Origin of the sequence: Nocardia jejuensis NBRC 103114 (assembly GCF_001613145.1) — a bacterium.
In the GTDB taxonomy this organism is placed as follows: Bacteria; Actinomycetota; Actinomycetes; order Mycobacteriales; family Mycobacteriaceae; genus Nocardia; species Nocardia jejuensis.
In genome coordinates this window covers 1-57,671 of record NZ_BDBU01000048.1, presented here as the reverse complement: position 1 = coordinate 57,671, position 57,671 = coordinate 1, and the positions used below count along the sequence as shown (strand labels likewise).

The window sequence follows — 57,671 nt, the reverse complement described above, 5'->3', positions numbered from 1 at the left end:
GCAGCACCTGCAGGGTCGCGTTGTCGGCGCGATGCGCGTCCTCGAGCAACAGCACGACGGGCGCGGAAGTCGCCGCGCTCCTACATCGTTCGGCGATCGTCCGGGACAGGGTGAAGGCGTCGCCGGTGTGCGGCTGCGCGCCCGCCGAGGTTCCGGCGTCCAGGTCGGCGAGGATCTCCGACCACGCCCAGGCCATCGGCGCACCGTCGATCTCCGGGCAGCTCCCGCTCGCGATCGTCCATCCGGTCCCGGCCAGCGCCGACAGCGCGGTCTCGGCGAGGGTGGTTTTGCCGATGCCTGCCTCACCGGCCACCCAGGCCAGGCGCAGTCGCCCGCCTCGGACCTGCTCCGCGATGGACTGGAGTTCGGAGAGTTCGGCGGAATATCCTGTCGCAAAAGGTATGTCGGAGTCGCGCAGCGTGGCGGCGGGCGGGGGGTGCTGCACCGCCGGCGCCGGTCCGGCCTCGCCGCGCCGGGTGTCCGTCTGCCGCGGACTCGGGGGAGTGAGCTCCGTGGCGTGCGTGAGGATCGCCGTCTCCAGCCGACGCAGCGCCGGTCCCGGATCGACCCCGAATTCGGAGGCGAGGAATTCGCGAGACCGCCTGATGGTGGTGAGCGCCTCCAATTGCTGACCGAGCCGATACTGCGCCAATGCCAGCAGCCGAACCAGCCCCTCCCGCCCCGGGCGCTCCTCGAACAGCTGGCGCAATCCCAGCACCACTTCGCCGGAGCGGCCCAATTCGAGCTTGGTGTGCGCATCGAGTTCGACGGCGGTGAGATACAGATCGGTGAGTCGATTCGCCTCCGCGGCAGCCCAATCCGCACCGGCGAACGCCTCCAGCGCGGGACCGTGCCATTCGCTCATAGCGGTCTCGAGCAGGACCCGGCGCCGAACCGGGTCGGGGCGTGTTTCCGGATTGCTGATCAGTTCCTGATAGGTGCGCAACTGTTCTTCGAAGTGCCATGCGTCCACGGCGTTCTCGGCGATCTTCAAGGCATAACCGGATGATTCGGACACGATGAACCGGGACGGCGCCCGGCGTTGCCGATCGGGCTCGAAAAGCCGCCGGAGCGTGTGGATGTGCACCTGCAGGACGGCCGCCGCCTTGGCCGGCGGTTGCCCGGCCCACAGGTCCTCCACGAGGCGTTCGGTGCTGACCACCTGGCCTCGAGCGACGACGAGGCGGCCGAGAACCGCGCGCTGCATGGGGGTTCCGAGAGCGGCGTCACGTCCGGAGACCGACAGGCGCAGGGGTCCGAGGACCCGCAGCTCCGCTCCCGTCATCGGCCCTCCTCGAAGCGCGAAAGCAAACCGGACGTTCGCCGCAAGAAGAGCACTATCTCGCAAAAAGTCCGAGACGCCAAAAGGTTGCTGAACAGTTGTCGAATAGTTATGAACCTCGCGTTCCACTCGACAGACCCCATGGTACGCAATCTAGTTCGTATAGCTAACGGTGTGCCGGTACCGCCCAACTCCACCGGAAGTGAACCGGAAGAGCCCTGACGGATACTTTCGGGTGGAAGCAACCTGAGGAAGGGGTTGGTTGGCATGGTTCAGAATTTCCCTCGGGGATACGGCGACGCCGGAGTCGAACCCGCGAGAGACGGACTGTACGTCGATCGCGATGGTGACATGTGGGAGAAGCAGGGCTACGGCTGGCGTCTCCTGCTGCAGCGCGGGGTGGCGGTCGATCCGATGTCCCTCTGGGATTGGGCCGAGGGGCATGTACGCGACTACGCGCCGTTCGCACCGGTGGTGGGCGCACGCTGAGCGATCCGGCCCGGCCTTCCTGGCCCCACCTGGTCAATCAGGTGAATCTGGGTTAACTTTTTGGCATGGAAGATCGCATCGCGTCATCGCTGCCGCTCGGCGACCTGCTGGCCGAGGGGCCGTTCCCGCCGCATCACGCGAACTGTTTCGGCTGCGGTCCCTCGAATCCCGCGTCGCCGCGGATCGCCTTCGAGCGGCGTGGTGACACCGTGGTCGGCACCTTCACCATGGACGAGCGTCATCAGGGCGCGCCGGGCGTCGCGCACGGCGGCATCGTCGCGGCGGCCCTGGACGAGGCCTCCGGCTCGGTCCTGATGCCCCTGCAACTGCCCGCCGTCACGGTGAACCTGGATGTCAATTTCGCCTCGCCCGCGCAGCTGCACCGAGAACTGATCGTCACTTCGGTGCTCAGCGGCCGGGAGGGTCGCAAACTCTTCATCGACACCGTGCTGACCGACGGCGACACCGTGATCGCCACCGGCCGAGCCATTTTCGTGGAGGTCACCGCCGCGCACTTCCAGCGCTACGGCGCGACCCCGGGCGAACTCTCCAGCGTCGGAGCATAATTCGCCCGGCGGCGACCTGATCCGGGCGTGATCGGACCGCCCGGATCACCCGAGTCGGCGGATATCGCCCCGCACCCGATAGAAACCGCCCCGCGCCGACTCGGACACCGAGTCCACCACGTACCGCATCCCCGCCTGCCGGATATCGCGCGGGAACTGCACGTTCCATCCGGACTGGTACCCCGGCGTCACCACGTGCACGCGCAGGTTCACCCCGTCCTGCACACACTCCACCACGATCCCGTCACCGGCCTCGGCCACCGATTCCACTGTGGTGCTGGGGATCACGGCCGACATCTGCGGAGCCTTCACCGACATCGTCTGCGGCAGCACCCCCTGCTCGGCGTCGTGAATGGCGCTCTCGCTCACGTCCAGGCAGGCCAGCGTGCCATTGGTGGTGACCAGGTACAGCTTCTCGTCGTGGTACTGCATGGAGTACGCCGACCCGCAACCGGTGCCCAGCTTCCAGACTCGGGTCCCCGCGGAGTCGAAGCAGTACACCGAGGAGTAGTTGTCCCCGGCGAACACGTAGCGCCCGTCGGGTGAAGTGGCGCAGGAGAATACGGCCGCGTCGCACTGGTACGCGCGATCGGCCTGCCCGTCCTTGGACACCATGCGCACCTGGTTGTGGCTGGTGCCCGCGTACACGGCGTCGGACTCCTGCCAGCCGAACAGCACCCCGCCTCCGGTGCGCACCTGCCACTGGTTGTTGCCGGTGGTGAGGTCGTACTTGGTGACGCCGTTCGAATGTCCGTGGTACACACCGCTGTCGTCGATGCGCACCATCCAGCCGGAGTTCCCGCTGCTGCGGCGCGTCCACAGCGACTCCTCCTCGTGGTCGATGACGGTGAGCCCGCCCTCGCAGTCCGAGACGCCGAGCGTGCCGTCGTGGATGTCGAGCCAGTAGATGTCCACATTGGTGGCGATGTCGTAGGCGGCGCGCGGCACCTTTCCTGACAGGTCGTACACCCGGCCGTCATCGCATCCGGCATAGATCCAGAAATCGTCGGCCACAATGCATTTCACGCCGTCGGGCAACCGGAATCGTCCGGTCACCTCGCCGCCGGGAGTCAGCGTGAACACATCGCCGTTCTCGTTGCCGACCCAGCAGCGGTTCTCGTCCACGAAGACGCCGAACGCGGCCGCGCCCGAGTCGAAGCTCCACAGCACCGGAGCGGATTTCGCGGTGGAGCGCTGGCTCACGATGGCGCGTCGCGTCACCGAGCGGCTCGCCCGCGCGCCCATCACGGCGGGCGCGTAGCCCTTGCGCACCTTCTCGCCGATCTTCTTGGCCGCCGCGGCCTGCGCTTTCGCCTCGGTGGCAAAGGAACTCACCTTCGCCTGTCCGGAGTCCCCGATCCGCCCGTACCGAATGGACACCTGGGTCCCGGTGACGATGACCTCGTAGAACTTGTGTGCCGACCCGCTGTCTTCCGACAGTTCCAGATAGGTGGTGACCCCGCCGCTCATACGTCCCGCTCCATGCTTGGCTCAACTCGATACGCCGCGAAAGCTAGCAACTCGCACCGACATTCGCTGCTCGAGCCGGCGGGATCCCCGCCGCGGCCCAGGTCCGGGCAGAAAAAACCCGGCCGCGTGCGGCCGGGGTCGTGAGACCGGAGTGGGGACGGGCGTGCGGCTACAGCAGCACCTGCGCGACCAGTCCCGCGAGCGCGCCGCCGACCAGCGGACCCAGCACCGGCACCCAGGCGTAGGCCCAATCCGCGTCCTTCTTCGTGGTGGCCAGCGGCGCCCCCGGGTTCTCCTCGGTGGCGCGTTGTCCCGAGCGCCCCGCGCCCATATCCGCCGGAATGCGTTCGGGCGCCACGTCCGCGGCATGCCGGGTGGGCAGCAGCGCGTACGCGATCCGCGGCCCGAGATCCCGGGCCGGATTGATCGCGTACCCGGTGGGTCCGCCCAGCGATGCGCCGATCCCGACCACCACCAGCGCCGCCGCCAGCGGACCCAGTCCGCTCGGCGTGTGCCCGAACGCCAGGATCACGTACACCAGCGCGAAGGTGGCGATCACCTCGGTGACGAAGTTCCACCGGTACGAGCGGATCGCCGGTCCCGTCGCGAACACGCCCAGCTTCTTGCCCTCGTCGGGTTCCTCGTCGAAGTGCCGCTTGTAGACCAGGTAGGCCGCGCACGCGCCCAGGAACGCCCCGGTCAGCTGTCCGGAGAGATACGCGAGGGTATTCGCGGCAGTCACCGGAATCCCCGGCGCGTATTCATCGGCGTCGGCGAACAGATTCCCGATGGTGACCGCCGGGTTCAGATGCCCGCCGGTCTTATAGGCGACGTAGACGCCCGCGAATACGCCGAGACCCCATCCGAAGGTGATCAGCAACCACCCGCCGTCATACCCCTTGGACTTTCCCAGCAACACATTGGCGACCACACCCGCGCCCAGCAGGATCAGGATCCCGGTGCCGAACGCCTCGCTGACGAAGATCGAGCCGAAGTTCATGGAGGACCCTCCGATTCGCGCTGACCGCGGTCGCGGCCACACTGATCCCGACCTTACGGTTTCTTACGCAATACAGCAATTATCCCGCTAATCGCGCGTACGATATTCCCGACCGTTCATTTCGGTAGTTCGGATCGCCTTCGGAAATCCAGCGGACACCCTGGAAAACGCTGGTGTGAAAGGATTCGCGATGAATGCCGTTCGCCTCGCGGCGGTCCTGGCGGGCCTGCTCATGGCCTTCGCCGTACCGTCCGCCGCCCACGCCGATCCGGTCTCGTGCACCGGAACACTCGACGCCTGCGTGGCCACGTGTCAGCAGCGTTATCCGGACCTACCCATCCACATCGGCGGCTGCAGCGACTCCAAGACCGGCTGGTACTGCACCACCTGCTACTACAACACCGCTGCCTGATCGGCACCGCCGCCAGATCGCGGACACGACCGAGCGCTGCGCCGGAACTCTTTCCGGCGCAGCGCTTTTCGTGTGTATGAGTGATCGGAACTCGGAGACAATCGGACACCGGCGTCGCCCGGACACCGACGCTGACCAGTCAGCCACCGTGCCGAGCTATCACCGGCGCCGAATCGCCGGTGAACCGGTCGCCGTCGGTGAATCGGTCGCCGTCGGTGGTCAGACCTTGGCGGCGATCAGGCGCGCCGCGTTGGCCGCCTCGTCGTCGAACGCCTCGTTGGCGGCCAATTCCGCGTGCACCCGGTCGTAGTACCGGTTGATCTCGTCATTGGTGCGCTCGTCGTCCCAGCCCAGATGCGGGGCGATCAGCCGCGCGATCTCCGGAGCGGCCTTCAAACCGCGATCGGGCACCTCGATGGAGATGCGGGTCCGGCGGGTCAGCACGTCGTCCAGGTGCAGCGCACCCTCGTGCGTGGCGGCGTACACGGCCTCGGCGGCGAGGTAGTCCGGGGCACCCGGAAGCGGTTCGCGCAGTGCGGGAACCGCGGCGATCAGATCGAAGATGTTCTCGCTCAGCGACCCGTAGCGGCCCAGCAGATGCTCGACGGTCGCCACCGGCAACTCGACCCGCGCCGCGACGTCCCGCACGTTCGCGAGCATGTCCTGATAGCCCACGGCCCCCAGCAGCGGCAGGTTCTCGGTGACCGACACAGCTACATCGCTGCCCAGTCGCTCGGCCGCCGCGTCCACCACATCGCCGGCCATGACGCGGTAGGTGGTGTACTTGCCGCCCGCGATCACGAACAGGCCCGGAGCGGGTTCGGCCACCGCGTGTTCGCGCGAGAGCTTCGAGGTCTGCTTGGACGCACCGGTCATCAGCGGACGCAGCCCCGCGTAGGTGCCGACGATGTCCGCGCGCGTGAGCGGTTCGCGCAGCAGCGAATTGACGTGATCGAGGATGTACTGCACGTCCGCGGCGCTGGCGGTCGGATGGTTCTTGTCCAGCGACCAGTCGGTGTCGGTGGTGCCGATGATCCAGTGCTCGGCCCACGGGATCACGAACAGCACGGACTTCTCGGTCCGCATGATCAAGCCGGTGTCCATGTTCAGCCGGTCGCGCGGGACCATGATGTGCACACCCTTGGACATGCGCACGTGGAAGGGGTACTCCACGCCGGTCATCTTGATCATGTCATCGGTCCACACGCCGGTCGCGCTGATCACGGTGCGCGCCCGGATGCTGTGTTCCAGACCGGTTTCCAGGTCGGTGACCTTCGCGCCGACGACCTGTTCGCCGTCGCGCAGCAGCCCGGTGACCTTGGTGCGGGTGAGCACGGTCGCGCCGTGCTGGGCGGCGGTGCGGGCCAGCATCATGGTGTGGCGGGCGTCGTCGACCTGGGCGTCGTAGTAGCGGATCGCGCCGGTCATGGCGTCTTCCTTGAGCGCCGGAGCCAATTCCAGTGCGCTGGTGCGGGTCAGGTGCCGGTGCATGGGCACCGAGCGCGCTCCGCCGAGGGTGTCGTACAGGGCGACGCCCGCGCCGATGTAGGCGCGCTCCCACACCCGATGCTGCAGCGGGAACAGGAACGAGACCGGGTGCACCAGGTGCGGCGCGAGCTTGTTCAGCAGCAGCCCGCGCTCCTTCAAAGCCTCACGCACCAGCGCGAAGTCGAGCTGCTCCAGGTAGCGCAGGCCACCGTGGATGAGTTTGGAGGACCGGCTCGAGGTCCCGGCCGCGAAGTCGCGGGCCTCCACCAGGGCGACGGACAGCCCGCGCGAGGCGGCGTCCAGGGCCGCGCCGGCGCCGGTGACTCCGCCACCGATCACCAGGACGTCGATCTCGGTGTCGCCGAGCGAATCGATGGCCCGGGTGCGGTAGGCGAGATCCAATTGTGCGGACACGAAATGCTCCTTGCTAGCGGTGGTTTCAGTCTTCTGAGGCGACCCGGGCAGGTGGTTCGGCCGATGCTCAGTCATCGAGATCGACCCAGTCGAGGGTGCGCGAGACGGCCTTGATCCAGCGGGCGTACCCGCGTTCGCGCTGCTCCTCGCTCCAGGTGGGTTGCCAGCGCTTGTCCTCGTGCCAGTTGGCGACGAGTTCGTCGGTGTTGTTCCAGAACCCGACCGCCAACCCGGCCGCGTAAGCCGCACCCAGAGCGGTGGTTTCGGGCACGACCGGCCGCGAGACCGGGACGCCCAGGAAGTCGGCTTGGATCTGCATGGCCAGTTCGTTGGCGGTGACGCCGCCGTCGACCCGCAGCGTCTCGAGTTTCACGCCGGAATCGCGCTGCATGGCCTCGACCACGTCGCGGGTCTGGTAGCAGATGGATTCCAGTGTGGCCCTGGCCAAGTGGGCATTGTTGCTGTAGCGGGACAGCCCGATGATGATGCCGCGGGCGTCCGGCCGCCAGTACGGTGCGAAGAGTCCGGAGAACGCGGGCACGAAGTACACCCCGCCGTTGTCGGTGACCTGTCCGGCGAGCGATTCCATCTGCGAGGCGCCGGAGATGATGCCCAGCTGATCGCGCAGCCACTGCACGGCCGACCCGGTGACCGCGATGGAACCTTCCAGCGCGTACACCGGCTCGGCGTCGCCGAACTGGTAGGCGACGGTGGTCAGCAGGCCGTGCTTGGAGTGCACAATCTCTGTACCGGTATTGAGCATCAGGAAATTCCCTGTGCCGTAGGTGTTCTTGGCCTCACCGGGCTTGAAGCACACCTGCCCGACGGTGGCGGCCTGCTGATCGCCGAGCACGCCCGCGATCGTCACCGAGCCCTTGAACGGGCCCGCGGGATTGGTGGTGCCGAACCCCTCCGGGTTGGCCGAGGGGGCGATGGCCGGGAGCATGGCGCGCGGGACACCGAAGACCTCGAGCAATTCCTCGTCCCAGTCCAGGGTTTCGAGGTCCATCAGCATGGTGCGCGAGGCATTGGTGGAGTCCGTGATGTGCACACCGCCGTGGACGCCGCCGGTGAGATTCCAGATCAGCCAGCTGTCCGGGGTTCCGAACAGGGCGTCGCCGCGCTCGGCGGCCGCGCGCACGCCGTGCACATTGTCGAGAATCCATTTCAGCTTGCCGCCCGAGAAGTACGGCGCCGGAGGCAATCCCGTTCGGTTGCGGATGAGTTCGGTGTGCCCGGCCTTCTCCAGATCGGCGATGATCCGATCGGTGCGGGTGTCCTGCCAGACGATGGCGTTGTAGTAGGGGCGTCCGGTGCGGCGGTCCCACACGATGGTGGTCTCGCGCTGGTTCGTGACGCCGACCGCGGCCAGATCCTCGGCCGTGAGATCGGCCACTGCGAGCGCGGTCTTGATGACTGTGCGAGTACGTTCCCAGATCTCATCAGGATTGTGTTCGACCCAGCCGGCCTTCGGCATGATCTGCTCGTGTTCGAGCTGATGCCGGGCAATCACATCGCCGCCGTGGTCGAACACCATGAATCGCGTGGAGGTCGTGCCTTGATCGATGGCTCCGACGTACTGCGTCATCGCGGTCCTTTCCGGATTCTCGTCATCGAGTCCGCTTGCCCTGGTGAGACCGGTCGCCGCCGGACCCGAACTCGACGCTACGGAGCGATCGGCACCGGTGACAGGGCATGCGTTCGACAATGCCGAACGGTTTGCTGGTAGGTTACGGGAATGCCGGGTCCGATTCAGTCGATCGAGCGCGCGGCGGCCGTGTTGCGTCTGCTCGCCCGCGGATCCGGGCGCATGGCGGTCGGTGAGATCGCGGGTGCGCTGGGGCTGGCCAAGCCCACCGCACATGGGATTCTGCGGACCCTGCAGGGCGTGGGCTTCGTCGATCAGGATCCGGCGAGCGGCAAGTACGGACTCGGCTCGGCCATGCGGCAACTGGGTGCGGGCTACCTCGATGCCAACGAGTTGCGGTCACGTGCGATCAATCGTGCGGACACCCTGGCCGCGCGCAGCGGTGAGTCGGTGCGCATCGCCACGCCGGCGGACGGGGGAGTGCGGGTCATCCACCACGTCTTCCGCCCCGACAATTCCGAACAGGCGCTCGCGGTCGGTGAGATGCTGCCCGCGCACGCCACCGCGCTGGGCAAGGTGCTGCTCGCGTACGACTCGGAACTGTCCGCCGCCGTCCGCGACCGCGACCTGCCCGCCCTGACCCATCGCACGATCGTCGACCACGCCGCCCTGGGCCGGGTGCTGACCGAGATCCGCCGGACCGGCTGGGCGGGGGACATCGGCGAGTACCGATCCGGCGAGGCGGGCATAGCCGCCCCGATTCGCGCCCGCGGTGGCCTGGTGGTCGGCGCGATCGGCATCTCCGGTCCGCTCGAGCATCTGTGCGACGGGCAATTGCGCTTCCGTCCGGCGTTTCTCGGCCAGGTGGGCGACGCCGCCGCGGCAGTGTCCAGGGATCTCGGAGGCGCACAATGACTTTCGGTGAAAGCGTGCACGGATGAGCCAACGGTATGTGCTGGCGATAGATCAGGGCACCACCTCGACCCGCTGCATCCTGTTCGACCAGCGCGCGCGGCTGGCCGGTGTATCGCAGCGCGAGCATCGCCAGCACTATCCGCGTCCCGGCTGGGTGGAGCAGGACGCCTTGGAGATCTGGCGCAATGTCGAGCGCACAGTGCCTGCCGCACTGCGGGATTCGGGCATCACGGTCGATCAGGTCGCCGCCATCGGTATCGCGAACCAGCGCGAGACCACGGTGGTCTGGGATCGCGGCACCGGAACCCCCATCGGCCGGGCCATCGTCTGGCAGGACGTGCGCACCGAGGACTTGGTCAGTGAGTTGCGGGAATCCGCTGACGCGGAACGCATTCGGGAACTCTGCGGCCTCCCGCTGACCACCTACTTCGCAGCGCCCCGGCTGCGCTGGCTGCTGGACAACGTGCCCGGTCTGCGGCAGCGCGCCGAACGCGGCGAGGTGCTGTTCGGGACCATGGAAACCTGGCTCATCTGGAATCTGACCGGCGGCGCGGACCACGGCGTGCACGTCACCGACGTGACGAACGCGGGCCGCACCCTGCTGATGAACCTGGCCACCCTGGCCTGGGACGATGAGTTGCTGCGCTTGTTCGACATCCCCAAGGCCATGCTCCCGCGCATCGAACACTCCACCGGGGAGTTCGGCACCGCCCGGCGGGTGCTGCCCGGCGTCCGGATCGCGGCGGCCCTGGGCGACCAGCACGCGGCCCTCTTCGGCCAGACCTGCTTTGCGCCCGGTGAGACCGAATGCACCTACGGCACAGGCGGTTTCCTCCTGATGAACACCGGCCGCGAGCTGGTGCGCTCCACTCACGGCCTGCTCACCACGATCGGTTATCAGGTAGGCCCCGACCCGGTGTACGCGCTGGAGGGGCCGATCGCGGTGACCGGCTCGCTGGTGCAGTGGCTGCGCGACAACATCGGCCTGATAGCCAGTGCGCCCGAGATCGAAACCCTCGCGGGCACAGTCGAAGACAATGGCGGCTGCTACCTGGTCCCGGCCTTCTCCGGGCTCTACGCGCCGCACTGGCGCAGCGATGCCCGGGGCCTGCTGATCGGCCTGACGTCCTATGTCACCAAGGGCCACATAGCCAGAGCGGTCCTCGAGGCGACCGCGTGGCAGACCCGCGACGTGGTGGAGGCCATGAACGCCGACTCGGGCCTGCACGCCTCCGCGCTGCGAGTGGCAGGCGGGATGACCTCCGACAACCTGCTCATGCAGATCATCGCGGATGTGCTGGACGTACCCGTGATGCGCCCGATGGTCGCGGAGACCGTGTCGCTGGGCGCGGCGTATGCCGCCGGTCTGGCGGTCGGCTACTGGCCGGATCTCGAAGGCCTGCGCCACAACTGGCGAGTAGCAGCCCAATGGCTACCGACGATGAATCCCGAACTGCGTGAACAGGAATACGACAACTGGAAACGGGCCGTGGAGCTCACCTTCGGATGGCTGCGCCCAGAGAAGCGCTTGACTTAACGTGTCAGACATGCGGTTACACGTGGGATGTGCGATGTGGACTCACCCGGAGTGGCAGGAGAAACCCCTGCCCCCGGCCGAACGCCTGCGCTCCTACTCCTCGTGGTGCAACGCGGTCGAAGGAAACACCACGTTCTACGCCACGCCGCAGCGCCGAACCGTGGAATCCTGGGCGCGCCAGACAGATCCGGACTTCCGCTTCGTGATGAAGCTCCCGCGCACAGTCACCCACGAGCGCCGCCTCACCGGCGTCGACGACGAAATGCACGCCTTCCTGGATGCCATCGAGCCGCTCGGCCGACGATTGCACGCGCTCTGGATCCAACTCCCACCCTCCTTCACCGACCTCCGGGCCCTCTCCCACCTGCTCGAGGGCCTGCCGGACCACTACCGCGCAGCCGTCGAGGTGCGTCACCCCGCCTTCTTCCAAAACGCCAGAGCCATAACCCAACTCGAATCGATCCTGCAGGCCGCCGGCGCCGAGTGGATTCCCTTCGACACCACCACCCTCTTCGCCACCCCACCCGTCAGCCCCGCCGAGCAAGAGGCCTACGCCAAGAAGCCCCGAGCCCCCCGCCGCACCCGCGCCCTCACCGAATACCCGATAGTCCGCTACCACGGCCGCGACGACCTCGCGACAACCGTCGCGGGCTGGCAGCCCTGGGTGAAGGTCGTCGCCGACTGGCTCATCGAGGGCCGCTCGCCGACGATGTTCATCCATACGCCCGACAATGCCCGCGCCCGAACTCTCGCCCGTCGCTTCCACGACGACGTGAGGGCCCGGATAACCGAGCTCGATCCGCTCCCGGATCCGATCCCCACCGATCCGATGACATTGTTCTGATCCGGCTTGCCGGGTGCGGTGCGGGATGGACAGCTCGATCGGCCTGTGGATGAGCGGGGTGATTGCGAACAACTAGATTGTCTGAATACGTGCAGTTCAGATAGGGTTTTCTGTTCCATTCGGTGATCTCACGCGGTAGAATTAGCACATGCGTTCGAACGAGACAGGGATCGGAGACACTGCGGGGGCCGAGCTGGCCACCGCAGTCGACACCCTGCTCGATGCGAACCTCGCGCCGTTGACCGATGACGGAGTCACTGAACTGATGCGCTCGGTGGAAACCAGCAAACGACGCCTCGCTGCGTTGGAGCACCGACTGGTGGTCGAGGTCGTGGAACGGTCCATCCCGCAACGCGCAGGCGTGCGCGACGTAGTGCGGTTCCTGGAACAAGCACTGCGGCTCTCGCACCGGGAAGCGTTCGGGCGCATGAAAGCCGCTCAGCAGTTCGGGATCTGGCACGACATCACCGGACAAGACCTCGAACCTTTGCTGGCCTATACCGCGAAAGCCCAAGCCGCCGGGGAAATCTCGCCCGAGCACGCCCGCACGATCGGCACGATCATGCACCGACTCCCGCACGCCATCTCGCGTGCAGACCGCGACGCCGCCGAACAAGTCATGGCCGAGCACGCGCGGTGTGGGTCTCCTGATGACTTGCCCCGGATCGGCAATTCCCTGTCCGCGCACCTGGACCCCGACGGGACACTCACCGACGACACCGACCGCGCCCGTATGCGGGGGATCGTGTTGTGCGACCAACGCCTCGACGGGATGTCCTTGCTGAAAGGCGAGATCACCCCCGCGTTGCGGGCGCTGCTGGAACCGGTCCTGGCGAAACTGGCCCGCCCCGGCATGTGCAATCCCGAGGACCCGGACAGCCCATTCGCTGACACCGAGCACGTGACCCGCGAAATCCTCGACGCCGCCGCCCAACGCGATAGCCGCAGCGCCGCGCAACGCAATCACGATGCGCTGCTGGCATTCCTGCGCCCGGAAATAGGACCCGGCAAACTCGGATCCCATCGTGGTTTGCCGGTGGAAGCGATCGTCACCATGACCCTCGCGGAGCTCGAAGAGGCTGCCGGAGTGGCCACCACCGCCTCGGGCGGCACGGTGTCCATCCCCGAAGCCCTCAAACTCGCCGAACGGTCCAAGCCGTTCCTGGCTTTGTTCGACCACACCGGCATGCCCCTGCATCTCGGGCACGGGGAACGCCTCGCGAGCCCGGCCCAGCGCAGGGTGTTGATCGCTGCCGAGCGTGGCTGCACCCGCCCGGGGTGTAGTGCTCCCGCGACGTTGGCTGCGGTGCATCACATCACCGAACACAGCAAGGGCGGACCCACCGATATCGAGAACCTCACCTTGGCCTGCGACGCGTGCCACGCGTTGGTGCACGACGGCCCTGGTGGTTGGAAAACGATTGTGATGGGCAAGAATTCAGAATTCCCCGGCCGCACGGGCTGGATCGCACCGATCCATATCGACCCCACTCGCACTCCTAGGGTGAATCATCGGCATCATCCCGGGGAGATGCTCGCCGCCGCCCAAGCGCGACTGCGTGCCCGGGAACGACGAGAGCGGGCTCGTCATCGGGAGTTCCTCGATCACCGTGATTCTCCGGTCGATCGAAGCTGAACCCACCACCCACTACACCAGGCACACCGGCTCCCTTGCGGGGACCGGTGCTGTCCTGGTTCGCCCGGTGCAAGCCCATGCACCCGAGCGCTTTCAGGCCACACCGCACGCACACTCGGGCACGGGCACTGAGAGGAAGATGGACATGGAGATGAAAGATCCTGCGCCAGTGAGCGATCCGTACACGCGACTGCCGCTGACACCGCGCGCCGCCGGAGCGGAAGACTCGGTGCCTGCCGCTCTCACGTACTTCTCTCACGGCACAAGAGCCGACGCTGGTTCCGCACCAACACTCGTACACCCCTGTGGTGTTGCTGCGGAAAAGATGGCAGTGCTGGTCATTTCGCCTGCCGTACCCGACCTGGGCTCCCCAGCCGGGAGCCGTCCTCTCTCGTCCCGGCCTGGTTGGATGGCCGTGGTCACCACTCGAGCACTCCACACCACCACCCACATGCCCTACTGGCCCGCATGCCCTTGCTGGCATGAGTGCCCTGCACCCCCTCCACACCCGACATCCGGCAGACCTCGATACCGCCGGTTGCGCAGGCTCTTCTTCCCTTCTCTTCCAGGCATCTTTGTCTTTGTCTTGTAATCGTTTACAGCCCAACCAGTTTCAGACCACACGATCAGCAGGAACGATCCGCACCACAGTGGTGTACTGGGCGGCCGCGTGGATGTCATCCCGCTGTGGCAGCCCCTCGGGAGTCCGCCGAACCCCGTAGTACTTGGAGTCACCCGGGGTGGCAGCCAGGAACCCGGCGAGGCTCTCAGCCACGCTCTCGGGATCCTTGATGACCGTGGCGGTCCCGAAGACCACCCGCCGCCCGATGAGCATCTCCACGGGCGCGCCGCCCTGCAGATTGATCCACCACTTGCTGTCGGTGTAGCAGGTGATGGCGTTCTCGGAGCGCACGTACCGCACCACCGCCGTGTACTGCTTGCCGCTCTTGCGGCCGGTGAAGGTCAGCTCCATGGTGTTGCGGCTCATAATCCGATGGAACGGTGATCGCAAGAGTCGCTTGACGATCCAGTTCACATAGCTGGGAACGGTGGGCGGTGTGGCGGTCGTGGTCATGTGATCCCCCGGAAGTCGATGCTCCACGTGCGTGTTCGTTCGTGACGGTACGCCGCGGAGTCCGACCGGGCATCAGGGAAAACCATGAAAAACGCCGCACCGGAACGAATTCCGGTGCGGCGCGACGATACGGGTCGGTCAGCTGATCAGTTGCTTTTCGCGACGCGCGGCATCACGTGCCAGGGAGCGGTCGCGCTGTTCCTCGAAGCGAATCACGTCCTTGCGGAGGTTCTCCAGGAATTCGCCGAGATCGTTGCGGAGTTCCTCGCCATAGGGGCCGAAGTCGGTGCGCTCGAAGATATTCCACTTCTTGAGCACCGGCATCACGACCTCTTCGAGATGTTGGCGCAGATCGTAGATTCCGTGCTTGGCCATGATCACTCCATTGCGCCGGAAGTCGGGCATTCCGGCACCGGGCATTTGGAAGCCCTTGATGATGTGGGTGATGGCTTCCATCGCCTGATCCGGAGCGACATCCAGTGCCGCGGCACAGATATTCCGGTAGAAGATCATGTGCAGGTTCTCGTCGGCGGCGATGCGCTGCAGCATGCGATCCGCTATGGGGTCATTGCACACTTTGCCCGTATTGCGATGCGAAACGCGTGTCGCCAGTTCCTGAAAAGTCACATACGCGACGGAGAACATGAAACCGCCGTCCGCGCGAATATCGGTGGTAGCCGCGCGTTCTCGCACCAGATCGACCGCGCTGTAGCCATTGGTCATATGGATCATGCGAGCCTGCTCGAGCGCCACCGGATCCACACCGCGGGTCACCACGAGGTAGTCCCGCAACACGATGCCGTGCCGGTTCTCCTCGGCGGTCCAACGCCCGACCCAGGTGCCCCAGGCCCCATCCTGGGAAAAGTTCTCGGCGATCTCCCGGTGATAACTGGGAAGATTGTCCTCGGTCAGCAGATTGGTGATCATGGCCGCCTTGGCGACCTCGTTGAGACGCGACTGCCCGGGATCCCAGTCGATGCCATCCATAGCTGCGAAGTTGCGACCCTCATCCCACGGCACGTAGTCGTGTGGATTCCAGGGTTTGGCCATGGATAGATGCCTGTTCACGTTCGCTTCGGCAATCGGCTCCAGCTCGATGAGCAACTCGAGCTGCGTCAGATTCCTGGCCACGGTCGTGTGCCTCCCTCGAAAACACTGGACGCTGCGGAATGATGGTGGAGATCTATACCTGCCGACCGACCGCCGACAGTGGAAGAACGGAATTTCAGGCGATGGCCGCCATGGCGAAGGGGACCGCCGGAGCAGATCCGGGGGAGCCTGCGTGTCGCTCGAGGAGCCTGGTCGGCTTTGCCTCGGATAATCTAGCTCAGTTCGCCGGAGATTGGCTTCACCCCCGCCGTTGTGTCTTTCGGCCGGGTGCTCTCGCTAGTGCGCAGCTCAGTCCTTGACAGCCAACGCGATCCGATACCTGGTTCGCCGGAGCATTGCTACGGAGATGAACAATGCAGAAGCCCATTCGTAGGAAATTTCCCGATGTTGTAGTCACCTCGCTTGCAGCCACCACCTCGATCGCCGGCGACGTGGATTCGACCTGGAAGGGACTGCTCAACGGCGAGAGCGGAATCGACGTCCTGGAGGACAGCTTCCTGGACGACTTCGGACTCCCGGTTCGAATCGGCGGCCACCTCAAGGTTTCCCCCGCTGATCAGCTCACCCGTGCCGAATGCCGTCGCCTGTCCTACGTCGAGCAGATGGCGCTGGTGCTCGGCCGGGAGGCCTGGCGCAACGCCGGAAGTCCGGAGGTGGACGGGGAGCGGCTCGGCGTGGCCATCGGCACCGGCCTGGGCGGTGCGGAGATCCTCATCGACGCGCACAGCAAGCTCAAGAACGGCGGCTACCGCAAGGTCTCGCCGTTGACGATCCAGGCGATCATGCCGAATGGCCCGGCAGCGGTGGTGAGTGTCGAGTTCGGCGCGAAAGCCGGTGTGACCACGCCCGTTTCGGCCTGTTCGTCTGGTTCGGAGGCGATCGCGAACGCCTGGCGCATGGTGGTCATGGGTGATGCCGACATGGTCATCACCGGCGGCGTGGAAGGCTCGATCCAGGCGCTGCCCATCGCGGGCTTCTCCATGATGCGCGCCATGAGCACTCGCAATCACGATCCCAAGGCGGCCTCGCGTCCGTTCGACCGTGATCGCGACGGCTTCGTCTTCGGCGAGGCGGGTGCGCTCATGATCATCGAAACCGAGGAGCACGCGAAGGCGCGCGGCGCGACCATTCACGCTCGAATCATGGGCGCGGGCATCACATCCGACGGTTTCCACCTCGTCGCCCCGGACCCGGAGGGCTCGGGCGCGGCGCGCGCCATGGGACGCGCCATGGAACACGCTGGGATTTCCAAATCCGATGTGTCGCACATCAATGCACATGCGACCGCCACGCCGATCGGCGACACGGCCGAAGCGAACGCCATCTATCTGGCCGTCGGCAATCATGCGGCAGTCTATGCGCCGAAGTCCGCTTTGGGGCATTCCATCGGCGCTGTCGGTGCGCTCGAATCCGTGATCACCGTGCTCACCGTGCGTGACGGAATCATTCCGCCCACGCTGAATTTGGACAATCAGGACCCTGAAATCGACCTCGACGTGGTCAAAGGCCAAGCCCGGCCGGGCACCTACGACTACGCGCTGAACAACTCGTTCGGCTTCGGCGGGCACAACGTCGCTTTGGCGTTCGGCCGGTACTGAGTGACTCCGAATCCCGGCACCTGCTAGTGTTCCTCAGCCCCAGCTACTCCCGGGCCTTCGGTGTCGATTCTTGTTCGGTGTCACTGCACAGTCATTTCTGTGAGTTGAAAAAGGATAGGGAATGATCGGCGAGACTTTCGATGACTATCTGGACGAGCACGGCAACATCAGGATCCCCCGCAACCAGACCTTGATCGACTTCGTCGACAAGCACAGTGCGGCCAACGGGGACGAGCTCGCCTACCGCTACATCGACTATTCACGTGAACGCGACGGCGAGTATTTCGAGCTCACCTGGAACGAGTTCGGAGTCCGGCTGCGCGCCGTGGCCGCCCGGTTGCAGCAGGTCACGCAGCCGGGCGACCGCGTCGCGATTCTGGCTCCGCAGGGCTTGGACTACATCGTGTCGATGTTCGCGGCGGTGTATGCCGGCAATATCGCTGTGCCGCTGTTCGATCCGGATGAGCAAGGCCATTCGGATCGGCTGTACGCGGTGCTCGAGGACTGCGCGCCCGCCGCCATCCTGACGGTCGGCTCGGCCGCCGCCGGAGTGCGGGCCATCTTCAAGCACCTGCCTGCGCAGCAGCGCCCGCGAATCATTGCCGTGGAGGCGATTCCGGACAACGTGGGGCAGAGCTGGGTGCCCCCGGACATCCACATCGACAGCGTCGCGTACCTGCAGTACACGTCCGGATCCACCCGCACTCCCGCGGGCGTGGAGATCACCCACCGGGCCGTGGGTACCAACCTGCTGCAGATGATCCGCGCCATCGGCATCACCGAGAAGGCGCGCGGCGTCACCTGGTTGCCGCTGTTCCACGACATGGGCCTGCTGACGGTCATTCTCCCGACCATCGGCGGCAAGTTCATCACCATCATGTCGCCCAGCGCCTTCGTGCGCCGGCCGTACCGGTGGATCAAGGAGCTTGCCGCGCAGGAGGACGGGGCCGAGATCTTCGCGGCCGCACCGAATTTCGCCTTCGAGCATGCGGCGGCCCGTGGGCTGCCCAAGCCGGGGGAGGAGCTCGATCTGTCCAATGTCATCGGGCTCATCAACGGCAGCGAGCCGGTCTCGGTGACCTCGATGACGAAGTTCAACGACGCGTTCGCTCCCTACGGCATGCCCAAGACCGCGATCAAGCCCTGCTACGGGATGGCCGAGGCCACCCTGTTCGTGTCCGCGACCCGTCGCGACGACGAGGCCCGCACTGTCTACGTGGACCGCGGGCAGCTCAACGCCGGACGCATGACCGAGGTGGACCAGCACGCGGAAGATGCTGTGGCACAGGTGTCCTGCGGCTATGTCGCGCTGTCGCAGTGGGCGGTCATCGTGGATCCCGAGACCGCCGCGGAGAAGTCCGACGGCGAGGTCGGCGAGATCTGGCTGTCCGGGCAGAACATGGGCATCGGTTACTGGGGACGCCCCGAGGAAACCGTGGCCACCTTCCAGAACCGGCTCGCCACGCGGCAGCCCCACGGCAGTCACGCCGAGGGCACCACCGCGGACGCACTGTGGATGCGCACCGGCGATTTCGGCGCGTACCTGGACGGCGAGCTCTACATCACCGGCCGCGTCAAGGATCTGGTGATCGTGGACGGTCGCAATCACTACCCGCAGGATCTGGAGTACTCCGCCCAGGAGTCCAGCACCGCGCTGCGCCCGGGATTCGTCGCCGCCTTCTCGGTGTCGGCGAACCAGATGCCGCAGCCCGAGTCCGACGACGCCGCCGAACAATTGGTGATAGTGGCCGAACGCGGCACGGGCGCAGCCAAATTGGATCCGGAACCGATCACCGAAACGGTGCGCGCGGCCATCGCCAAGCGGCACGGAGTGACGGTGCGGGATCTGCTGCTGGTGCCGGCCGGATCGATTCCCCGCACCTCCAGCGGAAAGATCGCGCGGCGGGCCTGCAAGGCGGCGTATGTCGAGGGAAGGCTGCGCGGTGGTCACCGCCAGACGGCTTTCCCCGATCAGGTCGAGTGATAGATGTGCGGGCGCCGGGCGTAGTCCGGCGCTGAGGGATGGAGCGGCGCTGGGTGATCCAGCCACGCTGAGTGATCCGCTGACGTATTGGGTGAGTCGCCGGTTCTGAGTTGTCGGCTGGCGTCGAAGATTCACCGGAGTTGAACTGTCTGGGTTGATGTCGGCACAGCTGCATCCAGCCACAGCTGCATCCAGCGCAGGGCGTCGCCGTCTACTCGGCGGCGCCCTGACGCCTTGCCATCGCTTGGACGGTGTATAGCCAGACCGGTCTGTATGCTCTGCGGCCGTGTGGATTTCTGCCCGAGGCGGGCTACTGGTCGCGATGAGTGCTGCTGTGGTGGCGGTGTCCGGTGCGGCGCCCGCCGCGGTGGCGGAGCCGGGCGCTGCGCCCGGGGGTGTGCCCGCGGCGGTGTGCGGTACGCCGCTCTCGGGCGACGAGCTAGCGCGAATCGGGGAGCTGTCCGATACCGGTGATCTCGCCGGAGACTCGCTGCAGCGGCTGGAGACGGCGGTGACCCGCAATCAGGAGATCACCCGGATCCTGGTGTCGCACCGCGATCGCCGGGCGCTGTTCGGCATCGGCCTGGACGGGGTCGAGGAGGTCGCGGTGATGCCGCTGCAGCGTGATCCGGGCGCGTTCCAGGACCGTGAGTACGCGCACTCGATCAGCCTCGAACTGCTGAGCCGGTACCTGAACAATCTGCACGCGGCCTTCACCGGCGGCGTGGTCGAGGCGCACTGGGCGCGGTACTTCGCGCTCGCGGCGCAGTGCGAGGTGTCGGGCGCGCGGGCCGCGATGGTCGGCTACGGCGCGCACCTGGCGGTGGATCTGCCGTATTCGGTTGCGGCCGTGCACAGCACACCGGAGGACGCGCCGGATTACTTCAAGATCGTGGCGGCCATCGCGGGCGCGGGCGATGTGATCATCGATCGGACCGAGCAGGTCTACAACGCGGATCTGGGGCCGCTGTGGCGGTTCTACTTCGTCGGCGAGGGCCTGGACCTCCTGGTGGGCAAGGGCGTAGCCACCAAGCCCCTGCTCGTGCTCGCCGACCTCGGCGCGAACGTGCTGATCTTCGGAAACGGCCTGGCACTGCAGGATCCGGCCCTGCACGACGCCACGGCGGCGGAAATCGCGGCGCTGTTCGGCGCGGCGGACGTGGCATTCGACGTACTGGCACAGCTGCACGCACTCTGAGACGAGGCGGCCGTTGCTCAGCTTGCTGTGTCGTTGGGGGTGGGCGCGATGATGTGGGCGCGGCCGCCGGATGCCTTGGCCCAGTACATGCTGTAGTCGGCGGCCTGGAGCAGGTCGTCGGCGGTGGTGTGGGCGGCGTACTCCTCGGCCATGCCTACGCTGGCGGTGACGGTGAGTAAATGCCCGTTGACGTCGAAGGGCTTTTCGAAGGCGCGGCGGACCTCGCGGGCGATCCGGTCCACGGTGTCGTGGGAGTCCGGCACCAGGATGACGAATTCGTCGCCGCCCATGCGCGCCACCAGGTGTCCGGGACCGGTGGCGCAGCCGCTCAATCGGGTGGCCGCCTGGGTCAGGAGTTCGTCGCCGACGGCGTGTCCGAAGGTGTCGTTGACCGCCTTGAAACGGTCGAGATCGACGTAGCAGAGCCCGATTCGGGCATCGGCCGCGTCGAACGCGGCGGTGAGGGCATCGAAGAATCGGGAGCGATTGGCCAGCCCGGTGAGCTGATCGTGGTGTGCCCGATAGTGCAATCGCTCGCTCAGTGCCCGCTGCTCGGAGATGTCCTCGACCAGGATGAGCGTGTACTGCGGTAGCCCCTGATCGTCCCGGATGAGCGAGACGTTGATCTTGGTCCACACCGTCCGGCCGTCCCGGTGCGGATAGGCCTTCTCCAGATGGACATTGTCGACGTCGCCGCGCAGGACCGCCGCGTAGAGCGGCCACATGGTGGGATCGTCGTCGGGATGGCTGAGATCGGTGACGTCCAGTGCGGTCATCTCGGCGGGGCTGTAGCCGAGCATGTTCGCGAAAGCGGCGTTGACCTCGATGATTCGGCCGGTCATATCGGATAGTCCGGTGCCGATTCCGGCCTGGGCGAACACCGCGCGGAACCGGGCCTCGCTGTCGCGCAACTGCTCCTGCACGCGCAGCCGGGCGGCGATATCGGCCACCCGCACGCTCTCCTGCTCGGCCAGCAACCATCGCCGGAAGGCCCGAACGTACCCGGTCGTGAACGCTCCGAGCAGCTCCGCGGACCGCGCGGTGGACACGGCGGACAGGCCGCCGAAATAGGCGTCGAGGACCGCGATGCTGCGCCCCAGAACCTGATTCCCGACGAAGTGCGAGGTGGCCAGTTCCGCCCCGAATTCCGCTGCGCGCTCGCCGGATCCGGCGCCGCGAGCGAGCGCGTCGAACGCGCGGGCCAGGCGGCTGAGCAGTGCGTGGGCTTCGGCTCGGCTCATGGGCACCACATGGTCGCGGGCTCCGCTGTCGATCGCGGTAGTCCACTCCTGCGCCAGCGCTTTCCAGCCCTCGGCCGGCGCTGTCCACTCCTCGGCCACTTCGGCGTGCGGGCCGCCCTGCTCCGGCCCACCCCCGGGATCCGACGCCATGAGGGTCGATGGTAGCCCGACCGGTCGGTGGTCGCGAACCCCGACCTCCTGGCGAACAGTGGGATATCATTGCGGCGCTTCACGATTGAGAACGAACCGCGCGTGCGGTTTCGAGAGGGGTTGTGGGACCGATGACCAGACCGAGTTGGGCTCCCGAGGGCATCGATTTGGACCGACCCAGCGCCTCGCGTGTGTACGACTACTTCGTCGGCGGCATGCACAACTTCGAGATCGATCGCGAATTGGCGCACATGATCGAGAAGTTCACGCCCAACGTCGCGGAGACCATGCGCGCCAACCGAGATCTGTTGCGCCGCTGCGTACGTTTCCTCTCCGACGAGGGCATCGACCAGTTCCTGGATCTCGGGTCGGGCATCCCCACCGTCGGCAACGTGCACGAGGTCGCCCAGGCGCGCAATCCCGAGGCGAAGGTCGTCTACGTGGACATCGACCCGGTCGCCGTGGCGCACAGCCAGGCGATCCTGGACGGCGTCCCGAACACCGCGATCGTGCACGCCGACGTGGCCGATCCCGCAACGATTCTGGCCGATCCCGCGGTGGCGCGGCTGCTCGACTTCGAGCGCCCGATCGCGGTATTGCTGCTCGGGGTACTGCATTTCGTGCCGGACGAGGCCGACCCGGGCGCGGGCGTGGCGCGACTGCTCGAGGTGTGCGCGCCAGGCAGCTATGTGGCCATCACCCATGCCACCGCCGACGGTCAGCCCGCGGAAGTACTTGAGGCACAGAAGCTTTCGGGCCGAACCTCGACCGAGATCTCGCTGCGTAGCAAGGACGAGATCGCGGCGTATTTCGCGGACTGGACGCTGGTGGAACCGGGACTGGTGCAGTTGCCGCTGTGGCGGCCCGAGAACGCCGAGGACGTCGGTGACCATCCGGAGCACTCGGGCGCATACGGCGGAGTCGCGCGCAAGGGGTAGCAAGGGTTAGGCGGCGCGCTGGGTTTCGGTCGGCGCGGGTGATCCGGCCGCGGGTGATCCGGCCGCGGTGATCCAGCTCAGTATTTTCCGTGGCGCACATGGTCGGCGAGCGCCGTGAGCGCCGCCGTCAGCCGGTCGCGGACCTCCGGGTCCGCGACCGTACCGTCTTCGCCGATCATGGGTTGCATCACGGTGATTCGAGAGCTCGCGGAGTCGACGACCTCCGCGCCGACGTAGCCCAGCACCGTGCGCAGGGTGGCGACGGCGGCGTCGCCCCGGCCCTCGTACGCGACATTGATCCAGGCGACCGGCTTCTCGTTGAGGTCGCCGGTGCCGACCGTCCATTCCAGCAGGTTCTTGAGGCTGCCCGGAATCATCCCGGCGTACTCGGGCGTGCAGAACAGCACGGCATCGGCGGCGGCGATCCGCGTGTGCAGGGACTCGACCGCGGCCGGGTCGGGCTGATCGCCGGGAACGAACGGCGGCAGGTCCAGCAGGCCGTCGTACAGGCTCGCCTCGACGCCGTCCGGCGCGGTGGCGGCCACGGTGCGCAGGGCGGAGGTGTTGGTCGAGCTGGCGCGGGTGCTGCCCGAGATCAGCAGGACATGCAGGGGAGTGCTCACCACATCGGCAACGTACCTGGGTGCGGGGCTATTTCACGATGATCCGTCCCACCGTGTGGGAGGGGTTGGAACAAGGGCTGTCCACTCTACGCATTTTAGGTATCGTGGCTTGCAGGAGTGCTGTCCCGGACAGTTGTCACCGCCCGGATTCGATTGCGCGACAGTTACATAGAGCAAGGTTTGTGCGAGAAGGGCAGGCAACGATGACTGCGAACACCAACCGCTTCGACGAGGCGGCGGTCGGTGCCGGAGACACACCCGGTCGGATTCTGTCGGCGGAGCCCATGACGGCTCGCCTGCTGCCCGGCCTGCGGCATCCGGCTCGCGCCTGGCGGATCAGCTATGTCTCCACGCTGGCGAACGGCGAACCCACCCAGGTGACCGGCACCGTGCTGGTGCCGCGCGAACCGTGGCGGGGCCCGGGTTCGCGGCCCCTGATCGGCTACGCCGTCGGCACCCAGGGCCTGGCCGACAAGGTCGCCGCGGCATCGTGGCAGCTGCGCTTCGGCGTGGAGTACGAGTCGCTGTTCATCGCCTCGGCGCTGCGACGCGGCTGGGCCCTGGCCATCACCGACTATCCGGGACTCGGTAATCCGGGGACTCATCCGTACGTCATGGGCCGCTCGCTCGGCCCGGCCGTCCTGGACAGCATGCGGGCGGCTCGGCGTCTGAGCGGTGCGGGGCTGGATCCGCACGGGCCGCTGGGGATCTACGGGTACTCCGAGGGTGGCTGCGCGGCAGGCTGGGCGCTGCAGTTGCAGCCCAGCTACGCACCGGACCTGGAGATCGCGGGCGGCGTGGTCGGTTCCGCGCCGTCGGATCTGAGCGACATGATCAACTTCCTGGACGGCAGCCCGTACGCCTTCCTGCTGTTCTACGGCGTGATCGGATTGGACGCCGCATACCCGGAACTGGATGTGCTGCAGTACCTCAAGCCGCAGGGGCGGGCGCTGGCCGCGGTGTTCCGGCGGACGCACGCCGGGTTCGCGGCGCTGGTGGGCATCGGCCTCGGAGCATTCGTGCCCAAGCAGGTCTCGACCTACTGCAGCACACCGCCGTTCGAGGTGCCGGAGGTGAAGGCGCGTCTGCTGGAGAACCGGCTCGGCGGCATCGCGCCGGCCGCTCCGGTGCTGGTCGCGGGCGGCACCGCCGAACAGATCATCCCGTACCCGCAGGCCGTGAAGCTGGCACAGGACTGGACGGCGCTCGGCGTCGACGTGACCATGCACTCGATGAAGGGTCGCGAGCACATCACCGGCGCGCTGTCCTTCGCCGGTCCCGCCATGCGCTTCCTGGCCGAGCGGATCGCGGAGAGCCGCGAGATCACCCTGCGGCGCGGAGCCTGAGGGTTCACTCGACGACGGTAATTCACCTGGGCCGCAGCTGATTTCGTCGGTACGCGGCCGGGGTGGTGCCGGTCCACCGTTTGAAGGCGTGAATGAACGGCGTGGCTTCGGCGTACCCGAGCCGGATCGCTATGTCGTCCACGGACAGCGGTGTGGCGGTGAGCATTTCCTCGGCCAGGGTGCGGCGGACCTCGTCCAGTAGTGCGCGATAGCTGGTGCCCGCGGCGTCCAGGTGCCTGCGCAGGGTTCGGGCACTGAGATTGAGGTCCCGGGCGACGGTTTCGAAGGTGGGCGGTGCCGCGAAACCCGTTGCGGTGGTGCGGGGAAGCAGACGATCCCGGACCTCCGCGGCGATGCCGGTGCGGGCGCTGCGGCGATGCAGAAGGTCGCGGCACTGGCCCACGCAGACCGTCCACGTGGGCTGATCGGCCCGGGGGAGCGGCTGAGCCAGGATGTCCGGGTCGATGGCGAACATGGTGAGGGCCGAGTCGAAGCGTGCCCGGACGCCGAACAGCGACCGCATGTGCTCGCCCTGATCGGTTGCGGGATAAGCGAACTCCGCACGGGTCAGGTTCACGCGTGAGCCGAGCAGATCGCTCATCACCCGGTGCATCGCGACCACGTCGCGTTCGACCAGGAACTGGCGGACGTCCGCGGGAATGGTGTCGTGCTGGATCCAGGTGACCACCTCGCGCGGGCGCGACTCGACTATCGGTGTGCAGAAGGCGAACCCGAGCCGGTAGTAGCGCAGCGCCAGCGAAACAGCTTCGCGCAGTGTCGGACTGGTGACGCACGCGTAGCCGAAGATGCCGAACGTGCTGATCCGGTATCGGCGACCGACCTGCACGCCGAGGGCCGGGACATCGGTGACGAGGCGAACCAGATTCCGCACCACGGCCAGTTCGGTCTCCGCCGGAATCTGCGCATCCGGATCGGTGAGCTGTTCCGCGCACAGCCCGGTGCCCTCGAGAACGCGCCGCGCCGCCACGCCGTGCTCGGCCGCGAATTCGGTCATCACCGCCACGCTGGCGGTACCGCGCGGGAAGTTCCAGGTCCGGACGTCCGGCTCCTCGACGGTGCTCATGCGGGCGGGGCTTTCATCGCCACCGTGCTTTCATTGCCACAGTATGGCCGAAACTGTCGATTATCTGGCCGTCGCTCATTCATGGCCGCGGAACCGCAGGTCGTAGCGTTGCGAGTGATCACACCGACCAGCCCGGTATCGATGAGGAGACAGCCACAGATGCGTTTCGACTACGACGTTCTCGTCATCGGCTCGGGATTCGGCGGCAGCGTGAGCGCGCTGCGCCTGACCGAAAAGGGCTATCGAGTGGGAGTGCTGGAGGCGGGCCGCCGCTTCGAGGATCACGAATTCGCCGCGACCTCCTGGCGGGCGCGGCAGTTCCTCTGGGCCCCGGCCCTGGGCTGCTTCGGCATTCAGCGGCTGACCCTGTTGAAGGACACGTTCGTCATGAGCGGCGCGGGCGTCGGCGGCGGATCGCTGGTGTACGCGAACACGCTGTACGAGCCGCCGGACAAGTTCTACGCCGATCCGCAGTGGGGGCACATCACCGAGTGGAAGGACGAACTGGCGCCGCACTACGACCAGGCCAAGCGAATGCTGGGCGTGACCCTGAATCCGGCCACCACACCGTCGGACCGGGTGCTGCGCGAGGTGGCCGACGACATGGGGATCGGCGACACCTACCGGAGCACTCCGGTGGGCGTGTTCTTCGGCGGGCCCGGGTGCCGGCCGGGGCACGATGTGCCCGACCCGTTCTTCGGCGGCGCCGGCCCGGATCGCCGACCCTGCACCCACTGCGGCGAATGCATGACCGGTTGCCGCCACAATGCCAAGAACACCCTGGTCAAGAACTACCTCTATCTGGCCGAGAAGGCCGGGGCGGCAGTGCATCCGCTGACCACCGTGACCGACGTGCGGCCGCTGAACGGCGGCGGGTTCGCAGTGGAGACGGTCCGCACCGGGCGCTGGGTTCGCAAGCGGCGTCGTGAGTTCACCGCCGAGCAGGTCATCTTCGCGGCGGCGTCGCTCGGCACCCAGCGACTGCTGCACCGGCTGCGCGACAAGGGTTCGCTGCCGAACATCTCCGAGCGACTCGGCTATCTCTCGCGCACGAATTCCGAAGAGCTGCTGTCGATTCGGAGCCGAGATCGCGACAGCGATTTCACCCGGGGCGTCGCCATCACCTCGTCGATCCATCCCGATCAGGACACCCACATCGAGCCGGTGCGCTACGGCAAGGGCAGCAATACGCTCGCACTGATGACCACCGCCATGGTCAGCGGTGAACCGCCGCGAGTGCGCAAGTGGTTGCGGGAACTGGGCCGCAATCGGCGCGACGTGGTGAAGATGCACGATCCCCGGCGATGGTCCGAGGAGATGATCGGGCTGCTGGTCATGCAGTCGGTCGACAACTCCATCACGACGTACACCAGGAAGGGCCTGTTCGGCCGGAAGATGACCACCAGACAGGGTGAGGGCGAACCGAATCCGACGTGGATCCCCTCGGGTCACGAGGTGGCGCGCCGAGTCGCGGACAAGATCAACGGATTCCCCACCGGATCGGCCACCAGCAGCATCGCGAACATTCCGATGACCGGGCACTTCCTGGGCGGCTGTGCCATCGGGGACAGCCCCGAGACCGGAGTGGTCGACCCGTATCACCGGCTCTACGGGTACGAGGGCCTGCACATCATCGACGGTTCGACCATCTCCGCCAACCTGGGCGTGAATCCGTCGCTCACGATCACGGCGCAGGCCGAACGCGCGGTATCGCTGTGGCCGAACCGGGGTGAGGCCGACCCGCGGCCCGGCCTCGGCGCCCGATACCGGCGGATCAGCCCGATCGCGCCCAGGTCACCGGTCGTGCCACCCACGGCTCCGGCGGCTCTGCGGCTGCCGATCGTGGGGATCAACGAGCCGCGAAAAGAGCCGGTGGACAACTGATCCGGGCGCGCCGCGCTCAGAGCCGCGCGAGTCGCGCTTTCGCCTCGGCGTATTCGGCGGCCAGGCGCGCCACCAGCTCGGACGTCGGCAGCACCGCCTCGACGCTGCCGATGCCCTGCCCGGAGCCCCAGATGTCCCGCCAGGGCTTGGCGCCGGTGCCGGTCACGTCGCCGGTGCCGAAATTCATTGCGGACGGGTCGGATTGGGCGAGGTTGTCCGGGTCCATGCCCGCGGCGGCGACGCTGGGGCGCAGGTAGTTGCCGTGCACGCCGGTGAAAAGGTTGGAGTAGACGATGTCTCCGGCGCTGGAGTCGACGATCATCTGCTTGTAGCCGGGCACCGCGTTGGCCTCGTCGGTGGCGATGAACGCCGAGCCGATGTAGCCCAGATCCGCGCCGGCGGCCTGTGCGGCCAGGATCGAGCGGCCGTGCGCGATCGCCCCCGAGAGCAGCAGCGGTCCGTCGAACCAGTCGCGAATCTCCCCGATCAGCGCGAACGGCGACTGCGCGCCGGCGTGGCCGCCCGCGCCCGCCGCGACCGCGATCAAGCCGTCGGCCCCGCGCTCGACGGCCTTGTGCGCGAAGACGTTGTTGATCACGTCGTGCAACACGATGCCACCGTAGGAGTGCACAGCCTCGTTCACATCGGCCCGCGCACCCAGCGAGGTGATGACGATCGGAACCTGGAACTCCACCACCGTGGCCAGATCCTCTTCGAGCCGATCGTTGCTGCGATGCACGATCAGGTTCACCGCGTACGGCGCGGAGGGCTGGTCCGGGTTGTCGGCGTCGTGCTTCGCCAGCTCCTCGTCGATGCGGACCAACCACTCACGGAACTGGGCATTCGTGCGCGCGTTGAGCGACGGAAAGGACCCGACGACGCCTGCGCGCGACTGCGCGATGACCAGTTCCGGACCGGACACGATGAACATGGGGGAAGCGACCGCGGGCAGCCGCAGACGTTCGGACAGGATGGGCGGCAGGCTCATGGACGCGTATTCCTTCGGTGATATGTGTAACCAAGCGTGCGAGGCACTATTCACATCTTGCCAGTGGGGCCGGCGGGCGTCTCGCTGAGCTGTGTCTCCAGGCCTGTGCGTCACCGGAAATGACGCCGATATCGAGTGAATCGAGGGTGGACGAAACAGGTGGGTTGTCTCAGGATGCGACCGTAGGGTTCGGAGGTTCGGACGACACCGAGCCTTGGATACACGCGACGTTCCGGAAACACACAGGGCTCTAGAGACAGCGAGCGTGGCAGTGAGTGGTGAACAGCGGGTCGATTGGCTGGCGGGCGGGGTGCGGCGGTCCCTCGCCGCGGATCGGATCGTGGCCATCGCGAGCGAGCTGTTTCTGGCGCGGGGGTTCGACGAAGTCGGGATGGACGACATCGCCGAGCGGGCAGGTTGTTCGCGGGCGACGCTGTATCGGCATTTTCCCGGTCGAGCGGCGCTGATCGATGCCGTCATGGCCAAATCCGCGGTCGCGGTGACCGAGCGGGTCGCGGCGGCCGTGCGGCGGTACGAGGGCTCGCGTCGGATCGTGGAGGCGATTCTGGCCTCGGTGACGGCGGTGCGCTCGGATCCGGCGCTGGCGCGATGGTTCGCGGAGCGGGCCGGTGGTTCCGACGAAGTCTTCGCCTCCTCAACGGAATTGGGGCGGATCGCCACAATGCTCACCGGGATCGCACCGGATGACGAAGCGGCGCAATGGATCGTGCGGGTGGTGCTGTCGCTGCTGGTGTGGCCGCTGCCGGACGCGGCGAGCGAACGGCGGATGGTGGAGCGGTTCGTGCGCTAGCTCTCGGTGGCGGTGGCGGTGTCGGTGTCGATCTTGGCCCCGGCATCGGCGTACAGGACCGCGCCGACCAGAGGTGCGTCGGGATCCAGTGTCAGGCCCCGGGATTCGGCGGTGGCCGAGAGCGCGCCCCAGGCGAAGGCGGCGAGCTCCTCGGTGAGCTCCTTGGCGGTGATGGCCGGATCGTTGAGCCAGCGAAGCACTCCCAGGCCGACGGCGCCGAGCATGGCGTCCACGGCGAACTGGGTGTGCGCGCCGTCCGCGCCGTGCATCCGCAGGACGCCGGAGAAGAACGTCGCGACCGTATCGGACAGTGGCCGGCCGTCCTCCAGCAGACGGCTCGCGCCGAAGGCCGCGACCACATGCGAGCTGACGATGAAGCGAAACAGGTTGGGGCGCTCGGCCACCAGGTCGATGTACGCGCCGAGGGCCGTGCGCACCGCCTCGCGCGCCGGCCCGGTGGGGTTCAGATTCGGGGTCACGCGTTCGACGATGAGCTGCTGCACCCGCCCGCTCACCGCGGCCAGCAACTCGACCTTGTCGCCGAAGAAGCGATAGAGCTTGGGGCGGGTGATACCGGCGGTTTTGACCACATCGTCGATGGACAGATCAGGTCCGTGCGCGTCGATCGCGCGAATGGTCGCCTCGATCAACTCGGCCCGGACCGAGGTGCGATGGCTGTGCCATCGGTCGTACCTGGCGTCTCCCTTCCGGTCGGCCGGAAGCTCGTCGTGAGGTTGCGGGGCCATGGGCCAGAGTGTAATTCGATCCGTTATGGCGAAACCCCTTGCCTGCTGTCTGGGACAATCCTACACTTGCCACACATCGAACATCCAGTACTAGGTACTGAGAGTTCCACTGAGGATGGCGACCATGGCAGTACTCACTCCCACCGGTTATCCCAAGGCGCGGCGCATCAGCTTCCGCTTCGATCAACCGGAGTCCGCGGACCGCAAATACTTCGTCGACGGAGATATGGTGTTCAGCCACTTCGTCGCCGGCCTGTCCGGCAGCTTCCCGCCCGGCGAGGAATCCTTCATCCGCTCGGTCCGGCGCATCGCCGACAGGATCACCGATCCGACCCTGAAGAAGCGGATCGCCGGCTTCGTCGGCCAGGAGGCCACGCACGGCAACGAGCACCGCAAACTCAACGAGAAGCTGGTCGAATTGGGATATCCCATCGGCTGGCTCGATACCGAGGACCAGTTGCGGCGCATGCTCCGAATCGAGGGCGCCGTGTCGGAAATGGTGCATCTGGCCATGACCGCCGCGGCCGAGCACTACACCGCGGTGCTGGCCGAACGGGTGCTCACCAGTGACGAGATCCAGTCGATTCCGGCCGAGCCCGAGTTCTGGAATCTGCTCAATTGGCATGCGATGGAGGAACTCGAGCACAAATCGGTGGCCTTCGACGCGTTCCGGGCGGCCGGCGGCACCGAGGGCACCAGGATCGCGGTGATGGCGGCGATGTACGCGATCACGCTGCCGCTGACCTACGGGGCGCTGGCGGTGTCGCTCGCCCGCGATCCGATCGCCCGCCGCCGCCCCCTGCGGGTCGCCCGCGAGGCGTACTCACTGTTCCGGGGCCCGATCTTCCGCGGGCTGCTGCCGCAGCTGGCCCAGTACATGCGACCCGGTTTCCACCCCGACGACATCGATACCGACCAGCTCCTGAGCCATTGGCAGACAGAGCTTTTCGGCGAGAACGGCGTGCTTGTCGATCACCTCAAGTAGTCGAAAGCAACAACACAGCTCAGAGAAAGGCCGACCAATGACGATCGGTCAGGACATCAAGCCCATCGACGCCTACCCCAGGGTGCGGCGCATGCGATTCCGGTTCGGTCAGCCCGAACCGATGACGCATCACTTCGTTCAGGACGACATTCCGCTCACGCACCTCATCTCGGTCCTGTCCGGCGCGTTTCCGCCCGGCGAGGAATCCTTCATCCGCTCGGTGCGCAAATTCTCCGGTGAGATCACCGATCCGGTGCTCAAGAAGCGGGTCGCCGGCTTCATCGGCCAGGAGGCCGTACACGGTCAGCAGCACCGCGCCCTCAACGACCAGTTGATCGAGATGGGTTTCCCCATCGTGCGGGCGTTCACGTTCGAGCCCGGCGCGCGGCGTGAGCGCGCGCTGATCACGGTCGAGAACCTGGTGCCGCGCCAGGTGCATCTGGCGGTCACCGCTCTCGCCGAGCATTACACCTCGACGCTGGCGGCCCGGGTGCTCGGCAGCGAGGCGATCCAGGACATTCCGGGTGATCCCGAAGTATGGAATCTGTTGAACTGGCACGCTTTCGAAGAGCTCGAGCACAAATCGGTCGCGTTCGACGTATACCGCGCGACCGGTGGTTCGGAGACGGTGCGCATCGTGCTCATGGCGGGGACGTACGCACTCACCATTCCGGTGGTCTCGCTCGGTGTCGCCGCCTCCATCCTGTCCGATCCGCGCAGCTGGCGGCCGATCAAGGTGATGCGGCAGTCGATTCGGCTCTATCGCGGGCCGATCGTCAAGGGGCTCATGAAGGAGATCCGGCCCTACATGCGGCCCGGATTCCATCCCGACGACGTCGACACCGCGGCGCTGCTCGAGCACTGGCGGCAGGAACTGTTCGGCGCGCGTGGCGAACTGAACGACCGGATCGGCTGAGGCTCGCCCGATGAAAGAGCGGAAGAACATGAGCACAGACGTCGGCCGGGGTGCGTCTGCCGGGATTCGCCCCGATCACGAGGTTGTCGTGATCGGGGCCGGATTCGGCGGCATCGGAACCGGTATCGCATTACAGCGCAAAGGTATTCACGACTTCGTCATCGTCGACAAATGGGACCGGGTGGGCGGTACCTGGCATGCCAACACCTATCCCGGTGTCGCGGTGGACATTCCCTCGTTCATCTACAGCTTCTCCTACGAACAGCGCGGGGACTGGTCGCGGGTGTTCGCGCCCGGCTCCGAACTGCGCGACTACGCCGAGAGCATGGTCGACAAGTACGGGCTGCGCGCGCGGCTGCGGCTGAACACCACCATCGTGGCCGCCGATTTCGACGACCGGAACAGTCTGTGGCGCTTGAGCACCGACGGAGGGCAACAGCTCACCGCGCGATACGTGGTTCTCGCGGTGGGCGGCCTGGAGCGGCCCAAGATGCCCGAGATCGAGGGGCTGAACGATTTCGGTGGCACGCTGCTGCACACCGCCATGTGGGACGACGACGTATCGCTGGCGGGCAAGCGGGTGGCGGTGATCGGCACCGGAGCGACCGCGCTGCAGCTGATTCCGGCGATCGTGGGGGAGACGGCGCATCTGACGGTGTTCCAGCGCACGCCCATCTGGGTGTTCCCGAAATCGGATGCCGAGATCGGGTGGCTCGGCCGGCAGGTGCTGGGGCGCAAGCGGATTCGCTCGGTACTGCGGCTGGCCGGGAATCTCGGCACCGAACTGGCCATGAGCGGCATGGTGGCGGGGCCCGCCTGGCTGACGGCCGGCGGCCGCAGACTCGCCGAGGCGCCGATCCGGCGGTGGATGCGATCGCAGGTCCGGGATCCGCAGGTGCGCGAGAAGCTCATGCCCCGTTACGGTCTGGGCTGCAAGCGGCCGTCGATGTCGAACGACTATCTGCGGACCTTCGATCGCCCGGATGTCACGCTGGTGACCGAGTCGATCGAGCGGGTCACCGAGCGCGGCGTGGTGACCGCGGACGGCGTCGAACACGAGATCGACGTGCTGGTCTGCGCCACCGGATTCAAGCTCTGGGATCGGGGCGCTGTCCCGCCGTTCCCGGTGCGCGGGCGCGGCGGAAAGGACCTGGAACGGTTCTGGACCGACAATCGGTACCAGTCGTATCAGGGGGTGACGGTGCCGGGCTTCCCGAACGCCTTCACCATCACCGGTCCGTACGGGTTCGTGCTCGGTTCCTACATCTGGATGATCGAGGCCACCTCGGCGCATCTGGCCCGGGCGATCGCCGAGTCGAAACGGCGCGGCGCCACCGAGATCGAGATCCGGCAGGACGTGCACGAGGAGTACTACCGCGAATGCCTGCGGCGACAGGAGAAGAACTTCCTGTTCACGCCGGTGTGCGAGGGATCCAACACCTACTACATCGACAACAACGGGGATTCGCCGTTCCGGCCGTCCACCCACGGCGAGATGTACTGGCAGAACCGGCATTTCGATCTCGATGTGTATCAGTACACCGTGGGCGCGCCGACGCCGGCGGTCCGGGCGGAGGCGGGACGTCGTGAAGCTCAACAACATTGATCCGAAGCTGGTGGTGGTCACCGGCGCGGGCAGCGGCATCGGGCGCGCGGTCGCACTGCGGTTCGCCGGTATGGGAGCCCTGGTGGTGGTCTCCGATATCGACAAGGACGCTGCGCTGTCCACCGTCGCCATGATCTCGGCGAAGGGGCGCCGGGCCGTGGCCGTGCAGCTCGACGTCACCGATCCGGTGGCCTGGGACGGGTTCGCCCGGGACGTGCACGCGGATCACGGTGTGCCGGACGTCCTGGTCAACAACGCCGGAATCCTGGTCAGCGGAGCCTTTCTGGATCTGGAGCCGCGTGACTGGGACAAGCAGCTCGCGGTCAACCTGCTCGGCGTCGTGAACGGCTGCCGGGTCTTCGGGCGGCAGATGATCGAGGAGGGCAAGCGCGGGCACATCGTGAACATCGCCTCGGCCGCGGCCTTCACCCCGACTCCGGTGATGTCGGCGTATTCGGTGTCCAAGGCCGGGGTGAAGATGCTCACCGAATGCCTGCGGCTCGAACTCGCGCCCAAGGGCGTGGGAGTCAGCGCGATCTGCCCGGGGGTGATCAATACCGATATCGGTGAGCACGCCACCACCGTCGGCGTGGACCCCGAGCTGATCGAGCGCGGTAAGCAGATCGCCAGGCAGGTACAGGAACTCGCCGCGCAGCTGCCGTTCTCACCGCTGAGCCCGGACCTGGTGGCGCGCGCGGTGGTGCGGGCGGTGCGGTACGACCTGGCGGTGGTGCCGGTGCGCGCCGAGGCGTGGCTGGGGTACTTCATGCTGCGGATCGCACCGGGCGTCAATCGCCGTATCACGCAACCGCTCTCGACCGAGCGTCTCGAATCGGCCGGGGCCTGGCTGCTGAAGCGGGCCGCCGCGGGAGGGGGCGCCGGATGAACGCACGAGCCCATCGGCTCGAGGTGCGCGAGGTCGTCAGCGAGACCGCGGAGGCGGTCTCGCTGATCTTCGAGATCCCGGCCGAACTTCGACGCAGATTCGACTACTCACCCGGGCAGTTCCTGACGATTCGGGTTCCCAGCGCGGAAACCGGGTCGGTGGCGCGGTGCTACTCGCTCAGCAGCAGTCCGCACTGTGCGGAGCGGGCGACGGTCACCGTGAAGCGGACGCCCGGCGGGTATGCCTCGAACTGGTTGTGCGACAACGTGACCGCGGGTTCCGAGCTCACGGTTCTGGAGCCGGCGGGGAACTTCGTGCCGCGCGACTGGAACCGGGATCTGCTGCTGTGCGCGGCGGGCAGCGGGATCACGCCGATCATGTCGATTCTCAAATCGGCGCTGGCCGTCGGCCGCCGGAAGGTGGTGCTGCTGTACGCCAACCGGGATCGGCAGTCCATCGTCTTCGGGCCGCAGCTGCGGGAGTTGGTGCGGCGCTATCCGCGCCGGCTCACGGTCACGCACTGGCTCGAGGCCGAGCGGGGACTGCCGACGGCGCGCGGAGTGAGCACCTGGGCGCGGCCGTATCGCGGTCACGACGTGTATCTGTGCGGCCCGGCGGGATTCGCGACGGTGGTCACGCAGGGGCTCGGGCAGCTGCGGATCTCCGGGCGAGCGATCCGCCAGGAGGAGTACCGCTCGCTGACGGACAATCCGTTCGAGCGGCACGCGGCGGTGGTGCTCGCCCCGGCGGTCGGCGGGTCGGCGGTGGGGTTGGCTCCTGGTCCGGTGGGGGTGACCGCCGCACCGCTTGCCGTGGTGCCGGCGCCGGTCCGGCCGTCCGCCGACACCGCGACGGTGCGGGTCGAGATCGACGGACAGGCGCACACGCTGGCCTGGCCCAGGGGCGAGAAGCTGCTCGATGTGCTCCTCGACCACGGAATAGACGCGCCGTACGTCTGCCGCGAGTCGGCGTGCGGCACCTGTGTGTGCCGGGTCCGGCAGGGCCGGACACGAATGTTGATGAACGAGTCGCTGATCGAGGAGGAGTTGGCGGCCGGGCTGACGCTGGCGTGTCAGACGCTCCCGGAATCGGATGATCTCGACATAGCGTTCGACCAATAGCGGCGTCGAGCGGGTCCTACTCCCTGGCGAGTTCGGCCCGGGCGGCCGCGACCATCGCCGCGATGGCGGCGGGGACGGTCTGCCCGGGCTCGGGCGCGAACAGCGGGGAGTGGTTCGAGGGCAGGTGCGCCGGGAGGGAGCCCTCGGCGAGCATCTGCTGCTGGTCGGCTTCGGTGAAGGTGGCCAGGTCGATCCCGCCGATGTGCCAGAAGACCGACGGGCATCCCGCGGCGGTGGCGAACGCGCCGAAATCCTCACTGCCGGTGATGGGATTGGCGAGCGGGAAGACCGGAACACCGGCGGCCGTCAGGTCCGCCATCACGCGTTCGGTATCGCCGGGGGTGTTCACCGTGACCGGGAAGTGGTCGTAGAACTCGACTTCCGGGTCCTTGGGCGCGCCGGCTCCGGCGGCCTCGGACGCCACCAGGCGGCGGATGTCCTCGATCATGGCCGCGCGCGAGCTGTCGCTGAAGGTGCGCAGGCTCAGCAATACCTCGGAGGTCTCGGCGATGATGTTCGGCCGGGTGCCCGCGTGCAGGGCGCCGGCGGTCAGCACCGGGGAGGAGGCGTGCGCGGCCTGGCGGGCGGACAGCGCCTGCAGGCGCACCACCAGCGTCGCGGCCATCAGCAGCGGATCGACGGCCGTATGTGGTTGCGACGCATGGCCGCCGCGGCCGGTGAAGGTGATCCGGACCGAATCGGAGGCGGCCATCAGCGTGCCGGGCTTGCTGACCACCAGTCCCGCGGGCATCGGACCCACGTGCTGGCCCAGCACGATCCGCGGTCGCGGGAATCGATCCAGGATGCCGTCCTCGATCATGCCCTGCGCGCCCGCGCCGTTCTCCTCGGCGGGCTGGAACACCGCGACCACGGTGCCCGGCAGCCGATTCGCCGACAGTTCCGCGCACGCGCCCAGCAGTGCGGTGACATGGATGTCGTGACCGCAGGCGTGCATGACGCCGGGCACCCGCGAGGCGTAGTCCAGGCCGGTCTCCTCCCGCACCGGCAGCGCGTCCATATCGGCGCGCAACCAGATCACCGGGCCGGGACCGCTGTGCAGGACGCCCACCACCCCGGTGCCGCCGATCCGTTCGGTGACCTCCCAGCCGGGCAGCGCCCGCAGCTCGTCCGCGACCAGTCCGGCCGTATCGTGTTCGGCCCCGGACAGTTCCGGATGCGCATGCAGGTGGCGGTATATCTGCTGCCAGTGCTCGGCGAGCGTGGTCGGATCGGTCATCACAGGACCTCCTTCGAGGGGACGGGCGACGGGGTGCGCGCCGACACCGAGGCCCAGAACGCCTCGGCGGTCTGCGGCACCAGCGTGGAGGCGGCGACGGCCAGCAGCGGACCGATCGCGGTGACGGCGAAAGCCGCCGTGTAGGAGAAGTGATCGACGACGATGCCGAACACGAGCGGGCTGATCACTCCGGCCAGCTGGCCGCCGAAAATGATCACCGCCGAGGCCGCGCCCATGTAGGCGCTGGGCAGCGCGCGCAGCGGAACCGCGAACGCGGGCATGTAGCCCAGCCCGGCGACGAAACTCATCACCGTGCCCACCAGCACGAAGAACGGGAAGCTCAGGTGCGGCAGGATCAGGAGCATCACCGCGGTGAAAGCCATCGCAGGCACCACGATCACCGCCGGGCGGCCGCCGAGCCGGTCCGAGATCCGCGCGCCGATCATGACGCCGGTGGCGGCGGCCAGGGTGGTCGGCACCGCGCTCAGCGCGATCGCCGTCATCGAGATGCCGTGCTCCTCGTGCAGGTAGGTGGGGGTCCAGGCGGTCACGCCCCACACCAGCACGTCGTATCCGAAGAAGATGAAGGCGAAGCCCACCAGCGCGGGGGAGAACAGCACCGCCCGGCGCTCGGCGGGCGGGCGGACCGCCTCGGCGGGAATCAGGTGCTGCGGCAGCGGTTCGGGCATCCAGCGCCGCCACGCGACGATGATCGCCACGCCCAGGACCGAGATGATCGCGAACATGGCCCGCCAACCCAGCGTGGGCAGCAGGGCTCCGGCGATCAGGGCCGCGAAAAGCAGTCCGGCGGCATTGGAGGTGTTCACCCAGCCGGTCGCCGTGGTGCGTTGATCGGGCAGCGAGCGTTCGGCCAGCGCCTTGAGCGCCGCGGTCGGGAAGACGCCCTGCACCAGACCGAACAGGAAGCGCATGGCCAGCAGAACGGAGAACGACCAGGCGATGGCGGTCAGCCCCGTGAATACCGACCAGGCGAGCAAGCCGACCATCGCGACCCGCAGCGCACCGTAGCGGTCGGCGAGCAATCCGCCCGGTACCTGCGCGGCCGCGTACGCGATGAAGAACACCGACACCAGCAGGCCCTGCTGCGCATGATCGAGATCGAGATCCGCACCGATGGACGGCAGCGCGAAATTGATCACGGTGCGGTCGATGTAGTCGACCACCCAGGCCGCGAACAGCAGCGCGATGGTGATCCGGGTGGTGCGTGGCATTCAAGCCCTTTCACGGCGGGAGGGTTCGAGCGCCGCATGGGCTCCCGATGCCCGAGGATATGGCCGCAATGCCCAGCGCCGCCATCCCCCACACTCACCGGCTGTCGCGGTCGCCCTCGATTCGCTCCGGGGTCGGTGAACCAGGTTCGCGGCTGTCTCGTAATTACAGCTGAGTTGATCGTGGACCGGTAGCTCTCCGGGTGCCCGTTCGGTGGTTCCGCCATCGAGCGCGGGCTCCGGACCCGCTGTCCACGGCGGGGCTGGCGCGTATCCAAGTGCCTTGTACCCCAGTGCATTTCAAGCAACTCTGTGATCCGTGACACATTGCTGAGGACCGATGAGCGAAGATACCTTGTGGACGATGTATCGCACGCAATGCAGTTCACGGAAGTCTTTCGAGAACGGGGGGAACGTGTCCGATCGTGCAGTCTCCACGACTGTCGCCGACGTCATCGTCAGGCGGATCGCTGCGTACACCGACCATGTGTTCGGCGTCGGCGGGGCGAATATCGAAGACCTCTACGACGCCGTGCACCGCAGCGTCAGGCCCCTGACCGGGATCGTGGCCAAGCATGAATTCGGCGCCGCCACCATGGCGGACGGCTATGCCCGGGCCACCGATCGGCTCGGGGTGGTCATGGCCACCTCCGGCGGCGGGGCGCTGAATCTGCTTGCCGCGCTGGGGGAGTCGTACGACTCCCGAATTCCCGTGCTGGCGCTGGTCGGGCAGGCCCCGACCGGAGTCGAGGGGCGGGGCGCGTTCCAGGACACCAGCGGCGGGATCGGGCGCCTCGACGCCGAGGCGATCTTCCGGTCGGTGTCGGTGTACTGCGCGAAAGTGACTCGGGCGCAGGACGTCGCGCGGGTGCTGGACGAGGCCATCGCGGCGGCGTTGTCCGGAGGACCGGCGGTGCTGCTGCTGCCCAAGGATGTGCAGGCCGCGGTGGTGCTGGAGAGCGAACGGCCGGCTGTGTTCCCGGAGCGGGCCGCGGGTTCTCCGGGGCGGGCCGCCGGGACTTCGGGGTGCGCCGACGCGGTGCCGGAGGCGGCGGTCGAGATTCTCGCCTCCGCGTCCGGGCACGGGCCCGCGGTGATCATCGCGGGCCCCGAGATCGCCCGGGCCGACGCGCGCACCGAACTCGGCGCACTGGCGGTGGCGCTCGACGCCACGGTGCTGGTGACGCCGGACGCCAAAGACGTTTTCCCGAACCGCAATCCGCGCTTCGCGGGGGTGATCGGGATCATGGGGCATCCGCACGCGCCCGCGGTGGTGGCCGATGCCGGGCTGATCGTCCTGGCCGGGGCCGCGCTGCCGATGACCGCGCGCGCGGGTCTGGACGATGCGCTGACCCTGTGCCCGCGGCTGGTGTACCTGGGAAACGAGGACCCCTTCGTTCCGGTGCACGCCCTGGTCCCCGGGCCGCTCGGCGCTACCCTGCTGGGTCTCGCGGCGCGGACCGCGCGTCCGGGATGCGGTGCGGTGCCAGGGAACCGGTCGGCACTGCCGGAGTTGAGCGTGCCGCCCGCGACCGGGCCCGGCGTGCGGTATCGCGAGGCGGTGCGCGCACTCGGCGCACGGCTGGCGCCGGGGACGGACGTGGTCGCCGATGCGGGGAACACCGGTGCGGCGGTCGTGCATCACCTGCCGGTGCCGGACGGCGGACGGTTCCTGATCGCGCTCGGCATGGGTGGCATGGGCTACTCGTTCGGCGCGGGGATCGGCGGGGCACTGGGGCGCGATCGGCGCACGGTCGTGATCGCCGGGGATGGTGCGTATTTCATGCACGGGCACGAGGTGCACACCGCCATCGAGTATCAGGCGCCGGTGACCTTCGTCGTGTTCAACAACAACGCGCACGCCATGTGCGTGACCCGCGAGCAGCTGTACTACTCCGGCGACTACAGCTTCAACAGGTTCCGCACCGCCGAGATCGGGGCGGGAGTCGCGGCGATGTTCCCCGAACTGCCCGCCTGGACCGCGGGCACCCTCGGCGATTTCGAACTCGCGCTGGACAAGGCGCTGTCCATCCGGGGCCCGGCTTTCATCGAAATTCGTTGTGACCCTGACGAAGTACCACCTTTCGCACCGTTCCTGAAGGAGCCCGCACCATGACCGAGACTGTCAACGCCGAGCAGGCAGTGCTGATCGACCAGGCTGCGCCGACCGACCAAGCCGCGCCGACCGACAAGGCACTGCCGATCGAGGTGCCGCATCTCGAGGTTCCGGGCGTGTACCGCATCGAGACCATGTCCCTCAAGGAGGGCATGCCGATGGTGCTGGACATGACGCGCGCGGTGTATCCGCACGATGAGATCTTCGGGGAGTACTGCACCGTCCACGAGTACGTGGCAGCGCCGCCGGACGAGGTCTACGAATACTTGGCCGACACTCGCAGCCTGTGTGAATGGACCTACAGCATGCGGGGATTCGAGCGGACCGACGAGCCCGGACTGTGGGTCTCGGACGATCGGATCGGGTCGAACACGCGTATCTACACCCGCACCGAGGCCAATCCCGGCGCGCGCACCGTGGACTATCACTGCGCGTGGGACCAGGGCGAACACCTGTGGATGATCTACCTGATGCGCGTGGTGGACGCACAGCCTCTGCTGAACAAGCCGGGATCGGTCGTGCTGTGGACCAATTGCCACCACCCCTTCTACGACGAGAACGGCCACCCCGAATCCGCGCCCGCGGATCGTCCGGTGTGGGTGGGCGACTTCTGGCATCTCTTCGCCGCCGGACATCTGCTGGAACTGCGCAATCTCAAGGCGATCTGCGAGCACCGTCACTCCGCGGGGCAGCCGATCAAGCCGGAATGGATGGACTGACCGTGAGCACTGGAACTTTCATCACCGAGGACCTGGGCACGAATTCGGGCGCCGAGAACATCAGCCTCATCGACGTGGCCGGATACCTGCCCGAGAACGTCGTTCCGGCAGACTATTTCGCGCAGTACGTGGCCGAGGAGGATCGGACCTCGAACATCATGTTCAAGGCGCCGAAGTTCCGCCATCACCTCGCGGCGGGTGAATCGGCCGCCGATATGGCCGAGCGGGCCGTCGCCCCGATCCTGGAGCGTCAAGGCCGGGATGTGCTGCGCGACATCGATATTCTCATCGTGCACACGCAGTTGCCCGAGACGGGCATCGTCGGCAACGGAGGGGAAGTCGCGGCGCGACTGGGCATCTCGCCGGAGTGGCTGATCGATCTGCACAACGGCGGCTGCGCGGCGTTCGTGCACGGGATGAAGCTGGCCCGCCAGATCATGCGCGGTTCGGACGCGAAATCCGCGCTCATCGTGACCATTTCGAACGTCGCCGGTCAGGTGTTCACGCAGGAGCAGGTGCGCGGGAAGCCGCAGGCGGCCATTCCCGGCGACGGCGCGGGCGCGGGGCTGCTGGTGAAGTCCGGTGTGTCGCCGATCCTGGACATCGAGACCCGGCATCTGCCGGAGTTCGCCGGGCAGATGACGGTGATCGCCGATCCGCCGCGCAAGTACTGGGAGGCGGGATCGGGCCAGATGCACGTCGGCTTCACCGAATCCAAGATCGCCAAGGTGCTGCAGCGCGGCAACCGGATCGTGCCCGAAGTGGCGCACACGGTGTGCAAGCGGATCGGCGTCCCGTCCGATCGACTCGATCTGCTGGTCACCAATCAGCCCAATCGGGCGTTCCTGCGCAACTGGCGGGACGCGCTCATGCTGCCGCAGGACCGGCATCCCGACACCTTCGAGGAGTGCGGAAACCTGTTCGCCGCGGGCATTCCGGTCACCTTCGATCGCGCCGTGGACGAGGGTCGGGTACCGGCCGGATCGGTGGTGATGCTCGCCGGATTCGCCCACGCGGGTGATTTCGCCGCGGCCGCCGCGGTGCGCTGGGGCGGGCGCTGAGACGATCGTGACCACATTCCAACTCCCGGCCCGGCTCGGTCATCAGTTGCAGCTCAACGAGATTCCCTACGGTCCGCCCGCTTCGGTGCAGGAGGCGCTCTCGCGGGCGTTCGCCTCGGCGAACCGATACCCGGAGTTCCTGCCGCAGCGGCTGCCCCGGCTCATCGCCGAGCGGCTCGACGTCGCGCCCGAGCGCATCGTGGTGGGCGCCGGAGCCACCGGCGTGATCATGCACATCGTTCAGGAATTCGGTTCCGACGGAGCCGAAGTCGTGATGGCGACGCCGACGTTCGACGGGTATCCGATCCTGGTCGCCATGGCGGGTGGGCGGCCGATCGCGGTGCCGCTCGACGCGTACGGATGCCAGGATCTCGAGGCCATCGCGGCGGCGGTCACCGAGCGGACCTCGCTGGTGGTGGTGTGCAGTCCGCACAATCCGACCGGAACACTGGTTCCACCAGCGGAATTCGAGTCGTTCCTGGCCCGGATTCCCGAGGCTGTCACGGTGGTGCTGGACGAGGCGTATGTCGAGTTCGTGGCGGAATCCGCGCGGATCGACGTGCTCGATCTGCTCGATCGACATCCGAATCTGATTGCCCTGCGCACCTTCTCGAAGGCGTTCGGGCTCGCGGCGCTGCGGGTGGGGTACGCCCTCGGCGGGGTGGGCAGGATTCGGCGCATCGCGCGCCGGCAGCTACCTTTCGGTATGAACGCACTCGCCGAGGTCGCGGTGCGCGCCTGCTACGAGGCCGAGGACGAGATCGTCGCGCGGGTGCGGCGAATCGGCGGGCATCGCGATCGGCTCACCGACGGCCTGCGCGACCTGGGCCTCACTGTCCCGGACAGCTACGCCAACTTCTCGTATCTGACGTTGTCGGATCCGGACATCGATCGCGTCGGGACCGCCTTGGCGGGGGCCGATATTCACGTCAAGCATTATCCGACCGGCATTCGCATCACGGTCGGCGACCGAACCGCTACCGACGCAGTCCTCGAGACCGTGCGCAGTACAGTGCAGTAATGCAAGAAAATCCGCCTTCCGCACCCGATGGACACCGGGCCGGAGCGGACGAGGAGATCGACTACGCACTGCTGTCGCTGAGCGCACAGCTGTGTTTCGCGCTGTACTCCACGTCGCGGTCCATGACCGCGGCCTACCGTCCGTTTCTCGACGAGATGAATCTGACCTACCCGCAATACCTCGTGCTGCTGGCCCTGTGGGAACGACCGGGCATCACCATGAAGGAGTTGGGCGAGCAGATTCATCTCGACTACGGCACCGTCTCACCGCTGGTGCAACGTCTACAGGCCCGCGGCCTGGTGGACAGCATCCGCAGCACGGCCGACGGCCGCGCGGTGGTGCTGCACGCCACCCCGGCCAGCGTCGCGCTGCAACCCTCCGCTCAGCAGATGATCGAGACCGTGCTCGATCGCGTCGGGATACCCGTCGAGGACATCGAGGCCCTGCGCGATCGAGTCAACGCGCTGGGCGCCCGACTCGACGCGGTGGTGGCGGCAGCCCGCGCACGGTGAGCCGTGCCGTCGGTGAGCGGCATCGACCGGTGCCCGATCCAGCATCGATGCTGCCCGATTCAGCGCTGCCCGTGACCTAGGGCGAGCAGGGCCGCCAGCACCTGGCCGCCACTGTCCAGCATGGCGGCGAAGATGTCCTGGGTGACCGGTTTTCCGTTGCACCACAGCACATTGCAGTGGGTGGAGGAGTACGGTCCGACGCCGAGCAGGATCGCCGCGACGTGCGCCGGGTCGACCCAGAAGGCGAGGTCGTCCAGGCTGCCGATGACCGGTCCGAAGTTGTCGCCGTAGCGATAGGGGTCGTCGTACGGTTCGGCCGGCACATCGGTGACGGCCGCGGTCACCCGGCGCAGCAATTCCTTGTTGTCGGGGTTCGACTCGGCGGCCAGTGAGGTCTGCACATTGCCCGGGTCGATGCCGCCCGGGACGCCGAGGCGCACGATCACCATGTCGCGGCTGGGGATGATGGTCACGAATTGCCCGAGCGCGCCGACGAAGGAGTAGAGGTCCCGTGGTGCGCCCGGGAACATCGGGTGCTCGAAGGTCTTCGCCGTGGGTACGGTCGCGGTCTTGTACGAGTCACCCGCATTGAGCCAGAACAGGAATCCGTAGCCGCCGTTGGCGTCGGTGGGCAGGCGCGCCTGCCGGATGTAGTCCGGGTCGATGAGATCGCGATCGCCCCAGTGGCCGTTGTTCAGCATGAGCTGACCGAGCCGGGCGACGTCGTCGGCGCGCATGGCGAGTCCGCCGTTGACCGCCGTGTTCCCGCTGCGGTCGCGCAGCCAGACCCAGTTGGCCCGGTCGATGCCCAGGGGAGACATGACTTCTCGCTGCGTGAAGTCCTGGAAGTCCGTGCCGGTGGAGATCTCCACGATCTTCGGCAGCAGCGCCAGCACCGCCTGGCTGTACTGGAATGTCGTGCCGGGTTCGAACGCGAAGGGATCGTTCAGCGATTGCAGAACCTCGTCGGTGGTGATGGCGGCGATATCGGCGGCCCAGGTGAATCGCAGGCCGGTGGTCTGGTTGAGCACCTGGCGCACGGTCAGCGCGGCGTGCTCGGGATCGGCGGTGGGGAAGAACTTTCCGAGCGGATCGTCGAGCCCGAAGTAGCCCATGCTGATCGCCCGGCCCACCACGACCGAGGCGACGCCCTTGCTGGAACTGGCAAGCGGCAGCGGCAGATTGCCGGTGCCGGTGCGGTCCCCGACCAGACAGCCGTGGCGGTACACCTGCATGGCGTACGCGCCCTTGCTCGCCCCGAAGTCGAGCGCGTCGTTCAGGACAGCGGGGTCGATGCCGTTCGCGGCGGGATCACTGCGCTGAAAAGCGTTCGCGCCCTGCGGGTCCGCGCACGAGCTGACTGCCGGATCGGCCGCGGCGGTGGCGGTGTTCACCGCGCCGGTTATGACCGCGGGCGTCACGAACGCCGCGACGGTCAGCGCGGCGGTGAGGAATGTCGCGGCCTGCGACAGGCGCCGGTTGGATGGTGTCATCGGTCTTCCTGAGTCATGTTCGGCCACAGCGTGATTCGGTGGCTCCGGGGCGCGGGGACCCGGGGGATTCGATGGGCCGGTGGCCTAGCGGGTGGTGGTACGGCTCCGGACCGCGCCGGATTCGCTCAGCGCAGTGCGGCGGCGAGGGGATTGCGCTCGACGCTGTAGTACGTCGTGTCCGCGGGCAGCAGCCAGTCCGGGCCGACGAAGAAGCGTTTGGCGGTCTCGTCGCCGAACGCCAGATAGCGCAGCCAGGCCACGGCGGTCCCGGAGGAGCGGTAGGCGTCGATGCCGTCCACCGGTGAGAAATGGCTGACACCACGAGCATTCGCGATCCAGGAGGGGGCGTTGAAGGTCAGGTTGTACTGCCACCAGCGCACCCAGGCGAAGTCAGGGACCACGAAATCGTTCATGCCGGTGAGATAGAGGGTCGGCACGGTGAGCAGCGCGCCCACGCCGATCGGCCCGGGTTCGATGGCCAGCACCCCGGCCAGGTGCAGTGCGGGGTCGATGAGTCCGGCCACGCCCGGAAGCACCGCCGCGATCTGGTGTGCGGCCGCCCCGCCCGCCGAGTGTCCGGCGACGAAGGTGCGCGACAGGTCCACTCGGCCGAACAGCGGTGAGCTCGGATCACGATTCGCCGCGATGGCCACGGCAAGGCCCGCCGCCGGGACATAGGCCAGCGAGTTGAACCACTCGTACGGGATCATCACGACGAAGCCGTTGCTCACCCACTGCCGGGCGAGCCGGTCGTACATGCCCGGATTGGCATCGATGCCGCCGGTCAGCACGATCAGCGGCGCGCTGCCCAGATCGGCGATGTCGGCCGGGTAGTAGGTGTTCACGCCCGCGGGGGACTCCAGGCCGTTGGGGAAAGCCTGGGTGCAGGTCATGTCGTCACGATTGCCGAACAGGTGCACGGCGATGTGCTGGAACATGCCCACCACGGAGTCCTGGCAGGGATTGGTGCGCACGGCGGTGGCGACGGGATGTGTTCCCATGCCGCCGAAGACGCTCTGAGCGGTGCCGCCGGGAATGACGGTCTCCGCGACCGGCGGAGTGGGTGAGGTTGTGCCCGAAGCTGTTTCGTCGGCGCTCGCGGTGGCCGAGAGCCACGATCCGGTGAAGACCATCGCCGCGGCCAGCGCTGTCACCATCGCGCGGCGCGATGCTGTTGTCCTCGTCATCGAGGTTCCTCCGTCCCTGCGGCCCGCGAGTGTTGTGAGACTCACTGGTCTCAGAGGAGGCTAGTCGAGAGTTGTCTGGGACACAATGGGCAACGTGCCACGGGTCTGGACGGCCGGGTCGGGGAATCCGGTGGGGATGCAGGGGGTCGCTCTATCCGGCCCGGGGGCCGGCGAATCGCGACAGGGCGTCGGTGACGATGGCGTCGAGGCGAGCGTGGTGCGCACCCTTCCAGTACGCCTGCCCGCACTCGACACACTCGGCGAAGGTGTCGTAGGACTGGCCGGTGTTGTCGGGCAGGCGGTCTCGCACCACGTCAACATCGGCAGGGCGGAGGCTGCCGTTGCAGGTGGTGCAGCGGGTCCAGGGCGCGAGCGCGGGTGCGAATCGCGACAGCACGTCGTCCAGCTGTTCGGCGGGGCGGTGGCTGTAAATGTATGCGCCCGCGAAGATTTCGCGGCGACGCAGCAATCCGCGGTCGCGCGAGAGCAGGATGCGGCGCTCGGCGGCGGATCGGGTGGCCAGTGCCGCGTCGCCGATGTCGGGATTCTCGTAGGCGGCGTCTATCCCGAGCAGACGCAGTCGGCGAGTCAGCGTGCCGAGGTGGATGTCCAGCAGGAAGCGCACGGGTTCCACCGTCTGCCGCGGGCGCGGCACCGCGGCGACGGTGACCGATTCGCCGTCGGCGGGAATGTGTCCGGTCTGCACCGGCCGCCCGTCGACCAGCAGCGTGCCCACCTCGGTCAGCGGAACACCGAGCGACTCGACCACGTGACCGAGCGTCGACCCGTCCAGCCGCACGGGCGCGCCGCCGCGCTGGCCGAAGAACACTCCTAGCTCGGGTGCGAACCGCACCGTGATCTCCCCGTCGTTCACCTGGTCAGTATCTCGGAAACCGGCGTGCGGTGGGCAGTGGTTTTCCGGCGGGGTTGTCGGCGGTCGGGTCCGGCCGGGTTCGGGTCAAGGATTGTGCTCGCGCCGATCCAATTTCGCGCGGCGAGAAGTGGGAAAAGTGAATCACGGACCAATTTCTTTTGCGCAGTGGCCTGGAGCACATCGAAAGAAGTTCGAGCTTCGCCGTTAACCTAATGTTTGCGATTCTATGAGTTGCGCAAGTCGTAATTTGGTGTTTTTCTTGGCTTGCAGGTCATTGAGACCGTGCCATTCTCGGCAGAGTCGCCGCCGCACACTCGACCTGCCGCTCCAACCGAGTCGCCATTCCGGCGCACTTGTCTGATGAAGGTCGAAAGGAAATCGGGCCGTGAAACTATCTCGAATCACCCGTGCGGCATACGTCTCGGCGGCTGTCGCCACGACATTCCTCGTGCCCGCCCTGGCTACCGCCGAGCCGGCGGGGGTCGATGCCACGACCCCCGCCGACTCGGGAAGTTCCTCCGCACAAGGCGTTCTTCCCCTGCTCGGAACGGGTAGCGCAGCCGCGGGAACCGGTAGTGCGACGGGTGCGGGCGTGCTCGGCGGGCTCGGGACCGGCAGTTCCGCGGCGGGCTCGCTGGCCGGACTGCTGCCCGGTCCGGGAACCGTGCTGGGATTACTCGGCACCGGAAGCGGCGCGGCCAGCGGTTCGGCGCAGGCCGGTGGAACTCTGGCGCAGGCATTGGGATCCGGAAGCGCCGCGGCCGGCGCTGGGTCGTCGGGCGCGAAGTAGCAATTGCTGCCAATTCGCCGATCCGGCAAAATGATTGCGATCGTTATGATCGTTCTGCTCATAACGAATGTTTGAGCAGAATATAAACGAAATTCGATCGCTCGCTCTTCTGGCAAGAAATTCGATGAGGACGCTGTCATGGAATACACCCACCTTTCCGAGTTTTCACTTCGATCTGGTTCGCTCACGCTCTGGCGTGCGGAACTCGCCGCGGATCACGTGTGGACGGCCGATGAGCGGCCGTTGGCCAGCGTGCACGTGCGGCATTGCCTGGGCACCGATGCCACCGATCCCCGCCCCGGACGTGGGCGCTGGATCGGCACCGTGTTCGAGATGGACGCCCCGTACGACGCCGAGCACTGGCGTGAGACAGTGCGCCTGTGGCATGTGCGCCACGAGGGCCTGCGCACCACGCTGAACTGCCGGGACGGTGCGGAACCGCAGCGTCTGGTGTGCGCCCCCGCGGCCGTCGGCATCATCGGCGAGCCGGTGCCCGCGATCACCGATGCGGGCGCGATCACCGAATACCTCTGCGAGGCCCTGGAGTTCGAACTCTCGCCGCTGGTCTGGCCGCACTGCCTGCTGGCCACCGTCGAGCACGCCGACACCGCCGACTTCACCGTGCTGATCGCCGCCGATCACTCGGTGCTGGACGCCTACTCGCAGGCCATCGTGATCCTGGAGCTGCGGGCGATGTACCGCTCGGTGACTCGAGGTGAGGCGGTGCGCGAATCGCCGACCTTCGGCAGCTCGGCGGATTTCGCGACCCTGGAGCGCAGCACCGCCGCCGCCCTCACCCCCGAATGCGAATCGGTCGAACTGTGGCGACGGTTCCTCGGCGGATCCGGCGGCATGCTGCCCCGCTTCGAACCCGCGATCGCCTCCGCCGAGCCGCACGCGACGGCCCTTCCCCAGACCAGCATCTCCCGAAAACTACTGTCGCTCACCGAGTTGGAACAGATCGAGACCGCGCTGACCGCGCGGGGACATCGCCTCTCGGTGGCGGTGTTCACCGCACTGGCCATCGCGTACCGTCGCGCCTTCGGCTACATCTCGATGCGCGCCATCATGCCCATCTCCACCCGCCCCGATCTGCAGTGGCTCGAATCCATGGGCTGGTTCGTGAACGTCGTGCCGCTGGACATCACGCTCGGCCCGGATCTGGACGTGGACACCTCGCTCGAGTCCACCCGCACCGCACTGCGCCGCACCAGGGTGGCCAACAACGCGACCTGGACCCGCGCGCTGGAGCTGCTGAACTGCGACGACGCTCCCCGGTTCGGCATCTCCTTCCTGGACATCCGGGTCCTGCCCGACTACGAACTCGTCGAATCCCTGCGCGGACACACCCTGCGCGCGGAGTCGTACTCCACCGACGAGGTCTTCTTCTGGGTGGTGCGCGGCGCGGACGGGCTGCGGCTCTCCACGCGTTTCCCGGCCACCTTCCCGGTCGCCGAGATGGACCGGTTCCTGGCCGAATTCACCCGCGCCATGCGCGAATTCGGCCGGGACCTGCCACCCGTCGAAGAGGTCCAGCCGATCGAGGACACCGTCCCCGCCGCTCCGAACCCCACGCCGGTCATCGCCGCCGACCTCGGCCCGGCCTGCCCGTCGGCCACCTCGGTGGCGCTCGGAACCACGACTCCGACGGTCGCGGGCATCGCCGCCGCGGTGACCGCCGTCGCCGCGGCCGCCGACGCGGTCGCCGCGGAACGTGACGCCGAGCGTGACGCCGCCGCGGTCGCGACATCGGCGGCCGTCACGGACTCCGGACATGAGCCCGCACTGGTTTCGGTACCGGCGAGGCGGTGAGTCATGAGGGTCCTTCTCGCGTTCGCGGGCAGCAGGGGTGATGCGCAGCCGGGTGTGCTGCTCGGGCGGGAACTGGCACGGCGCGGCCATCGGGTGATCCTGGCGGTCTCGCCCAATCTGGTGAAATTCGCCACCGGCCAGGGTGTTTCGGCCGAACCCTTCGGACTCGACAGCGACGTCCTGCTCCGAACGCAGCGCGAGGACCCTCGCTTCGGTTCACTCGACCCGTTCGCGCGCGTGCGCGCCACCCTGGATCTGCAACGACGCGGATTCCGGGAGGCCGCCCGCGATCTGCTCGCCCTCGCACCGGACGCGGACCTGCTGGTCACCGGCATGGCGTGCGAGGAGATCGCGGCGGAAGTCGCTCGCGCACGGGCGGTTCCGCTCGCCGCGATGCACTTCTTCCCGATCCTGCCCAACCGCGCGGTCCCGGTCGTGCCGACCGCATGGGGTCGGCGCCTGCCCGGTGTGGTCAACCGCCGGGGGTGGCAGGCGCTGAACCGGGCCCGGTCCTGGGCGCTCGCCTCCGAGATCGCGGCGCTGCGCGCGGAAGCCGGGACCCGGACGCCGGAACGGGTCCATCGGCCCGATCCGCTCGGCCCGGTCGATCCTGCAGCGCCGCAACGGATCGCGGTGCAGGCCTACGACGCAGAGTTGTTCCCCGGACTCGTCGACGAGCTCGCGGGCGCCCCGGTGACCGGATTCCCCGTGGTGCCCGATGCGGGTGGCACCGTGCAGTCCGAGCTGCGGGAGTGGCTGATCGCGGGGAGCGCGCCGATCTACGTGGGGTTCGGGTCCATGCCGGTCACCGATCCCGATGCGCTCGAATCGCTGACCCGCGAGGTAGGTCGTCGACTCGGTCGGCGAATCCTGCTGGTGGGAAGCATGTTCCGGCCTCGGGTCGGCGCGGATCTCGCCGTGGTCGAGCAGCTCGACCACCGCACGGTGCTGCCGCTGTGCGCGGCCGCCGTGCACCACGGCGGCGCCGGGACCACGGCGGCGGTCTTGCGTGCCGGAGTGCCCTCGGTGATCTGCTCGGTACAGGCCGATCAGCCGTATTGGGGGCGACAGCTCGAGGCGCTCGGACTCGGCGTCACCGCACCCTTCGATCGCATCGACGCGAATCGACTGGAGCGGTTGCTGTGTCGGGCACTGGAGCCCGAGGTGGTGCTGCGAGCCTCGGCGTACGGGCTGCGCTTCCGTGAGGACGGCGTCCTGCGGGCCGTGCGGGTCATCGAATCGATGCACACTCGCGCCCGCACGGCGCTGCCGTCCAGCGCAACGGGAGGTGACGCGGCTGTGTCCCGGGCGCACAGCTGAATTCGCCCACCGCTCCCGATCGGAGCGGATACCGATAGCGCCGCCGGTACGCGGCCGCTGGATCTCGAGGAGCACTTGTGAGTACCGAAATCGCCATCGAAACCCAGGGACTGGGAAAGAGTTTCGGCTCGATGACCGCTGTGGACGCGGTCGATCTGCGCATCGAGGCGGGAACCGTGTTCGGTCTGCTCGGGCCGAACGGCGCGGGCAAGACCACCATCGTGCGCATGCTGGCCACGTTGCTGCGGCCGGATCGAGGGCGCGCCACCGTCTTCGGGCACGATGTGCTGCGCGAGGCGACGGCGGTGCGGTCCATGATCGGACTGACCGGGCAGTACGCGGCGGTCGACGAGAACCTCACCGCCGTGGAGAATCTGCGGCTCTTCGGGCAGCTGCTCGGGCTCTCGCGCAAGGCCTCGGCCCGGCGGGCCGGGGAACTGCTCGAGGAGTTCGAGCTCACCGGCGCGGCCCAGCGCAGGGTCACGACCTTCTCCGGCGGTATGCGACGCAGGCTGGATCTCGCCGCGACGCTGATCACGCTGCCGCCCTTCATCTTCCTGGACGAGCCGACCACCGGACTCGACCCGCACACCCGCGAGCGCATGTGGTCGGTGGTGCGCGGGCTGGTCGATCGCGGCGCGACGATCCTGCTGACCACCCAGTACCTGGAGGAGGCCGACGCGCTCGCCGATCGGATCGCGGTCATCGACCACGGGGCGGTGGTCGCCGAAGGCACCGCGAGCGAACTCAAATCCTCGGTGGGGGAGGAGGTGCTGCGGATCGATCTGGTCGATCCCGGCCAGCGCTCGCTCGCCGACGCGGCCGTCGAACGGATCACCGGAAGCACACCGCTGCACGGTGACACCCCCGCCACGCTCTCGGTTCCGCTGCGGGACATCGAGAGTGCCGCCGATGTGCTCACCGCCTGCCGCACCAGCGGTATCCGGTTGCGCGGCTTCGCCGTCGACCGCCCGGATCTCAACGCGGTCTTCCTCGCCCTCACTCAGCCGAAGGCGGCGCCTGCGCTGCCCCCGGCCGAATTCACCGAACACCCGGCAGAAAAGGCGGTCACGCCATGACGATGGTCTCCGAGGCACCGGCGTTCGCCGGGCCGGCTCCGCTGATCGAGCGGCGTCCCCGCATCCATCGAATCAGCCTGCGCGACTCGCTGATCCAGGCGCTGATCATGGCCGAGCGCGGCATGCGAACCTTCCGGCACAGCCCGCAGCTGCTCTACGACGCCATCCTGCTGCCCATCGTGGGACCGCTGTTGTTCGGCAATGTGTTCGGCACCGCCATCGCGGGCAGCCTGCACGCCTACCTGCCGACGCTGGTGCCGGGCGTGCTGGTGCAGATCGTGCTCACCTCCTCGGTGGCCACCGGAGTGCAACTCTCGGAGGACATTCGGTCCGGGGTGTTCGATCGGTTCGTCTCCATGCCGATCGCGAGATCCGCGCCGGTCACCGGTGCGCTGCTGGCCGGTGCGACCCGCTACGTGATCGCCGCGGTCATGGTGCTCATCGTCGGCTACGGGATGGGCTATCGACCCGAGCATCCCGCCGGGCTGCTGGCCGGTGCGCTGCTGGTGGTGCTGGCCACCACGGCGATGAGCTGGATCTTCGCCTTCATCGGCGTCACCATCGCCAAACCGGCAGCGGTGCAGGGTATGTCGATGCTGGTGCTGACCTTCCTGAGCTTCGCCTCCAACGCGCTGGTGCCGGTCGCGGCCATGCCGGCCTGGCTGCGGCACGTCTCGGACTACAACCCGGTCTCGCATCTGGTGGCGGCGGTGCGCGAACTCGCCGACACCGGGCACATCGGATCGGACGTGGTGTGGTCGGCCGGCGCCGCCGTGCTCGTCGCGATCGTGTTCGCGCCCTTGACCGTCCGCACCCTGCGCAACCGCTGAACCGAGGCCGGAACCCGAAAGGAGCCACCATGACCTCCACCGCCGCACCCCGCCACGAAGCCCCCGCTGTCCGTGCGCTGCCGCCGATCTCGTCATCGGCCGCGATGAATCGGCTCACCGCCGATGACGATCTGTTCCTCAAACTGCACGATCTGTACGGCAATATGCTGGTCAACCAATTGGCATGGCGCTTCGACGAACCCCTCGGCCGAACGGTGCTCGAGCAGTTCCACGCCCAGCTCGCGCAGGGGTTTCTCGCCCGCCGGGTGATCGAGACCTCGGTGCCGTTCGCCCGGCCGTGGTGGGTGCGGGCCGAGCATTCCCTCCCGCCGGCGTGGCAGGACGAGCCGGTGCCCGAGAATCGCGTGCTGGACTGGTATTTCGATCAGAGCGAGGTCGACTTCGATCCCCGGACCGGCCGGGTGTGGCGACTCTCGGCCGCGCCGACGGACGCCGGGGGCACACTGGTGTCGCTGGTGACCTCGCATGTCGGAGCCGACGGCGGCGCGGTGCTGTACGCGGTCGGGGACGCGCTGCGGCGACTCGAGGCGGGGCTGCCGCCGGACGCCGCCACCAGCGCGGGACGACTGGTGGGCGATACCCCGCGAACCGGCCTGCGGCGCAGCCATATCGCCGACGCCGCCGGTCAATTGCGCGCGGCCGCACGGGGAATCCGCGCGGCCGTCGCGGCGCGCGGCGTGCAGGAGCCCGCTCGCAATCCGCGCCCGGCCGAACCGCTGCTGCCGCTACCGGATCGGTACTCCGCGGCGAGCCTGGTGGTGGAAGTCGATCTGGCCGAATGGAATACGGCGGCCGCGACCCACCACGGCACCTCGAACGGGCTCATGGTCGGCGTCGCGGTCGGCATTCTGGGCCGTTCGGGCCGGGTTCCCGACGGGGCGCAGGTCCGGGTCGACATTCCGCACTCCCTGCGCACCCCGGAGGATCCGCGTGCCAATGCCACCACAGGTCTGCCGATCTCCGTTCCCTATCGGGCCGGTGCGCGGACCGATCTCGCCGATGTCCGGGCCGCGATCAAACAGGCTGCTCGGGCCTACGCGGATCCGGCCACCACGCCGGCTCTGCAGCACCTGCAACCAGTTCAGATGATGCTGCCCCGGGCGGTGCTGAGCTACTTCTCGCGCACCGCCAAGGCGCCCGAGTGCCTGTGCACGAATCTCGGGGAGACCGGGCAGAGCGTGGCCACCATCGGCGGTGCCCGGGCCGGCGCGGTGCTGATGCGCCCGGTGGTGCGCACCGGTGATGTCGAGATGTTCCGGCGGATCGAGGTCGGGCTGAACCTGTCCTGGTCCAGTGACGGGCAGACGGTGGTGCTGGCGATCACCGGTGCGGATCCGGATCGCTTCCCGAGTCGCGATTTCCTGCGCGACCACGTGGCCCGCGAGTTCTGCGCCTGGGGTCTGCGGCCGCGGTTCTGGAGCTAGCGCGGCGCGGCGCCGGCCGCCGGAACGCGAGATTCGGGGGCGATTTCCATTGACGCCCCCGGATGTAAGTGTGACGATGGGAAACAGATAACTGCTTCCCTCGAAAGGGCCAGGACAATGACGTCGGCACCTGCGAAAAACGCCACCACCACCGATTCCGACCTCGAGCTCGCGCGTGCGTACGCCGAGAAGCTGCTGCTGCTGTCCCAGGGATCGGTCGACAAGCATTTCGATCCCTTCACCGATATCGACTGGGACAACCCCGATTACGCGGTGACGGCGGACGATCCGCGCTGGATCCTGCCGAAATCCGGCGATATGTTCGCCCGCCACGCCTGGTATCAGGGCCTGTCGCAGGCGCGGAAGATCGAGATCGGCATGTGGCGGCAGGCCAATATCGCCAAGGTCGGGCTGCAGTTCGAGACGCTGCTCATCGGCGGGATGATGCAGCACACCTTCAAACTGCCCAACGGTTCGCGCGAGTTCCGGTACTGCACCCACGAGGTCATCGAGGAGTGCAACCACACCCTGATGTTCCAGGAGATGGTGAACCGGATCGGCATCGACGTGCCGGGTATGGGGCCGATCATCCGCCAGCTCACCTATCTGGTGCCGCCGCTGGCCTCGGTGTTCCCGAATCTGTTCTTCATGGCGGTGCTGTCCGGCGAGGAGCCGATCGACCACATCCAGAAGGGCATCCTGCGCGCGGGCGAACAGATCCACCCGATCATGCGCGGTGTGATGGCGATCCACATCGCCGAGGAGGCCCGGCACATCTCCTTCGCCCACGAGTTCCTGGAACACCATGTGCCGCAGTCGAACGCGGTGAACAAGTTCGTGCTGTCGCTGGCCTTCCCGATCGTCATGTGGATCGGTGGCCGGGCGATCATCGTGCCGCCGCGCGCCTTCTTCCGTGAGTTCGATATTCCGCGCGAGGTGCGCAAGGACGTCTTCTTCGGCCTGCCCGATTCGCGGGAGACGTTCGCGGGCTACTACGCCGACGTGCGCTCGCTCGCCAAGCGGATCGGGTTGCTGAATCCGGTGTCGAAAGCGGTCTGGAAGGCGCTGCGCATCGACGGTCCCGGTACCCGCTATCGCTCGGAGCCCGATCGCCCCGGGCAGGTCCGCGCGGCGTGAATCGTGCCTGATGGGGCGAGTGTGACGTGGACACCCACCCTCAGTAGACGTAACCTTGGATAACACGTAATATCGGGACCGTCCGGGCGACGATGCCCGGGCGCGACCGACACGAAACGAGAACCTCGATGACGCGGCATGTCGACGTACTGATCATCGGCGCTGGCCTGTCCGGAATCGGCATGGCCTGCCACTTGACCAAGGAAGACACCGGGCGCAGCTATCTGATCCTGGAACGGCGTACCGCCATCGGCGGCACCTGGGACCTGTTCAAGTACCCCGGCATCCGCTCGGACTCCGACATGTACACCTTCGGATTCGGCTTCCGGCCCTGGATCGGCACCAAGGTGCTGGCCGACGGACCGCACATCCGCCAGTACGTCGAGGACACCGCCGCGGAGTACGGCGTCACCGATCACATTCGTTTCGGCCGCAAGGTCGTCAAGGCGAGCTTCTCCAGCGCGGACAGCCTGTGGACCGTCCAGGTGCGCAACGAGCAGACCGGCGAGGACGAGACCTACACCAGCAACTTCTTCATCGGCTGCACCGGTTACTACGACTACGACAAGGGCTACCGCCCGGAGTTCGCCGGCGAGGACAAGTTCCGCGGGCAGATCGTGCACCCGCAGCACTGGCCCGAGGATCTGGACTACGCCGGCAAGCGCGTGGTCGTGATCGGCAGTGGCGCGACGGCCATCACGCTCATTCCGTCCATGAGCGGCACCGCCGAGCATGTGACCATGCTGCAGCGCTCGCCCACCTACATCGCCGCGCTGCCCGCCAACGATCCGGTCGCGGTCGGCCTCAAGTTCGCGAAAGTGCCCGCCGCCCTTGCCTACAAGGCCGGCCGGGCGCGCAATATCGCACTGCAGCGCGCCAGCTACCAGCTCTCGCGCACCAACCCGAAGCTGTCCAAGAAGCTCATGCTCGCCGCCGTGCGCGCGCAGGTCGGGCCGAACATCGACATGCGGCACTTCACGCCCTCGTACAACCCGTGGGATCAGCGCCTGTGCGTGGTGCCCAACGGTGATCTGTTCCGAATCCTGCGCAGCGGCAAGGCATCCATCGCCACCGACCACATCGACACCTTCACCGAGACCGGCATCCGGCTGCGTTCGGGCGAGGAACTGCCCGCCGACATCGTGGTCAGCGCGACCGGCCTGACCGTGCAGATGCTCGGCGGCGCGGAGCTCGAGGTGGACGGCGAGGCGCTCGCGACCCGGGATCTGGTGGCGTACAAGGGCGCACTGCTGGGCAACGTGCCCAACGCTATGGTGATCCTGGGCTACACCAACGCCTCGTGGACGCTCAAGGCGGACCTGGCGGCGGAGTACTTCTGCCGGCTGCTGAACCACATGCGCGACAACGGTTTCGAGCAGGTCGTCGCGGTACCCGAGGAGGGCGACCGGTCCGAGGCCTCGCTCATGGGCGGTGCGCTGACCTCCGGGTACATCCAGCGTGGCGACGGGGTCATGCCGCGTCAGGGCACCCGCGGGCCGTGGCTGGTCATCAACAACTACTTCCGCGATCGCGCGATGCTGCGCAAGGGTGCGATCGAGGACGGCATCCTGCGGTTCACCCGCGCGGGACGCGCGCGGGTCACGGCCGACGCCGTGGAATCGCGTTCTGCCTGAACGGTATTGCGACGGCAATACCGCAAGGGTCATCGAAGGGCCGTGGCGCTGTCGCGGCCCTTCGTGATGTGCGGGGCAGGTGGTGATGTGCGGGGCAGGTGGTGATGTGCGGGGCAGGTGGTGATGTGCGGGACGGGTGGTGATGTGCGAGCGGTTCAGAGGTGCGCTGAGGTTCCGGCGTGCACCGCGGTCGTGATGCGCAGGGCCGCGTCCGGCAGGCGGCGCGGCCGGGTCGTCCGCACGG

The 57,671-nt window shown here is 67.5% G+C and carries 49 protein-coding genes (1 of these 49 running past the window's edge); 32 read left to right on the top strand and 17 right to left on the bottom strand.

Annotation, left to right across the window (positions count from 1 at the left end):
- A protein-coding gene (locus NJ1_RS31530; RefSeq protein WP_067701700.1) for an ATP-binding protein crosses the window boundary here: on the bottom strand, positions 1-1,285 show its 5' portion. It extends 2,336 nt beyond the left edge of the window; the window shows 1,285 of its 3,621 coding nt (coding positions 1-1,285); the start codon lies at positions 1,283-1,285; its stop codon lies beyond the left edge, outside the window.
- A 264-nt stretch (positions 1,286-1,549) separates the two neighbouring features.
- Here NJ1_RS31530 and NJ1_RS31525 point away from each other — a divergent pair, with 264 nt between their 5' ends.
- Together NJ1_RS31525 and NJ1_RS31520 are read left to right on the top strand one after the other, a co-directional pair.
- Positions 1,550-1,771 carry a hypothetical protein gene (locus tag NJ1_RS31525; protein ID WP_067701697.1) on the top strand — a complete coding sequence of 74 codons (222 nt, stop codon included), beginning with the start codon at positions 1,550-1,552 and terminating at the stop codon, positions 1,769-1,771.
- A 65-nt stretch (positions 1,772-1,836) separates the two neighbouring features.
- Positions 1,837-2,337, top strand: a complete 501-nt coding sequence (locus NJ1_RS31520; RefSeq protein WP_067701694.1) for a PaaI family thioesterase — start codon at positions 1,837-1,839, stop codon at positions 2,335-2,337.
- Between the two features lie 45 nt (positions 2,338-2,382).
- Here NJ1_RS31520 and NJ1_RS31515 read toward each other — a convergent pair whose 3' ends face one another.
- Both NJ1_RS31515 and NJ1_RS31510 read right to left on the bottom strand, forming a co-directional pair.
- A complete protein-coding gene (locus NJ1_RS31515) occupies positions 2,383-3,807 on the bottom strand; it encodes a WGR domain-containing protein (protein ID WP_067701691.1) in 1,425 nt (474 codons plus the stop codon).
- Positions 3,808-3,976: 169 nt separating this feature from the next.
- The gene (locus NJ1_RS31510; RefSeq protein WP_067701690.1) at positions 3,977-4,807 is read right to left on the bottom strand and encodes an MIP/aquaporin family protein; all 831 of its coding nucleotides are present in this window, start codon (positions 4,805-4,807) and stop codon (positions 3,977-3,979) included.
- Positions 4,808-4,997: 190 nt separating this feature from the next.
- Here NJ1_RS31510 and NJ1_RS31505 point away from each other — a divergent pair, with 190 nt between their 5' ends.
- Entirely contained in the window at positions 4,998-5,219 is a 222-nt protein-coding gene (locus NJ1_RS31505; RefSeq protein ID WP_157574392.1) for a hypothetical protein, read from the top strand.
- A gap of 219 nt (positions 5,220-5,438) precedes the next feature.
- On the opposite strand, the gene glpD is transcribed toward NJ1_RS31505, so the two are convergent.
- A complete protein-coding gene (glpD, locus tag NJ1_RS31500; RefSeq protein ID WP_067701897.1) occupies positions 5,439-7,121 on the bottom strand; it encodes a glycerol-3-phosphate dehydrogenase in 1,683 nt (560 codons plus the stop codon).
- A 67-nt stretch (positions 7,122-7,188) separates the two neighbouring features.
- Positions 7,189-8,709 carry a glycerol kinase GlpK gene (gene glpK, locus NJ1_RS31495; protein ID WP_067701686.1) on the bottom strand — a complete coding sequence of 507 codons (1,521 nt, stop codon included), beginning with the start codon at positions 8,707-8,709 and terminating at the stop codon, positions 7,189-7,191.
- 150 nt (positions 8,710-8,859) lie between these two features.
- Between glpK (NJ1_RS31495) and NJ1_RS31490 the strand changes: the two genes are divergently transcribed.
- From NJ1_RS31490 to NJ1_RS31475, 4 genes are all read left to right on the top strand, one after another.
- Positions 8,860-9,624, top strand: coding sequence for an IclR family transcriptional regulator (locus NJ1_RS31490; RefSeq protein WP_067701684.1), 765 nt, complete (start codon positions 8,860-8,862; stop codon positions 9,622-9,624).
- Between the two features lie 22 nt (positions 9,625-9,646).
- A complete protein-coding gene (gene glpK / locus NJ1_RS31485) occupies positions 9,647-11,161 on the top strand; it encodes a glycerol kinase GlpK (protein WP_067701682.1) in 1,515 nt (504 codons plus the stop codon).
- 10 nt (positions 11,162-11,171) lie between these two features.
- Positions 11,172-12,005 carry a DUF72 domain-containing protein gene (locus tag NJ1_RS31480; protein ID WP_067701894.1) on the top strand — a complete coding sequence of 278 codons (834 nt, stop codon included), beginning with the start codon at positions 11,172-11,174 and terminating at the stop codon, positions 12,003-12,005.
- A 148-nt stretch (positions 12,006-12,153) separates the two neighbouring features.
- A complete protein-coding gene (locus tag NJ1_RS31475) occupies positions 12,154-13,641 on the top strand; it encodes an HNH endonuclease signature motif containing protein (protein ID WP_067701680.1) in 1,488 nt (495 codons plus the stop codon).
- 613 nt (positions 13,642-14,254) lie between these two features.
- Here NJ1_RS31475 and NJ1_RS31470 read toward each other — a convergent pair.
- Both NJ1_RS31470 and NJ1_RS31465 read right to left on the bottom strand, forming a co-directional pair.
- Positions 14,255-14,716 (bottom strand): PNPOx family protein, encoded by a 462-nt coding sequence (locus NJ1_RS31470; RefSeq protein ID WP_067701678.1) that lies wholly within the window; start codon positions 14,714-14,716, stop codon positions 14,255-14,257.
- Between the two features lie 138 nt (positions 14,717-14,854).
- Complete coding sequence (locus NJ1_RS31465; RefSeq protein ID WP_067701676.1) at positions 14,855-15,847, bottom strand: acyl-ACP desaturase; 993 nt, start codon at positions 15,845-15,847, stop codon at positions 14,855-14,857.
- A 332-nt stretch (positions 15,848-16,179) separates the two neighbouring features.
- Between NJ1_RS31465 and NJ1_RS31460 the strand changes: the two genes are divergently transcribed.
- From NJ1_RS31460 to NJ1_RS31450, 3 genes are all read left to right on the top strand, one after another.
- Positions 16,180-17,424 (top strand): KasA/KasB family beta-ketoacyl-ACP synthase, encoded by a 1,245-nt coding sequence (locus tag NJ1_RS31460; RefSeq protein WP_067701673.1) that lies wholly within the window; start codon positions 16,180-16,182, stop codon positions 17,422-17,424.
- A gap of 124 nt (positions 17,425-17,548) precedes the next feature.
- A complete protein-coding gene (fadD32, locus tag NJ1_RS31455) occupies positions 17,549-19,408 on the top strand; it encodes a long-chain-fatty-acid--AMP ligase FadD32 (RefSeq protein ID WP_157574404.1) in 1,860 nt (619 codons plus the stop codon).
- Positions 19,409-19,730: 322 nt separating this feature from the next.
- Complete coding sequence (locus NJ1_RS31450) at positions 19,731-20,606, top strand: DUF5995 family protein (RefSeq protein WP_067701668.1); 876 nt, start codon at positions 19,731-19,733, stop codon at positions 20,604-20,606.
- A 17-nt stretch (positions 20,607-20,623) separates the two neighbouring features.
- On the opposite strand, the gene NJ1_RS31445 is transcribed toward NJ1_RS31450, so the two are convergent.
- A complete protein-coding gene (locus NJ1_RS31445) occupies positions 20,624-21,997 on the bottom strand; it encodes a GGDEF domain-containing protein (RefSeq protein ID WP_067701666.1) in 1,374 nt (457 codons plus the stop codon).
- A 131-nt stretch (positions 21,998-22,128) separates the two neighbouring features.
- Between NJ1_RS31445 and NJ1_RS31440 the strand changes: the two genes are divergently transcribed.
- Entirely contained in the window at positions 22,129-22,935 is an 807-nt protein-coding gene (locus tag NJ1_RS31440; protein ID WP_067701664.1) for an SAM-dependent methyltransferase, read from the top strand.
- Positions 22,936-23,012: 77 nt separating this feature from the next.
- Here NJ1_RS31440 and NJ1_RS31435 read toward each other — a convergent pair whose 3' ends face one another.
- Entirely contained in the window at positions 23,013-23,561 is a 549-nt protein-coding gene (locus NJ1_RS31435; RefSeq protein ID WP_067701662.1) for an NADPH-dependent FMN reductase, read from the bottom strand.
- A gap of 200 nt (positions 23,562-23,761) precedes the next feature.
- Between NJ1_RS31435 and NJ1_RS31430 the strand changes: the two genes are divergently transcribed.
- On the top strand, positions 23,762-24,904 hold the full coding sequence (locus NJ1_RS31430; protein WP_067701660.1) for a lipase family protein: 1,143 nt from the start codon (positions 23,762-23,764) through the stop codon (positions 24,902-24,904).
- A gap of 22 nt (positions 24,905-24,926) precedes the next feature.
- Here NJ1_RS31430 and NJ1_RS31425 read toward each other — a convergent pair whose 3' ends face one another.
- Positions 24,927-25,988: an AraC family transcriptional regulator gene (locus NJ1_RS31425; protein ID WP_067701657.1), complete on the bottom strand. Its 1,062-nt coding sequence runs from the start codon at positions 25,986-25,988 to the stop codon at positions 24,927-24,929.
- A gap of 159 nt (positions 25,989-26,147) precedes the next feature.
- On the opposite strand from NJ1_RS31425, the gene NJ1_RS31420 reads away from it, so the two are divergent.
- Positions 26,148-27,872: a GMC oxidoreductase gene (locus tag NJ1_RS31420; protein WP_067701656.1), complete on the top strand. Its 1,725-nt coding sequence runs from the start codon at positions 26,148-26,150 to the stop codon at positions 27,870-27,872.
- Positions 27,873-27,888: 16 nt separating this feature from the next.
- Here the strand turns inward: NJ1_RS31420 and NJ1_RS31415 are convergent, their stop codons facing one another.
- Positions 27,889-28,860 carry an NAD(P)H-dependent flavin oxidoreductase gene (locus NJ1_RS31415; protein WP_067701654.1) on the bottom strand — a complete coding sequence of 324 codons (972 nt, stop codon included), beginning with the start codon at positions 28,858-28,860 and terminating at the stop codon, positions 27,889-27,891.
- 265 nt (positions 28,861-29,125) lie between these two features.
- Between NJ1_RS31415 and NJ1_RS31410 the strand changes: the two genes are divergently transcribed.
- Positions 29,126-29,671 (top strand): TetR/AcrR family transcriptional regulator, encoded by a 546-nt coding sequence (locus NJ1_RS31410; protein WP_157574390.1) that lies wholly within the window; start codon positions 29,126-29,128, stop codon positions 29,669-29,671.
- On the opposite strand, the gene NJ1_RS31405 is transcribed toward NJ1_RS31410, so the two are convergent.
- Positions 29,668-30,417, bottom strand: a complete 750-nt coding sequence (locus NJ1_RS31405; RefSeq protein WP_067701649.1) for a TetR/AcrR family transcriptional regulator — start codon at positions 30,415-30,417, stop codon at positions 29,668-29,670. The two genes, NJ1_RS31410 and NJ1_RS31405, sit on opposite strands and share 4 nt — an antisense overlap.
- 124 nt (positions 30,418-30,541) lie before the next feature.
- Here NJ1_RS31405 and NJ1_RS31400 point away from each other — a divergent pair, with 124 nt between their 5' ends.
- From NJ1_RS31400 to NJ1_RS31380, 5 genes are read left to right on the top strand one after another with little or no spacing between them, the layout of a single operon-like run.
- Positions 30,542-31,402 (top strand): metal-dependent hydrolase, encoded by an 861-nt coding sequence (locus NJ1_RS31400; RefSeq protein ID WP_157574388.1) that lies wholly within the window; start codon positions 30,542-30,544, stop codon positions 31,400-31,402.
- Between the two features lie 37 nt (positions 31,403-31,439).
- Complete coding sequence (locus NJ1_RS31395) at positions 31,440-32,318, top strand: metal-dependent hydrolase (protein ID WP_067701639.1); 879 nt, start codon at positions 31,440-31,442, stop codon at positions 32,316-32,318.
- 28 nt (positions 32,319-32,346) lie between these two features.
- Complete coding sequence (locus tag NJ1_RS31390; protein WP_067701891.1) at positions 32,347-33,924, top strand: flavin-containing monooxygenase; 1,578 nt, start codon at positions 32,347-32,349, stop codon at positions 33,922-33,924.
- Positions 33,905-34,810: an SDR family NAD(P)-dependent oxidoreductase gene (locus tag NJ1_RS31385; protein ID WP_067701638.1), complete on the top strand. Its 906-nt coding sequence runs from the start codon at positions 33,905-33,907 to the stop codon at positions 34,808-34,810. The genes NJ1_RS31390 and NJ1_RS31385 overlap by 20 nt, the downstream gene beginning before the upstream one ends.
- Positions 34,807-35,931, top strand: coding sequence for a ferredoxin--NADP reductase (locus NJ1_RS31380; RefSeq protein ID WP_067701637.1), 1,125 nt, complete (start codon positions 34,807-34,809; stop codon positions 35,929-35,931). The genes NJ1_RS31385 and NJ1_RS31380 overlap by 4 nt, the downstream gene beginning before the upstream one ends.
- A gap of 16 nt (positions 35,932-35,947) precedes the next feature.
- Here the strand turns inward: NJ1_RS31380 and NJ1_RS31375 are convergent, their stop codons facing one another.
- Together NJ1_RS31375 and NJ1_RS31370 are read right to left on the bottom strand one after the other, a co-directional pair.
- Positions 35,948-37,168: an amidohydrolase gene (locus NJ1_RS31375; protein ID WP_067701635.1), complete on the bottom strand. Its 1,221-nt coding sequence runs from the start codon at positions 37,166-37,168 to the stop codon at positions 35,948-35,950.
- Positions 37,168-38,400, bottom strand: coding sequence for an MFS transporter (locus NJ1_RS31370; RefSeq protein WP_067701631.1), 1,233 nt, complete (start codon positions 38,398-38,400; stop codon positions 37,168-37,170). Before NJ1_RS31370 ends, NJ1_RS31375 begins: the two co-directional genes overlap by 1 nt.
- Positions 38,401-38,812: 412 nt before the next feature.
- Here NJ1_RS31370 and NJ1_RS31365 point away from each other — a divergent pair, with 412 nt between their 5' ends.
- From NJ1_RS31365 to NJ1_RS31345, 5 genes are all read left to right on the top strand, one after another.
- Complete coding sequence (locus tag NJ1_RS31365; protein WP_067701628.1) at positions 38,813-40,513, top strand: thiamine pyrophosphate-binding protein; 1,701 nt, start codon at positions 38,813-38,815, stop codon at positions 40,511-40,513.
- Positions 40,514-40,599: 86 nt separating this feature from the next.
- Positions 40,600-41,232 carry a hypothetical protein gene (locus tag NJ1_RS31360; RefSeq protein WP_067701888.1) on the top strand — a complete coding sequence of 211 codons (633 nt, stop codon included), beginning with the start codon at positions 40,600-40,602 and terminating at the stop codon, positions 41,230-41,232.
- A 2-nt stretch (positions 41,233-41,234) separates the two neighbouring features.
- Positions 41,235-42,293, top strand: a complete 1,059-nt coding sequence (locus NJ1_RS31355) for a 3-oxoacyl-ACP synthase III family protein (RefSeq protein WP_422615800.1) — start codon at positions 41,235-41,237, stop codon at positions 42,291-42,293.
- 7 nt (positions 42,294-42,300) lie between these two features.
- Positions 42,301-43,314 carry a pyridoxal phosphate-dependent aminotransferase gene (locus NJ1_RS31350; RefSeq protein WP_084479070.1) on the top strand — a complete coding sequence of 338 codons (1,014 nt, stop codon included), beginning with the start codon at positions 42,301-42,303 and terminating at the stop codon, positions 43,312-43,314.
- Entirely contained in the window at positions 43,314-43,826 is a 513-nt protein-coding gene (locus NJ1_RS31345) for a MarR family winged helix-turn-helix transcriptional regulator (protein ID WP_084479059.1), read from the top strand. Before NJ1_RS31350 ends, NJ1_RS31345 begins: the two co-directional genes overlap by 1 nt.
- Before the next feature lie 59 nt (positions 43,827-43,885).
- Here NJ1_RS31345 and NJ1_RS31340 read toward each other — a convergent pair whose 3' ends face one another.
- From NJ1_RS31340 to NJ1_RS31330, 3 genes are all read right to left on the bottom strand, one after another.
- Entirely contained in the window at positions 43,886-45,319 is a 1,434-nt protein-coding gene (locus NJ1_RS31340) for a serine hydrolase domain-containing protein (RefSeq protein WP_067701625.1), read from the bottom strand.
- 125 nt (positions 45,320-45,444) lie between these two features.
- Complete coding sequence (locus tag NJ1_RS31335; RefSeq protein ID WP_157574386.1) at positions 45,445-46,506, bottom strand: poly(ethylene terephthalate) hydrolase family protein; 1,062 nt, start codon at positions 46,504-46,506, stop codon at positions 45,445-45,447.
- A gap of 151 nt (positions 46,507-46,657) precedes the next feature.
- Entirely contained in the window at positions 46,658-47,380 is a 723-nt protein-coding gene (locus NJ1_RS31330; RefSeq protein ID WP_067701619.1) for a Mut7-C RNAse domain-containing protein, read from the bottom strand.
- A 385-nt stretch (positions 47,381-47,765) separates the two neighbouring features.
- Between NJ1_RS31330 and NJ1_RS39460 the strand changes: the two genes are divergently transcribed.
- The 8 genes from NJ1_RS39460 to NJ1_RS31290 all read left to right on the top strand — a co-directional run bounded on the left by NJ1_RS39460 (position 47,766) and on the right by NJ1_RS31290 (position 57,427).
- On the top strand, positions 47,766-48,170 hold the full coding sequence (locus NJ1_RS39460; RefSeq protein WP_157574384.1) for a hypothetical protein: 405 nt from the start codon (positions 47,766-47,768) through the stop codon (positions 48,168-48,170).
- A 138-nt stretch (positions 48,171-48,308) separates the two neighbouring features.
- On the top strand, positions 48,309-49,982 hold the full coding sequence (locus tag NJ1_RS31320; RefSeq protein ID WP_067701615.1) for a condensation domain-containing protein: 1,674 nt from the start codon (positions 48,309-48,311) through the stop codon (positions 49,980-49,982).
- 3 nt (positions 49,983-49,985) lie between these two features.
- Complete coding sequence (locus NJ1_RS31315; protein ID WP_067701609.1) at positions 49,986-51,302, top strand: glycosyltransferase; 1,317 nt, start codon at positions 49,986-49,988, stop codon at positions 51,300-51,302.
- Between the two features lie 77 nt (positions 51,303-51,379).
- Complete coding sequence (locus NJ1_RS31310) at positions 51,380-52,381, top strand: ATP-binding cassette domain-containing protein (RefSeq protein WP_067701606.1); 1,002 nt, start codon at positions 51,380-51,382, stop codon at positions 52,379-52,381.
- Positions 52,378-53,211, top strand: coding sequence for an ABC transporter permease (locus NJ1_RS31305; RefSeq protein WP_067701604.1), 834 nt, complete (start codon positions 52,378-52,380; stop codon positions 53,209-53,211). Before NJ1_RS31310 ends, NJ1_RS31305 begins: the two co-directional genes overlap by 4 nt.
- Before the next feature lie 29 nt (positions 53,212-53,240).
- Complete coding sequence (locus NJ1_RS31300; RefSeq protein ID WP_067701601.1) at positions 53,241-54,656, top strand: hypothetical protein; 1,416 nt, start codon at positions 53,241-53,243, stop codon at positions 54,654-54,656.
- Between the two features lie 117 nt (positions 54,657-54,773).
- A complete protein-coding gene (locus NJ1_RS31295) occupies positions 54,774-55,793 on the top strand; it encodes an AurF N-oxygenase family protein (RefSeq protein WP_067701596.1) in 1,020 nt (339 codons plus the stop codon).
- 128 nt (positions 55,794-55,921) lie between these two features.
- The gene (locus tag NJ1_RS31290; protein WP_067701590.1) at positions 55,922-57,427 is read left to right on the top strand and encodes a flavin-containing monooxygenase; all 1,506 of its coding nucleotides are present in this window, start codon (positions 55,922-55,924) and stop codon (positions 57,425-57,427) included.
- Positions 57,428-57,671: the final 244 nt, after the last annotated feature.

Excerpts from the sequence above, each read along its gene's own strand:
- NJ1_RS31525 (WP_067701697.1), top strand. The coding sequence starts at position 1,550 with ATGGTTCAGAATTTCCCTCGGGGATACGGCGACGCCGGAGTCGAACCC.
- NJ1_RS31520 (WP_067701694.1), top strand. The coding sequence starts at position 1,837 with ATGGAAGATCGCATCGCGTCATCGCTGCCGCTCGGCGACCTGCTGGCC.
- NJ1_RS31515 (WP_067701691.1), bottom strand. The coding sequence starts at position 3,807 with ATGAGCGGCGGGGTCACCACCTATCTGGAACTGTCGGAAGACAGCGGG.
- NJ1_RS31510 (WP_067701690.1), bottom strand. The coding sequence starts at position 4,807 with ATGAACTTCGGCTCGATCTTCGTCAGCGAGGCGTTCGGCACCGGGATC.
- NJ1_RS31505 (WP_157574392.1), top strand. The coding sequence starts at position 4,998 with ATGAATGCCGTTCGCCTCGCGGCGGTCCTGGCGGGCCTGCTCATGGCC.
- glpK (WP_067701686.1), bottom strand. The coding sequence starts at position 8,709 with ATGACGCAGTACGTCGGAGCCATCGATCAAGGCACGACCTCCACGCGA.
- NJ1_RS31490 (WP_067701684.1), top strand. The coding sequence starts at position 8,860 with ATGCCGGGTCCGATTCAGTCGATCGAGCGCGCGGCGGCCGTGTTGCGT.
- glpK (WP_067701682.1), top strand. The coding sequence starts at position 9,647 with ATGAGCCAACGGTATGTGCTGGCGATAGATCAGGGCACCACCTCGACC.
- NJ1_RS31480 (WP_067701894.1), top strand. The coding sequence starts at position 11,172 with ATGCGGTTACACGTGGGATGTGCGATGTGGACTCACCCGGAGTGGCAG.
- NJ1_RS31475 (WP_067701680.1), top strand. The coding sequence starts at position 12,154 with ATGCGTTCGAACGAGACAGGGATCGGAGACACTGCGGGGGCCGAGCTG.
- NJ1_RS31470 (WP_067701678.1), bottom strand. The coding sequence starts at position 14,716 with ATGACCACGACCGCCACACCGCCCACCGTTCCCAGCTATGTGAACTGG.
- NJ1_RS31460 (WP_067701673.1), top strand. The coding sequence starts at position 16,180 with ATGCAGAAGCCCATTCGTAGGAAATTTCCCGATGTTGTAGTCACCTCG.
- NJ1_RS31450 (WP_067701668.1), top strand. The coding sequence starts at position 19,731 with ATGAGTGCTGCTGTGGTGGCGGTGTCCGGTGCGGCGCCCGCCGCGGTG.
- NJ1_RS31445 (WP_067701666.1), bottom strand. The coding sequence starts at position 21,997 with ATGGCGTCGGATCCCGGGGGTGGGCCGGAGCAGGGCGGCCCGCACGCC.
- NJ1_RS31440 (WP_067701664.1), top strand. The coding sequence starts at position 22,129 with ATGACCAGACCGAGTTGGGCTCCCGAGGGCATCGATTTGGACCGACCC.
- NJ1_RS31430 (WP_067701660.1), top strand. The coding sequence starts at position 23,762 with ATGACTGCGAACACCAACCGCTTCGACGAGGCGGCGGTCGGTGCCGGA.
- NJ1_RS31425 (WP_067701657.1), bottom strand. The coding sequence starts at position 25,988 with ATGAGCACCGTCGAGGAGCCGGACGTCCGGACCTGGAACTTCCCGCGC.
- NJ1_RS31420 (WP_067701656.1), top strand. The coding sequence starts at position 26,148 with ATGCGTTTCGACTACGACGTTCTCGTCATCGGCTCGGGATTCGGCGGC.
- NJ1_RS31415 (WP_067701654.1), bottom strand. The coding sequence starts at position 28,860 with ATGAGCCTGCCGCCCATCCTGTCCGAACGTCTGCGGCTGCCCGCGGTC.
- NJ1_RS31405 (WP_067701649.1), bottom strand. The coding sequence starts at position 30,417 with ATGGCCCCGCAACCTCACGACGAGCTTCCGGCCGACCGGAAGGGAGAC.
- NJ1_RS31400 (WP_157574388.1), top strand. The coding sequence starts at position 30,542 with ATGGCAGTACTCACTCCCACCGGTTATCCCAAGGCGCGGCGCATCAGC.
- NJ1_RS31395 (WP_067701639.1), top strand. The coding sequence starts at position 31,440 with ATGACGATCGGTCAGGACATCAAGCCCATCGACGCCTACCCCAGGGTG.
- NJ1_RS31390 (WP_067701891.1), top strand. The coding sequence starts at position 32,347 with ATGAGCACAGACGTCGGCCGGGGTGCGTCTGCCGGGATTCGCCCCGAT.
- NJ1_RS31380 (WP_067701637.1), top strand. The coding sequence starts at position 34,807 with ATGAACGCACGAGCCCATCGGCTCGAGGTGCGCGAGGTCGTCAGCGAG.
- NJ1_RS31375 (WP_067701635.1), bottom strand. The coding sequence starts at position 37,168 with ATGACCGATCCGACCACGCTCGCCGAGCACTGGCAGCAGATATACCGC.
- NJ1_RS31370 (WP_067701631.1), bottom strand. The coding sequence starts at position 38,400 with ATGCCACGCACCACCCGGATCACCATCGCGCTGCTGTTCGCGGCCTGG.
- NJ1_RS31345 (WP_084479059.1), top strand. The coding sequence starts at position 43,314 with ATGCAAGAAAATCCGCCTTCCGCACCCGATGGACACCGGGCCGGAGCG.
- NJ1_RS31340 (WP_067701625.1), bottom strand. The coding sequence starts at position 45,319 with ATGACACCATCCAACCGGCGCCTGTCGCAGGCCGCGACATTCCTCACC.
- NJ1_RS31335 (WP_157574386.1), bottom strand. The coding sequence starts at position 46,506 with ATGACGAGGACAACAGCATCGCGCCGCGCGATGGTGACAGCGCTGGCC.
- NJ1_RS31320 (WP_067701615.1), top strand. The coding sequence starts at position 48,309 with ATGGAATACACCCACCTTTCCGAGTTTTCACTTCGATCTGGTTCGCTC.
- NJ1_RS31315 (WP_067701609.1), top strand. The coding sequence starts at position 49,986 with ATGAGGGTCCTTCTCGCGTTCGCGGGCAGCAGGGGTGATGCGCAGCCG.
- NJ1_RS31305 (WP_067701604.1), top strand. The coding sequence starts at position 52,378 with ATGACGATGGTCTCCGAGGCACCGGCGTTCGCCGGGCCGGCTCCGCTG.
- NJ1_RS31300 (WP_067701601.1), top strand. The coding sequence starts at position 53,241 with ATGACCTCCACCGCCGCACCCCGCCACGAAGCCCCCGCTGTCCGTGCG.
- NJ1_RS31295 (WP_067701596.1), top strand. The coding sequence starts at position 54,774 with ATGACGTCGGCACCTGCGAAAAACGCCACCACCACCGATTCCGACCTC.
- NJ1_RS31290 (WP_067701590.1), top strand. The coding sequence starts at position 55,922 with ATGACGCGGCATGTCGACGTACTGATCATCGGCGCTGGCCTGTCCGGA.